Raw genomic sequence first — 51,243 nt, forward strand, 5'->3', positions numbered from 1 at the left:
GGCACGGGCCACGCCGCGCACAGGGCGCCCATCCCCGCGCCGCCGAACAGCGGGGAGATCTCCAGGGAGGCCTTCTCGGTCCTGTCGAGTTGTTCCCGGGTCGGCCGCTCGGAGGTGTCCACGCAGGTGATGGCGGGGAAACTGCTCATGATCGTCGAGTAGGAGCCGTCGGGCATGCGCGCGTTGTAGGCGTCCGCCAGATACAGCAGGATCCGGCCGTCGCCCTTGAAGGCCCGGCCGAATCCCTGTTCGAGCAGTGGCCAGGTCAGGTCGGAGTACAGCGCCGCGGCGATGCCGGTCACGGCCAGGCCCTGGGTGAGCTTGCGGTCGCCGACGGGCAGCGGGTTGATCCGCAGATCGTCGAGAAAGGCCTTGACGTTCTTGTTCGCGCCCGCGACGTCCGGTCCCGCCTCGCACTCGCCGGGTCCCTTGATGCAGTTCCTCAGAAAGGAGTCGTAGGAGTGCTGGAAGGCGGTCGTCTGGGCCAGTGAGCGCTGCTCCAGGGTGGCGCTCGGGTCGAGCGGCCCGTCGAGGATGAAGCGGTGCACCTTCTTGGGGAACAGGGTCGCGTAGACCGCGCCGAGCTGCGTGCCGTACGAGATGCCGAAGTAGTCGAGTTGCCTCTCACCGAGGGCCGCGCGGAGCCTGTCCATGTCGCGGGCGGCGTTGACCGTGCCGACGTACGGCAGGACCTTGCCCGAGGTTCGTTCGCAGGCGTCCACGAAGGCTCGGATGGTCTCGTTCTGCCTGGTCCGCTCCGCCTGGTTGGTGGCCACGGTGTCCATGGCCAGGTAGTGGTCCATGTCCCTGTCGGTGCCGCATCTGACGCCCCCGGTGCGCTCGACCCCCCGTGGGTCGAAGCTGACCAGGTCGTATCTGGTGTTCAGGCTGCTGAAGATCTTGTACGACTGGGCCATGGTGTCGATGCCGGACGCGCCGGGACCACCGAAGTTGAACACCAGGGAGCCGAGCCGCCTGCCGGGTTCGGTCGCCTGGACGCGGATCACCGCCATGTCCAGCTTGTCGCCGTCCGGTTTGCCGTAGTCCAGCGGGATCTGCAGCCGTCCGCACTGGAACCTGGGGTCGGGCCGGGGGGTCGCGCCGTCCGGGCGCCTGATGTCGGTGCAGGGGCCCCAGGCGATTCCGTTGGGTTTCGCCGTACCGGACGGTGAACTCGTGCCGGGAGACCAGGGCGGGGCCGGGCTGGGACTCGGGTCGGAGATGTTCGCCACGGCCCCGTAGCCGCCGGGCCCGTTGGCGCTGCCACAGGCGGTCAGCGCGGCGGAAAGGGCCGTCGCCGCAGTGGCGGCGGTCAGAATTCTTCGCATTGGGCGCCCCCCTCGGGTCAGATTGTTCGCCGGGGGAAGCGATTCCACCCTAACCGGGCGAGGCCCTCCGAAGAAGGACCCGCCCGGCGGGGTGATCAGGTCACAGTCCCATGGACTGCGTGTCGTTGCTCTCGACGCCACCGGCCTCGGTGACGCCGTTCCTCAGGTGGTACTTGGCGACGGCCTCCTTCAGCACCCGCCCGTCGAGCTCGCCACGCTTGACCAGCTGGGTGAGCACGGCCAGCGTGATCGAGGCGGCGTCCACGTGGAAGTGGCGGCGCAGCGCGGAACGGGTGTCCGACAGGCCGAAGCCGTCGGTGCCGAGCGAGGCCCAGTCACCGGGGACCCACTGGGCGATCTGGTCGGGCACCGCCCGCATGTAGTCGCTGACGCCGACGAACGGCCCCTCGACCGCGGAGAGCACCTTGGTGACGTACGGCACACGCTGCTCGGAGTCGGGGTTGAGCAGGTTGTGCTCCTCGACGGACAGCGCCTCGCGGCGCAGCTCCGTCCAGGAGGTCGCGGACCAGACCTCGGCCGCGACGCCCCACTCCTCGGCCAGCATCCGCTGGGCCTCCAGCGCCCACGGACCCGCGACGCCGGAGGCCAGGATGTTGGCCTTCGGGCCGTTCGAGGCCGGGGCCGGGGCGAAGCGGTACAGACCCTTGAGCAGACCCTGGACGTCCACCCCCGCGGGCTCCGCGGGCTGGGCGTAGGGCTCGTTGTAGACGGTCAGGTAGTAGAAGATGTTCTCCGGCTGCTCGCCGTACATCCTGCGCAGGCCGTCCTGGACGATGTGGGCGACCTCGAAGGCCCACGACGGGTCGTAGGAGACCGCGGCCGGGTTCGTCGAGGCGGTCAGCGGGGTGTGGCCGTCCTCGTGCTGCAGGCCCTCGCCGTTCAGGGTGGTACGGCCCGCGGTCGCGCCGAGCAGGAAGCCCCGGCCCATCTGGTCGCCCAGCTGCCACATCTGGTCGGCGGTGCGCTGCCAGCCGAACATCGAGTAGAAGATGTAGATCGGGATCATGTGCTCGCCGTGCGTGGCGTACGCCGTGCTGACGGCGAGGGTCGAGGCCATCGACCCCGACTCGCTGATGCCCTCGTGCAGGATCTGACCCTCGGTCGACTCCTTGTAGGACAGCAGCAGCTCGCGGTCGACCGGGTCGTAGGTCTGGCCGTGCGGCGAGTAGATCTTGGCGGTCGGGAAGATCGCGTCGAGACCGAAGGTGCGGGCCTCGTCCGGGATGATCGGCACGAACCGGTGGCCGATCTCCTTGTCGCGCATCAGGTCCTTGAGCAACCGGACGAACGCCATGGTCGTGGCGACGTTCTGTTTGCCGGAGCCCTTCTTGAGCTGCGCGTAGGCCGCGTCGCCCGGCAGGGTGATCGGCTTGGCGCGGACGACGCGCTTGGGCAGGAAGCCGCCCAGGGCCGCGCGGCGCTCCATCATGTACTGGATCTCGGGGTCGTTCTCGCCCGGGTGGAAGTAGGGCGGAAGGTCGCCTTCGAGCGCGGAGTCCGGGATCGGCAGGTAGAGCCGGTCGCGGAACTCCTTCAGGTCGGCCTTGGACATCTTCTTCATCTGGTGCGTGGCGTTACGCGCCTCGAAGTCCTTGCCGAGCGTCCAGCCCTTGATGGTCTGGGCGAGGATGACCGTCGGCTGGCCGACGTGCTCACGCGCCGCCTTGTAGGCCGCGTACACCTTGCGGTAGTCGTGGCCGCCGCGGGACAGCTTGCGGATGTCCTCGTCGGACAGGTGCTCGACCATCTTGCGCAGGCGCGGGTCGCCGCCGAAGAAGTCCTCGCGGATGTACTCGCCGCTCTCGACGGAGTAGGTCTGGAACTGGCCGTCGGGGACGGTGTTCATCTTGTTGACCAGCACGCCGTCGACGTCGGCGGCCAGCAGCGGGTCCCAGTCGCGGCCCCACACGACCTTGATGACGTTCCAGCCGGCGCCCCTGAAGTAGGACTCCAGCTCCTGAATGATCTTGCCGTTGCCGCGTACCGGGCCGTCGAGGCGCTGCAGGTTGCAGTTGATGACGAAGGTGAGGTTGTCCAGCTCCTCACGAGCGGCCAGGCCGATCGCGCCGAGCGACTCGGGCTCGTCCATCTCGCCGTCGCCGAGGTAACACCACACGTGGCTGCGGCTGGTGTCCTTGATCTTCCGGTTCAGAAGATAGCGGTTGAACCGGGCCTGGTAGATCGCGGCGATCGGGCCGAGACCCATGGAGACCGTCGGGAACTCCCAGAAGTCCGGCATCAGGCGCGGATGAGGATAGGAGGGCAGGCCCCTGAAGCCGTGCGAGCGCTCCTGCCTGAAGGCGTCGAGCTGGGCCTCGTTGAGGCGGCCCTCAAGGAAGGCGCGGGCGTAGATGCCGGGCGCGGCGTGGCCCTGGATGAAGACCTGGTCGCCGGACTCGCCGTGGTCCTTGCCACGGAAGAAGTGGTTGAAGCCCACCTCGTACAGCGAGGCCGCGGAGGCGTAGGTGGCGATGTGCCCGCCGACGTTGGTCCGGGCGTTCGCGCGCGTCACCATGACGGCCGCGTTCCATCGGATGTATGCGCGGATTCTGCGCTCGACGTACTCATCGCCGGGGAACCACGGCTCCCGCTCGGGAGGAATGGTGTTGATGTAGTCGGTGCTGCGCAGGCCGGGAACCCCGACCTGATGTTCGCGGGCCCGCTCCAGTAGGCGAAGCATCAGATAACGGGCACGAGTGCGACCTTCCGTCTTGACGACGTTGTCGAGCGACTCGAGCCACTCCTGGGTCTCGCTTGGGTCGACATCAGGGAGCTGGCTGGGTAGGCCGTCGCTGATAACCGAGAAACGCTGGCGTCCGGAAGCCACTGGGTCTCGCCTTCCGAGGATGGACTTTTGTCTGGTGTAGGTCGTCTTCCATCCTGGTCGCTTACCCCGGAAAGTGCATCTCTACTGACCGGTAACCAGGAAGACCCTGCTGGCAGGGGCCCATAAGTGGAGTAGACCACCGATGGTAGGACGAATTGTCCCCAAAGGGTACATGGGCCTGGGGTCGCCACGGCGGTCCGGGAGACGCGGAACACACCGTTCTTTCGAGGGATGGGCAGACAGGGACGTTCGCGCTAGGCGATACGCCCCCTTCCCGGGTGTTCGACCGTCGTCGCAGCTCAGCGTGGATCGTAGGATCGGTATGTGAGATCCATGACGATCGAGGTGGTGACGGGTTCCCGGCAGAGGGTGCACGACATCACCCAGGAATGCGAGGGCTTCGTCCGTTCGTGCGGGGGTGACGGGCTGTTGCACGTCTTCGTCCCGCACGCGACCGCCGGTGTCGCGCTGATCGAGCTCGGCTCCGGCAGCGACGACGACCTGCTCGCCGCGTTGGAGGACCTGCTCCCCGCCGACGACAGGTGGAGGCATGCACACGGCTCGAAGGGGCATGGACGCTCACATGTCATGCCCGCTCTCATTCCGCCGTACGCGACCGTCCCGGTCCTGGCCGGACGGCTCGCGCTGGGCACCTGGCAGTCCATCGCTCTGGTGGACCTCAACGTCGACAATCAGGAACGCCAGGTCCGTTTGTCATTTTTGTCGGACTAATTCATACGTAGCCCAGTCGTTGCCGTGGCGACCGTTGACGACCGAGGGTCACAGCGTGTGGACTGTGCCGAAGCACTCTGAGCGCCGTGTAGCTGCGGGGCCATTCAAGTAGGAGGGAAAAACGTGAGCGCGACCGCTGGTCAGGCGCAGGGCGAACGCAGCCTGGCCGAACGGCTCGGTCTCAAGCAGGGTCAGGTGGTGCAGGAGGTCGGCTGGGACGAGGACGCCGACGACGATCTGCGCGACTCCATCGAGGAGCTGACCGGCAACGAGCTGGTTGATGAAGACTTCGAGGACGTCGTCGACGTCGTGCTGCTGTGGTGGCGCGACGGTGACGGCGATCTGTTCGACGCCCTGAGCGGTGTGGTGACCAATCTGAGCGACGGCGGCCAGATCTGGCTGCTCACTCCCAAAGCCGGTCGTGACGGGCATGTGGAGCCCAGCGACATCGGGGAGGACGCCACGACGGCGGGCCTGTCGCAGACGAGCAGCATCAGCGCTGCTCCCGACTGGTCGGGGACGAGGCTGGTCACACCGAAGGCGCGTCGATAGGTTTCGCCCTGCCGTACGGCTCGCGGCGAGCCGTACGGCAGGATGATGGTCCTGATTGTCATCCGATGAAAGGACCTTTGGCCATGACGGTGGATGTGGGCTCCCCGGCTCCGGACTTCGAGCTGAAGGACCAGCACGGCACCCCGGTCAAGCTTTCGGATCACCGGGGTAAAAAGGTCGTGCTGATCTTCTACCCCCTCGCGTTCAGCGGTGTCTGCCACGGCGAACTCTGTGCCCTCCGTGACGAGTTCATCGCCAACGCGCCCAAGGACGTCCAGGTGCTCACGGTCTCGGTCGACTCCGTGTTCACCCATCGGGCCTGGGCCGACCAGGAGGGGTACACCTTCCCGCTGCTCTCCGATTTCTGGCCGCACGGGCAGGTCGCGCAGGCGTACGGTGTGTTCGACGAGGAGAAGGGCATCGCGACGCGTGGCACCTTCGTCATCGACGGCGAGGGCGTGGTCCGCTGGAGCGTCGTGAACCCCATCCCTCAGGCGCGAGACATCGCCGAGTACCTCAGGGTGCTCGCCGACCTTTCCTAAGCGGTGAGCCCGCGGGCGTCCATGTGGCGCCCGCGGCCCATGACCCTCGGAGGCGATCATGCCCTGCTTCTCCTGCGGGGCCAGGCAGACCGACCCCGTCCGCGGAGCCAGTCCGTGGAAGCGCGGGGTGCGCGGGGAGGCCCAGGTCCTCGTCTGCCCGGACTGTCAGCGTACGCACGACCTCGAACTCGACACGTGCTCCTCATGTGGCTCCGCCGCGCTCATCTGCAGGCTCGGCGAGGTCGAGTGCCGCTCCTGCGGGGCGGTGCGTCCCGCCGCGGTGGGGGAAGGAACGCTCCCGCCCCGCCCGTCCGGTCTGTCGAAGGAACTGGCCGACGAGGTCGAGGCCGCGCTCAACCGGGTCCTGGGGCGAGTTCATTAGTGCTCATAAATCTGCTTTAAGCGCATTTGTGGGCATCTGTAGTCATGTGGCGTTATTGCCATGCACTATGGTCAGGCCCGAACTCCTTCCTTCGACCTGCTGGATGCGCGCATGAGCTCCTTCGTTGTGGCCCTTGACGTCGGTGGCACGTCCATGAAGGGAGGCGTCGTCACCCGCTCGGGCGAGATCGCCTTCAGTGAGCGGCGTGACACCCCGCGTGAGAGGGGTCCGGCGGCGGTCGTCCAGTCGATCCGCTCCTTCATCGACGACCTCGCCGTCGCGGGCGGCGGCGAGCCCGCCGGGGTCGGCCTGGCCGTACCGGGGCTGGTCACCCCGCAGAAGGCGCTCTACTCGGCGAACATCGGCTGGCGCGACGTCGGCGCCGAGGACTTCGTCCCGCTGGACGTGCCGGTGATGCTCGGGCACGACGTGCGCACCGGTGGCCTCGGGGAGAGCGTTCTCGGCGCGGGCCGCGAGATCTCCGACTTCCTGTTCCTGCCCATCGGGACCGGCATCGCGGGCGCGGTCGTCCTGCACGGCGAACCGTACGGCGGCAGCGTGGGGTGGGGCGGCGAGATCGGACACATCCCGGTCTTCCCCGACGGGGAGCCCTGCGCCTGCGGCCAGATCGGCTGCCTGGAGACCTACGCCTCCGCCTCGGCCATCGGCCGCCGCTACTCGGCCAGGTCCGGCTCGCAGACGACCGCCAAGCAGGTGGCCGCGCTGATCGCCTCGGGCGACCCGGTGGCGGTCGCGGTGTGGGACGACGCCGTCGAGGCGCTGTCCCTGGCCCTGGCCACCTACACCCTCCTGCTCGACCCCGAGGCGATCGTCCTCGGCGGCGGCCTGGCCGAATCCGGGGACCTGCTGGCCGTACCGCTGGCCGAACGGCTCGGCAAGCGCCTGGCCTTCCGCGCCGCGCCCCCGCTGCGCTCGGCCACCCTCGGGGTCAACGCGGGCATGCTCGGCGCGGCCCTGCTCGGCTGGCGCGCGGCCGGGTGGGCGGAGGCGGGCGCCACGTGGTCGCTTGATGTGCTGAAGTCCCCTCCGGTGGCGTAAGGTGTTATCCCGTCCATCCGGACGGGATTTCCCGGGGCGCTTAGCTCAGCGGTAGAGCGCTCGCCTTACAAGCGAGATGTCACTGGTTCGAACCCAGTAGTGCCCACCCAGCTCAGGCCCGCTTTTTGGGCCTAGCACGAAGGTCTGTAACCGCCTCTTGGGAGCGAGGAGGGAGCAGATCTTGAATGCGCCCCTTCGCGGCCTGCCGATACGGCGCCAGGAGGCCGTCCAGCACAGGCACCGAGGACCGGCCACCCCATACCGTTGCCCGCTCCCGCAACGACGCCTCCCACCGCTTCTGGAGCCCCTCCAGAATCCGGCGCACCATCTCCTCGGAGGTGTGCGAGTAGGTGCCGACGATGCCCGGCAACTCGTGCCCCAAGCGCTCCTCGGACGCCACCGTGGGGATGCCGTCCTCATCCAGCCAGACCTTGTGTCCGTGCCGTAGCCCCTGGGGGGTCAGCCCTTTCATGAGGGGCAGCCAGGACGCCACGTGATGCTGCTCGATGTCGTAGCGCCAGAACCCGCGATGGTGTGGCGGGGAAAACTCTTGACCTTCAACAGCCATGGGCCATGACCGTTTGACGAGGCCCGGCCAAGGAGTCTCGGCGAGATCGACCAGCACCGGATAGCCTGGCCGGCTCTTCATGCCTGGGTGGCGGCCGTCGGCGGCAAGCCGGAACCGGCGCTGCCCGTAGTTCGAGCGACGCTCATGCCCTCCGTCTTCGCCTAGGAAGACGTACTGGCCGCCGCCGCAGCCGCGGGGGCCCTTGCAGCCGCACTTGCCGTTGCCGCTCGCCTTGAGGTGCTCTGACAGCAGGTCGGTCAGGAACGTGGGGATCGGGATTGTCCGGTAGGAGTCGTCTTTCGGGGCCTTCTTGATCCAGGTGCCGCCTCGCTCATACACCTGCTGCTCGACGCGGATGGACGACAGGCGGAAGTACTGGCGCTCCAGCCCTACTGTCTCCGCCCAGCGGAGGCCGGTGTAGCCGACCGTCACGGCCTGGACGAAGTCGTCGGGGCGGCCAGACAGGGCAGCTAGCCGCTCCCCGAGGAGGAGCACGGTCAGAGGGGTGGACCACTCGCGCTCGGGGCCGCGCGTTCTGCTCTTGCCGTTCTTGCGCCCCCTGTTCCTCCGCCGGACGGCGGGGTTGGCGGCGATGAGGCCGGCTGCGACAGCATCAGAGAGGATGGTGTGCAGCAGGGTACGAGCTGATGCGGCAGATGTTTCGCCGCAGATCTTTTCTCTGTGGAGTTGGAGCTCCCACGCGTTGATCTCGATCGCCGTCAGTGTATTCAGCGGGCGATGTCCGAAATACGGGAGAATGTGGACCTCAATGTGCCAGCGGTAGCCGTCTAGCGTTGTCAGTTCTAGGTCTTGCGCTGGGTACCACTGATTTACCCAGTCCTGCAAGAGGATGTCGCCGGACCGTGGATCTCTCCACAGGTTGCGGCGGACGTCGGCTTCTTGCTCTTCGCCGAAGTCGACCGCCGCTTTCTCGGTGGTGAATCGTCTGCCGTCGTACCCGCAGCTGGCCGACCCGAGGGAGCCGTCTGCGGTTTTGAACCTGCTGCGCCAGTACTTGCCACGCTTTTCGGCGAATGCCACGGTGTCCTCCGTGGTGGTGGGGGTGGGTCTCCAGGGCGACTGGCCGGTGGTGGGGACACCGACCAGTCCATGGAGGCCTCTTTCTAGCAGGCCTAGGAGATCTTCAGGGGGGCGTCAGGCTCGATCCTTCTGGTCAAGCCGATGATCTGCCCTCTCAGGTGGGTGATGCGGTTTTCCTTCTCCATCAAGGCGGTTGCTAGTTCGAAGCCGTCGAGGTTGCCCTGCATCTTGCCGTCGCAGTAGCCGTTGGCGTACCCGGCCTTGTTGGCGACATAGGCGACGACGACTGAGCCGATTCCCAAGCCGATAGTTGCGACCGTGAGGTCTCTTACGAGGGACGACATCGTGCTCCTAACTCCGTGGTACCGGTCCGAGCTATGACCAGTGAAATTGGGACGCACAGTCGTTAGGTTTCGGTTTACGTGGTTGAAAGTTGCATTTCAAGCAATTCGACCCGTATCGAACACGCTACGTAGCGTGTTCGATACGGGTCGAATATGTCACGAAAGGTCCGACTGACCCCTTTGGTCCTCTATGACTTCCTTCCAGCGCTTAAGGCGTGATCGCCTCAAATGTTCCAGTTCGGCTTCCTCTTCGGCGATCAGCTTCTCTAGGCGCCGCCGGCGCCACTCGGGAAGCCCCCCCATGAGGGCGTCGATCTCCGCCTGAAGTTCTTTGACGGTCGGCGTGTCGAGGCCATGGCCTGTCTGCGTCGTGTGAGCCAAGATCTCTAGGCGCGAGGCGGCGGGGGTGGGTTCTCCTCCCCCCAGTACCGCCTTGATCGAGCCTGGGGACCAGAGAAGTGCTTCTTCGAGTCTGACCTCTACGAGGTCGGTGAATCCACTCTCTCCTCGGCGGATTCGGCGCAGGTGGGTGCCGGAGATCTCCGCTCGTTCTGCGATCTCCTCCCAGCGCAAGCGTAGTTCTTTGCGCCGACCGTCCATTGCGTCGGCGAGGCGTAGGCGAGCGCTCTCGTCGGTGCGGTTCATGACAGCCCTTCTGACTGCTCTGGAGGGGGGCTTGCGGACCTGGTCGCACTGTATCGCACATGCGCAGTTCAGGTATTGCCTAAGAGGCGCCTGTTATTGACTGCAAGTGCCGTATCCAAAGAAACATGTGCGACCAGTTGCGGCCAATCGCACATGTGCGGTACGTTGCGAACATGGCTAGTAAGCGCCTATCCCTTCCGTTCAACGGTCAGCGCGCACGTCACGAACGAGAGCGACAGGGACTCACCCTCGTCGCCCTCTCGGAGCGATGCGGAAAAGCTGGCCGGAAGTTCAACCACACCACCTTGTCCCGTTGGGAGGCGGGAGCCTTCGTGCCCTCGGCGCCGAACCTCAAGGTGCTCGCCACGGCACTCGATGTGAAAGTCGACGACCTGTGCAGCCCGCCCCCTCTGGAAAGCATGGAGCGGAGCTGATGGAGCAGGTCTACTCGCTCAAGCAAGCGGCGGAGCTTCTCCAGCGGACAGAGCACTGGCTGAAGGTCAACGCCCGCAGGCACAACTGGGGCAGCAAGCTCGGCCGCGCGCGCGTGTTCACCGAGGCGCATCTCATGGAGATCCTGGCCACTGGAACGAACCAAGCCGCTCAGGCGCGGAAGCCGCGCCCGATCAAGGCGAAGGCGCCAAAAGTGCGGATGCCTGAGCCGGTCGCTGGCGCTTCGGTCACTCCGCTCCGCGCCCGCCCTGAGGCCGCCCGCTCCTACGGGAGGACGGCATGAACGGGGCCGACGCGTGACCCCGGCGCAGACTTACGCGCTGCTGGGAGCCCTGGCCCGGTTCGAGGCGCTCCGCGAGCTCGACCGTGCGGACGAGACCAGCGCCAATACCCCCAGCTAAGTGCGGGCCCAGCCGCAGGCACGGCTGGGACCCGCTGACCCACCCGCTCCGAGATCTCACAAGAGAGAGCAGGCAAGCCAATGACCAAGAGTAAGCCCAGCGTCGCCGACGAGGCGAACGCCTGGCAGGCCGTCAAGGCCGGGTACCCCGAGACGACGCGCGTAGTCCTCGACGAGATCGAGTTGGGCGTCCGCGTGGCTGACGCCCTGAACGGGGGCCAGAAGTGACCGCCCTCGCCGTCGCCCTGGTCGGCCCGACCGCTCCGGACCAGCCCCCCGTACCCATGTCGGCCACCTCTGCCGCGCTCCTGACGGCGGCGACCGCGATCTCCGCGTTGCAGCAGGCCCGCGTGATGGGCATGGAGGCCGTCGGCATCATCCGTCAGGCGGTCGCCCCCGCCCGGGTCGAGGTCGTCCTCGACCCCCTCGACGCTTACCTGCGCTCCATCGGCCAGGACCCGCAGGTCCTGTACCGGTGGTCTACCCCGCTGCCCAAGACGCAGGTCGCCAAGTGGCTGCGCGACGCGGCCGGTCGGGCGGTGAAGCCGTGACCGCTTTGTCTGTCGCCTCCCTGGTGGAGGCCCGCCCCAGTGCTACCGAGGTCGCCGTCGTCTTCGTCCCGGCCGGTGCCGTGGTGCGTGTGCACCACCCGGCTGGGGTGAGGGAGTACGTCGCGCCGCTGCCCGAAGAGGCGTGGTACGTGGCCATTCCGGGCGACCGGGACGTCATCGGGTGGGGCGCCGTGCCGTGCTGGTACGGCTCCCTGGCCGGGATCCGCAACGGCCGCCACTCGCTGGACCGGGAGGCGTGGCACGCCGCCGCGCGGCAACTCGCCACCATTGACGTGGCCTACGTCCAGTTCGAGCAGCGCGACCACTTCGGCGCCCAGCGGTGGACCGCCGTCGCGCACCGGGCGGAGGTGGCGGCGTGAACGACTACGAACGCATCGTTCTGGGCCTGCCGTGGGGTGGATACCTCGCCCTCGACAACCTCAATCTGATCGCTGACCGGATCCGCATGATGATCGGCGAAGGTCAGCCGTACACGTGGGTCGCCGTCAACGAGGCCTTCAGTATGCGGCCCCAGGTCCGTACCAGCGGGGTCGCCACCAGCATCGAGGCGGGGCGGCTCTACGGCAAGGAAGGTGAGTACGGCCACCTGATGGTCGTCGACACCGACGGCGTGTGGTCGCTGTGCACGAGCGCCTCCAATCAGAGGTCGGCCAACGACTCCGACAACCCCGTCTACAGCACCCCGTACCTGGTGTTTGAGGGCGGCCAGCTGACCATCGACCACCGGGCTCCTGCCGGGCACCGGCTCTGCTGGGTGGTTGCCCCGGAAGGAGGCGCCCGGTGAGCACCCTGATTCCCGCCGTGATCCCGCCTTTCCCCGCCGGGGTGACGCACATGACGTCCGGCCAGGTAGGCGACCTGCTGGGCGTCACAACTGACCGGGTTGGTGAGTGGGCACGCCGGGGACTGATCACTGCGTCGTTCCGGACCCTGGGTGGGGAGCGGCGCTTCACCGAGGCGGACGTGCAGGCCCTGGCCTCTGTTCGCACGGTCACCCAGCTCACAGAGGGCGACATCGTGACGTGCGCCTGCTGGAACAACGGCGGCCCGGTGCGGATCTGCTGGGCCACGAAGCGCCACCGGCGCGTGTACGTGCGCTGGCAGGACGTGGCGGCCCGCACCCGGGCGGTAGAGGTATCGGTCGGCACCTCGCAACTCGTGCGCCTCCGGGGGCACGCCGCACGCGCGGGGGTGGCGTGATGGTCGGCCCCCGCCGCCCCGTTCCTGAGGCCCGGTTCCGGGAGCCCCGCTATCGCGACGCGGACCCCTACGACCTCGGCGTCGAGGACCAGCTCTCCGCATTCCTTGTCGCCCACCCCGAGTACGCCCCAGACGACCTCACCCGCCCTTTCCGGTCGGTCCCCGTTGGTGAGGGTCCCGAGCTGGATGACCAGACCGAGCACGAGTACAAGCGGGAGAAGAACACCTGATGGCGCGTGATTTCAACCCTGCGGACTCCGGTTACAACGAGGTCGCGAGCAGGATCGTTGAGGCCCGTAAGAAGCACCCCGAGGGGGTGTTTCAGCCGCTCGACCCGGCCAAACCGTACAAGGTCGAGACGATTGGCGAGAAGACGTTCATCGTCTACACCGCCGCGTTCTACCGGACCCCGGACGACAACAGGCCGGGCATCGGTATCGCGTGGGAGCCGTTTCCCGGCACCACGCCCTACACCCGCAACTCCGAACTGATGAACGCCGAGACCTCCGCGTGGGGTCGAGCGCTGATTGCCGCGCTCGCCGCCGATGCGAAGAAGAGCATCGCCAGCGGGCTGGAGGTTCGCAACCGGGAAGCCGAGCGCCAGCAGTACGGGCCGCGCGATGAGCAGGGTTGGCCCACCACTGACCCGGGCGAGCAGCTTGTCACCAAGGCGTTGCTGTCCCGTCTCGCCGCCCAGTTCGCCACGCTCGGCGTCGCTGGCCGCGACGAAGGGCTGATGACGATCGCCGCCCTGACCGGCGTGCAGGTGACCAGCACCAAGGCGTTGACCAACGCTCAGGCGTCCCAGCTCATCGAGGCTCTGGCCCCGCTGACGCAGGCCACCGACCCTGCTGAGGCCCTCGCCGGAGCGCTGCGTCAGGCCATGGCCGGTGAGGAGGACAGCGATGGCCACGCCGCGTGAAGCCGCTTTCAAGGTCGCTGTCCTGGACGCCCTCTCCAAGAGGGTGAACAAGGCGCTCGTCGACGCCCGCGGCGAAGCCGAACCGCTGTTCGCTGACGCCCGCAAGGCGGGTTCGACTCAGATCGAGGTGGCCCTCCCGGCGGGGGCCGCGGTCGGCAAGGTCTCGATCAAAGCGGGCCAGGAAACGACCCGCGTCGACGAGGACGCGCTGCTGGCCTGGGTGCTGGCGAACAAGCCTGAGGAGATCGAACCTGCGATCTCACCGGCTGCCCTGTCCAGGCCGGACGTAGTTGCGTACATCCGCAAACTCCACCCGGACCTGGTCGGCCAGAGAGTCCGGCCCGCCTACCGAACCAAGCTTCTCGCCGAAGCTGGCGAGGCCGGTGAGCTGGTCAACGAGACGACCGGCGAAGTCGTGAAGGTCTCCGAAACGGTCAAGGGCGAACCGACCGGCTCATTCGCGTTGACGTTCGAAGCGGCGAAGAAGGGCAAGCCGAACGGCCGCGACCAGATCGCCGCCGCTTGGCAGTCCGGCGAAATCTCCATCACCGATCTGATCCGCCCCGCCCTTGAGGCAGGTGAGTCATGACCGACGTTTTCCAGCGCGCCGAGTCGGGCTCCTTCGAGTTCCTGTCCGAGGACGTGGTCCTCACCCCGGTGGACACCGACGTGTTCTTGAAGCGGCTGAACAACGAACTGGGCCGCTCCCAACTTGCGGTGAAGCGGGCCCGCGAAGCCGAACTGGCTGCCGAGCGCCGCTACTTGGAGGCGCGCACGATCCTCCTGATGCAGGAGCCCGCCCCCGAGGTCGGGCGCCGCGCCGGCCAGGTGACCCAGAAGCAGCTGGATGAGTGGTTCGCGGTCCGTATCTCCGAGGAGTACTGGACGCTACGCGAAGCGAAGATCGTTCGGGCCAACGCCGTGGACTACGTCTGGCAGGTCAAGGCCCAGGTCGAGTTGATGAGGTCGCTCAACGTCAACGCCAAAGCCATGTACGACACCTACCGGGGCGGTGGCCGGTGAAGACCCGCGTCCAGGCCTGCTGCAACAAGGAGACGTTCGCCACCAAGGAGGAGGCGCAGCGCCGCTGGGACCGCATGGAGTCCATGGGTGTCTCCCGTGTCCTGCCGGTTCGCATGAAGTGCTGCCGCAACGGCTGGCACCTGGAGTTCCCCACCTCCGACACCGGGCCGTCGGACAAGCTCCGCGCCCGGGTGGAGGGCCGAGACAAGGTGTGCGTCCGCTGCGGGAAAGCCGTACCGCGGGATGAGGACTCTATCCACCACCGGATCCCTCGTGGCCGGGGCGGCGAGAACACCGCAGAGAACCTGCTCCTGCTGTGCGGCTCAGGAACTACGGCCTGCCACGGCTGGGTGGAGAAGAACCGTACCGCGGCCTACCGGTTCGGCTACCTCGTCCACACCGGCATCGACCCGGCTGACGTGCCAGTAGCGGTCGCCGGATGGGGGTGGCGCTACCCAACGCCGGACGGCCGGTGGATCACCCCTGAGGAGTACGGCGCCAACCCGGCAGAGCTGGGCGAGGCGGTGTCATGAACGGTCTTCCTGGCCCCGCGCTCATCGACTGCCCCACTCCTGCCGGCCACCCGTGCGGCTGCTGCTTGAGGTGCCTCGCTCAGCAGGTTGAGACCCTCCGCCTCTTCTCGGACGACCTGCACGGCTCGCCGTCCGACCTCGACGTCCCCTGACCTTCCCCCTGGCGTCTCTCTCAGCCCGCTGTATCGGGGGCGGGCTGAGAGAGACACCACCCACCCCGCAAGGAGATTCACGTGTCATTCGACAACCCCAGGCGTAAGCGGGAGTCGCTGCACGATGCGGTCCGCCACGACTTCGAAGAGGAGACCAACGTCCGCTTCCGGCCGGTCCGCTGGTTCTTCGTCGCGCTCACGGTGGCGCTCGTGGTCGGCCTGGTGTTCTGGGCGGTCGGCTGGCTGACGCAGCCCCTCCGTACCGCTTCTGGCGTGCGGGAGCGGGTCGCGAACCCGGACAACGTCCTCTACCAGTACGAGCACTACTTCGACCTGTGCGCCGGGGTCCGGGCGATCGACTCCAAGATCGACGCCAAGGAGGCGGAGATCGCCGCCTACGACAAGCGGCACCCTAACGGCGACCCCAGCGACCAGTACCAGGCCGCCCCTAAGCGTGACCGCCTCGACACCGAACTGACCGGCCTGCAGCAGCAGCGCGCCGACCTCGTCGAGACCTACAACGCCGACTCCGCCAAGGCCAACCGCGCCCTGTTCAAGGACCACAGCCTGCCCGAGCGGCTCAGCGACGACACCCCCACCTGCAACTAACCCCCTGGAGACCTCCCCGTGAAGACCGCACGGATCATCGCCGCCCTGGCGTTCGCCGCACTCGCCGTGAGCGGGTGCACCTCAGATACAACCAGCGACAGAGAGAAGGCTCAGGCCGTCTCCGGCGACCAGCAACGCAAGTACGACAAAGCCGTCCCCTTCCCGTCCGCTGACCTGAACTACCCGCTGGACCGGGCGAACCTGTCGGAGTACCTGCGACGCAACAACGACCGCAACCGCATCTCCTACGTCTACCTGCTGTCGATGGACGCCAAGGTCATCGCCTACTACACGATCAAGGGCAAGGTCACCTCGGTGTCCTCGCAGCTGCTGCCCCAGGACGACATGCAGCACCCGTGCAGCGTCTCAGAGTGCTGGCTGACAACGGACTCGGCCGGCGACGACGGCACCTACGGAGGAAACGAGCCTGGCGTCTTCTTCTTCACCACCAGCGGGGCGCTCGTCACCTGGACGGGCGACTACATCCAGTCCGACCGGCCGCTGGACGTGAAGACTCCCGTCTCGCTCGTCGCGAAGGTCGGCGACTGATGCCCGGCCGCAAGCCCGACGTGCTGGGCGGCTGTTTCGGGCTCTGGCTCGTCCTGTGCGCCCTCTTGGGGCTGGTCATGACGGGCGTTCTGATCTGGGCCGTCATCTCCCTCGTCAACCACTTCACGGCCTGACCTGCCTCTTCCCGTCTTGTGCTCGACCTCGGGGGCGAGCACAAGACGGGCCCTCACCCCACTGATCGGAGAGACCATGACCGAGCAGATCAGCTCGATCGAGGAGATCGCCCCTTACCCGGAGCGGGCGGAGGACGTCACCGCTGAGGTGATGGCGAAGCACTTCGCAGCGTTCGCCCAGCTGCACTTCCGGCTCGGCCAGGACGACCCTGACCGAGACAAGGCCGCAGAGTCGTCCCGCGCGTTCGTGTCCTTCTACGCCCTCACGCTCCTGCTCCGGGAGATCGAGGCTGCTGGAGTCCGCGTCGCGGACCGGGTGGCCAGGACCCTTTGGGAGGCGTGGCAGCACCCGCACACGCTCGGCCCGGACATCTGGGGCTGGCTGGAGGAGTACGACATCGACCCGGAGGCGGTCAACAAGATCGCCGCCAACCTGGTCGCTGACGCCGCCGAACCCCAGCGCGCACCCCAGGGCGGTGCCCAGTGAGCGAGGTCGTTCCGGTGAGGCTCTCGCTCGGAGAACTGCACACCGTCTCCGAAGACGACACCTTGTGGGTGGTCTTCCGGCCAGCAGTAGAGGCGCTTGAGCTCGACCCAGACACTCAGATCCGCAAGTTGAAGACCAGGTCCTGGGCACGCACGGGCCTTAGGCCCGTGCGTCTTCCCGGAGACCCGCGGACCCGCCAGGTGACAGTAGTTGATCGCAAGACGCTGACGATGTGGCTCGCCACGGTCAACGAGAACAACGTCGCCAAGGCGAAGCGGGATCAGCTCATCGCCTACCAGCAGGAGGCAACCGAGGCGCTCGACCGGTATTGGCACGAGGGCATGGCCGTCAAGCCCAGGACGGTCGAGCCGGAGCCTGTCGTTCAGCTTCCCGCACCAGAACCGCTTGAGCCGATCACCTACCCGTTGATCGACTCGCTCGTTCTCATGCGCCAGCGGTTCGGCGTCCACCTCCACATCCACGACTTCACCCGGACGCTGCGCGCGGGCGGCGTACTCCGCCAGGACGGTCGGCCGATGGCCAAGTACGGTCACCTGTTCTGGCTGAAGGCGAAGACCGGCACGTACGAGGTGTTCGAGCACGCGATCGAGCCGCTGTATCGCATCTACGAGTCCACGAAGCTGCGCCTGGAGATGGCGGCGCAACGGCAGCTTCCTCTCGACCCTCCTGGCTGGCCTGAGCTTCCCCTTGGGGAGGCGTCGTGATGCGTCCCGAGGACATCCCGCAGAGCGTCGAGGTCGTCGAGCCAGAGCGGTATGCGCTGATCGTCCGTCGAGTCGGCATGCTCACCCCGGCTGAGGCCCGAGCTGAGGCTCAGGTGGAGGTCACCCGCGCGCACAGCGAGAAGTGGGAGCACGTCGAAGTCACCCTCCAGCGGGCCTCTGACCATGGTGGCGCACTGGGAACTGACGACCTTCAGGGCGCCCCGTGGGGCGGTGCGTGATGGCCGACAAGACCGTCTACTGCAGCAATCCCGACCACGCCCGGCGAGTGCCTGCGATCGCCCGGTTGTCCTGGCCGACCGGCCGGTTCAGCCCTACCGCCATCTGCATCACTGACCTGCCGGGGCAGATCCGTCAGTCGCTCGACCTCGGGCACCCGGTGCTCGTCGAGCCGATCACCTCCGAGGAGGTGGCCGACCGTGGCTGACCTCACTCCCGCCGAGGTGATCCACGCCGCCGTCGCGAAGCTTCGCGCGATCGAACCCGCTCCCGCCCGGGCCGTCGTCGACTCCCGCGGGGACGCCAACATCTTCATCGGTGATGCCCCCATCGTCGGCTGCCCCGACTGTGATGGGGGCCCCGAGATCGAGACCCCGGAGCTTGCCGAAACCATCGTCGCGCTGCTCAACGCCCGTGAACGGCTCGCCGCTTGGCTGGCCAGTTGGGACGGCGTCGAGGTTCGACTGAGCGGCCCAATGTCCGAGGACTGCCGGCACGCCCTGGCGATCGCTCGGGCCATCAACGGGGGTGCGGCATGACGCTCCCCACCTACAACGAGGCCCTCGCCGCATCCCATGACGAGTCAGCGTTCTCGAACGGCACCGAGGTCGACTGCTGGATGGCCCGAAACTGCGGGCGCTGCATCCACGACAAACCCGCCCGGCTCAACGACTACGCGAACGCCTGCCCGCTGCCTCTCATCGCTTACGCGGACCGCACGCCGGCCGAGTGGGTGGAGACCAACCCGAAGGGTTTGGAAGACCGCTACACGTGCGTCTACTTCCGCCCGGAAGACGACCCCGGGCCTGACGAGCCGGCGCCGACCCCGGACCCTCCCGGCCAGCTGACGCTGTGCCCGCGCGAGCCGTACGAGCGGCCCGCCCGGATGTACGTCGACACCCGGCCTGTCGAGGCGACCGCGCCTGTCTGAGCCACGATCCCGCACCTCCCTCGTGATGCCAGGGAGGTGCGGGACCCGCAGCCGATTCAACCAGACCGAAAAGGGGTCCCCAATGGTCCAGAACAACCGCCAGGCTGATACCGGCCAGGTCCTCGTCGCCGCCACCCCGAAGAAGCCTGCCGTGGAGTTCCCCACCCCTGAGGTGGCTGAACAGATCCTCGGCGTCCTGCGAGCCCAGTACGACCAGAACGTGGCGGGAGCCCGCCAGCAAGACCGCATCGCTGAGGAGAAGCGGGCCGCGAAGGAAAACGTCGGCGGGCAGATCCAAGAGCTGCAGCGCCGCTACCAGGAGCTGGAGACCGAGGAGCGCACCGCCCTCCACTACGCCGCCCAGCACCGCAACGTCGTCCAGGGCGCCGCGGCGATGCTCGCCCAGGGCGGCATGTCGGTCTCGGCCGTGGTGGAGCCTCTCCCTTTACAACCCCACCCGCTGGACACCCCTCAAGGGGACATGGCGGCACATGCCGCCCAGTTCAACGGGGCCTTCCCAGAGACGAAACCAGACGGGTACTGCGTCCACTGCGGCCAGCCCGCTTGGAAAGCCCCGTCGAGCCCGATGCACCCGCACGGGGCGACCCACTCGTTCGGGGCGACGTGCAACCCGGAAGCGGAGACCTCGACGTTCGCGGACCTCGGCGAGGCCCGCGAGGTCGAGCGGTGACCGTCTTGGAGCGGGTCCTGTACACGCTGGCCTGCCTGCTGCTGCCCGCCCCCAAGGGGCGGCGCCACCGGCCCGCGTCGACGAAGTCCGAAGCCGGCTTGAGCGACGACACCGTCCCGTTCCGCACCGTCAACGCCCGCCACCCGTACCCCGACCTGACCGAGGAGCCAACCGCATGAGTGCCCTCACCTTCCTGGAGCCTGACCTTCCCGCCGTGGAGGAGCCCCTCCGCCCGCTACTGCTGATCGACGTCGATGGCGTTCTGAATGCCTTCCGCCGCCCCGGCCCCGAGTGGGTCAAGACGAAGGGCATCGCGGGCGGACGCACGTTCAACCTGCTGCTCAACCCCTTCCACGGCCCCCGGCTGCTCGACATCGCCAAGGAAACCGGCTGCGAGCTGGTGTGGGCGACGACGTGGGAGCACGACGCCAACACGCAGATCGGCCCGCAGATCGGGCTCCCTGAGCTTCCGGTGATCGAGGTCGACCGCGACAACCAGCTGCTCCACATGGGTGGCCGGCTGATGTTCAAGACGCCGCATGTCGCCGACTGGGTGAGAGGTCGCCCGTTCGTGTGGCTGGACGACGACCTCACTGCGGCGGACGAGAAGTTCCTGTTCCAGCACCCCAACGTCAGCGACTGCCTCATCATCCACGTCAACGGCGAGACCGGCCTGACCGACGACGACTTCGCCGAGGCCCGCTCCTGGCTTCTGACCCACGGGGGCGGCGCGTGATCACGGCGGCCGAGGCGTGGAACCTCATCACCAAGTCCCTGACGACCCGCAAAGCCCGCCGCAGAGCCGCCTCGGCCGCGGCGGCCCGCCTCCGAGAGGAACGCACCCAGGCCGCCATCACGCCCCTGGGGCTCGACCCGGACCGGGTGGATCGCCTCGTCACTGACGTCCTAGCCGACACCGCTGACCACCGGTGGCTCCGAGGCGAGGGAGTCCCTCCGTGGGAGCGCTCTTGATCTCCACCGCCTGCCTGGCCCTGGCCGGGCTACTGCTCACAGGACTGGTTCTGGCCGTCTACAGCCCATCTGACCTGCACGACGTGTTCGAGGAGGAAGCCGAATGACTCACCCGGGCATCCCCGTACCGGCCGAGGGCGACGTCGAGTGCCCCCTGGAAGACGCCGCCGTAGAGCCCAGCGAGCTGGACGACGGCGGACTGTTTGAGCGCCCCGCCCGGCCTCAGCCCAGAAGGACGCTCCTTTGACCGCCCGCCCCGTCCTGGCCATAAGCCCCCGCGAACGCCACGACGGTCTCCACTGGCGGCTGGACATTCCTCGCACCGTGCCAGGGCTTCGGGGCCACGCCGAGTCGAGGTCCCGCGACACCGTCCGTGGGCTCGCCCAGTCGATCGCCGACGAGTTCGACTGCGACATCGAGGAGGTCGAGCCCGGTGAGTGATCTGACTGCCGACCTGGCCCGCCTCGCTGCCCACCTGCCGTGTCTGGACCGGGCCGCGGCTGACTTGACTGCCCCGGTGGAGGTACGAGCTGTGGTCGCCGCTATGGCGGCTATGGCGCGGTCGGCTCTGGCCACCGCCGCCCAGGCGGAGGTGGTCAGGTGACCGCCGTCGCGGGCATTGCCCGTATCGCCCGCTTGCTGCGGCCTCCGTCTGCTGAGTGGCAGCGCCGCGCCGCCTGTGAAACCGAGGACTTCGCGCTGTTCTTTCCCGCGCACAAGGAGCAGCCAGAAGACCGGGAACGCCGTGAGCGGAAGGCCAAGGCGATCTGCGCCCAGTGCCCGGTCCGTACGGAGTGCTTGAACTACGCGCTGTCCCGTCCGGAGAAGTACGGCACCTGGGGCGGCCTGAACGAAGAAGAGCGGAAGAACGAGCGTCGCCGCCTCTTCAGGCGGTCCCGTACTGACGCCATGTCCGAAGGCGACTGGGCCTTGTACGCGGACAGCGTCCAGCTCATAGAGATCCGCGGGCTGCCCCTGGCGGAAGCCGCCAACCACCTCGACGTGGACGTGATCACCCTGCGCCGCGTCCGCCGGCAGGGGATCCAGCAGGCGGAAGACGCGACACCTATCCAACCGAAAAACCTCTCAAGGACCTGACATGCCGAAACGACGCCCCCAGGAGTACAGCCCCGAAGAGTTCGACGCCGTCGTGGCGTTGATCCGCGCCGACGAGGGGCTGCAGCAGGACATCGAGAAGATCACCGGCCAGTCTCTGGCGGACAAGACACCACGGGAGCTGTTCGACCTGTTCCGCACCCTCCAGTCCGCGGTGGACGTGCAGGCGACGGTCGTGAACTACGGCCGCGCCCGAACGGCGGTCCGCCGTACCCGCATTGAGATGGACCTCGACCCGGCGAACCTGCCGCCCGCGACCGCCGAGTACGTGGCGGACTTGCAGGCGAAAGTGGACAACGAACGAGAGCTACGCCTCAAGGCCGAAGCGGCGATGAAAGCGATGCAGTCCCGCAACGTCCTGTCGCTGCCGGCCGGAACCCGGAAGGCAGCCATATGAGCGCCTTGGACGTGTTCGGGGCCGAGACCAGCGTCGCCCGCTACTGGGTGCAGCTGCAGGTCCGCGACAAGCTCGTAGGCGGAGTGCCGTCGTCGGCGTCGGTCATCAAGGGCTGGCTGAAGTCCCGCATGGAGATCGGCGACCGGGACCTGCAGGAACTGACCCAGAAAGTCCTGGCCGAGAGATTCCCCGATCGGCAGCCGTCCGCGGACGAACTGGCACAGGCGCTACTGGAGTCGGACGCGGCGCCCAGCATCAACGGTTTCAAACGCATTCCGGACACTGGGGAGCTGGCCTTCGAGGGGCGGTGCGTGAAGGCCGCGCTCAAGGAGTGGGCCAACAGCGCGTACCCCGGTACGGACTGGGACGGCAAGACCACCACCAAGCCGCAGGTCGGCCGGCCACTACCGAAGGGCTTCCGCAAGGGCCTCATGTCGACGCTCGCGGAACGTGTGTTCATCCCCGAGGTCTACATCGGCCTCGGCGTGAAAGAGCCGTCCGGTGTTGAGGAGCGCATCAAGCATGTCATGACGGCTCAGGGGCCGCGGTCGTCGATCAGCCGCGTCGAGTACGTCGACCGCCCCGTCCTCACCTTCGAAGTTCGTGTCCACGACGACTTCCTTCCCCTGCAGGCGTGGGCCCGCATCTGGGAGCGGGGAGAAGACATCGGCATCGGCTCCGACCGCGGCCGAAGTGACGGCAAGTTCGAACTCCTCGCGTTCGACCGGATCACCGGCCCGGTAGGCGGCGACCAGTGACGCGCCGCCCAACCCACGACGCCGTGCCCTCACCGGCAGATACGGCTAGCCACCTCAAGGCGACGAGCCGAACCACCGCTATCCCTGCCTTGTCGACAAGCCCCACCGCGCCTGGTCATCCCGTACCGACTGGCCATCCCCGTTTAGGCCTGGCCGTGCTTCTTCGACATGCCAACCCGACTCACATCGTGACGTGCCGAAACGACATGCCTTTTCCGCCCATCTCAGACCGACATGCCTTTTCGAGCCCATCCACGTCAAGCCGGACCGACGGGCCCAGCCACGTCTGCCCCACGCAAGTCCACCCGACCACTCGCGCCGCGACATGTCTTACCCCGCCGAACTCAGGCGCTTCAACCGCAGACCGACTACCCAACCCTCCCCGAGCTCTCCCGGCCCAAGCCGACAGGTCAACCCGCGCCAACCCCAGGCGAGCCGACAAGCCTATGCAGGTCTCGATCACCCCAGCCCACTCGACATGCCCCACCCCGTCGAGCCCAGGCGCCTCTATCTCGGAGTCGACTTATCGAGCCCACTCAATGCTCACCATTCCGACAAGCCCTCTCATCGGCACCGACAACCCAGCCCGAGCCGAACCGGACCGACGTACCCATCCGGCCCGGCCCGCCCCTAATCGAATGACTCGTCGTCCCTGACCACTACCGGCCGCTGACCCCCGGGGCGGGTTCCACGAACCTGCCCCGGATCCGGAGGTGACACTATGACCCGCCAGCACCCCTACGACCCGGACTGTCTGGCCTGCACCGACCCCGCCCAACTACCCGAGTGGCTGGCCGCTGAGCGGGAGCGCGCTGACGCCCTGGACGCGCAGCGCCGTGATCTGTGGCCTGCCATCGAGGAGGCGAGAAAGCGCTACCGGGCCACGTCAGTGGACGACTGGCGGGCGTTCGGCGCCGCCCAGAAGGAGCACCGGCGACTGTGCGGTGAAGCCAACGCCCTCTCGCAGCTAGCCATGAGCATCCGCGCCCACGCCGACCGGGTCGAAGCCGCACACCCCTCTGCCTCTGCTGGCGGACCCGCCCAGGACACCCTGTTTGATGCCGGAGGCGCAGCATGATGTACCGCGCCCTCGTCACTGGCAGCCGCTCTTTCGCCGACGTCCAGGCGCTGGAGTTCACCATCGTCGACACGTGGCACGACGCACGCCAGCTGGACGGGGACCTCCTGGTCGTCCACGGGGCCTGCTACCCGCCCAAGCGGCGCGATGGGAAAAGGCCGAACCGGTCCGCGGACTGGCTGGCCCACATCGTGTGCCTCGCCTACGGCATTCCCGAGGAGCCCCACCCAGCCGACTGGGACTCCTGCAGCCGCCTGTGCCCGCCCAAGCCTCACCGCCGCACCCGGCAGGACGGCACCACCTACTGCCCGATCGCTGGCAAGGCCCGCAATCAGGACATGGTCGACGAGGGCGCCCACCTGTGCATCGCAGCCCCTCAAGGCCCCTCGTACGGCACCCGGGACTGCATGCGCCGGGCTGCGGCGGCCGGGATCGAAGTCGTGGAGGTGACGGCGTGACCAGCAAAGCCATGACAGCCACCCTGATCGCCCTCCTCGACCGCGCCGGCGGCGACAGCCGTATCGTCATGCGGCAGCTCGTCAACGGCATCGCCTCTGCCCGCGGCCTCACCCTGCCGTGGGATGTGCCGCCGGCCGTCGGCCTGGCACCCCTCGGAGACCTCGCTGAGTGGGGTGTCGTCGAGCTGGGGGAGGCGCGAGCGGCTCTGCTGCCCGCCCGGCAGCGGGAAGCACATGGCGTCGTCTACACGCCCGTCGAGGTCGTCGAGTACCAGGTGAAGTCAGTAGTACAGAAGCTGGACGCTCGCCTGGCGGGTGATGTGCGGGCGCTGGACCACATCGTCTGGGTTGATCCGTTCTGCGGTCCCGGCATCTTCCTCGTCCACGCTGCACGGCATGTGGCCCGCTGGTACGCCGCCCAGCTTGCCGAAGCCGAGCCTGCGGACTGGATGGTGAAGATCGTCCTGCCGTTCGTGATGACCAAGTGTCTCTACGGCCAAGACCTGGATGAGGTCGCCATCGACGTGGCGAAGTCCGTGTGCTGGCTGGAGATCGGCGGAGCCGAGCCGATCACGTTCATGGACGGCAACATCGCCGTCGGCGATACCTTCGCGGGCGACTTGCCGACGCGGCTCGCAGAACGGTGGGCGCAGAGCTCCTCGCTTCCTGAGGCGGTGGCGTTGTGACCCTGCAGCCTCGACCGCATCAGATCGCCGCACTGGACGCACTCGACAAGGCATGGACCATCCATGACCGCGCGCAGCTGATCATGGCGTGCGGTACCGGCAAGACCCTCACATGCCGATGGCAGGCGATCCGGGCCGGTTCGACCCGCACCCTCGTGCTGCTTCCTTCGCTGCTGCTGGTCGCTCAGACGTTGCGGGAATGGCGCCGTACCGGGCCGCCTTTCCGGGCCATCGTGGTGTGCTCCGACCCCGCCACCGCCACCGGCAAGGCTGAACGCGACGAGGAAAGCCGGAGCGAGGACCTGGCGGCGTTCTGGGTTTGTTCCCGCGCCAAGGTGACCACTTCCCCCGCCCAGGTCGCCCGGTTCCTGGAGGACGAGCACCCCGACCGGCCGCAGGTGGTGTTCTCCACCTACCACTCCTGCCCGGTCGTGGAACGAGCACAACAACTGGCTGGCGTCGGCCCGTTCGATCTGATGATCTGCGACGAGGCGCACCGCCTCGCGGGACTGCCGACCGCCGCATTCCAGGTCCCGACCGACGGGCAGCGGATCCAGGCCCGCCGCCGATTGTTCGCCACGGCGACCCCGCAGATCGTGACCGGGCCGGACAGCGTCCTGTCGATGGACGACGAGAAGGTGTTCGGGCCGGTTGCCCACGCCTTCACTTTCGGTGAGGCGATCGGCGCCCGTCTGCTCTGCGACTACCGCGTCGTGGTCGTCGGCCACCGGCCTGGCACAGGCCGCATCAGCGAGACCCTGCCCGCGGTCCTTTCGGACGCGATGAGCCGGTTCGGGCTCCGCCGCTTGATCACCTTTCACGGCCGTGTCGCCAAAGCGAAAGCGTTCGCCGACCTCATGAATGGGGTTCAGCTCGCGGACGGGCGCCGCGTCGGGGGCCGCCACATCTCCGGCTACATGGCCGCCGACGACCGGAGGCACGCACTGGAATGGCTCGGCCAGGACGCCCTGCAGCCGCGGTTGTTGAGCAACGCCCGCTGCCTCACCGAAGGGATCGACGTGCCGGCCGTCGACGGCATCATCTTCGCCGACCCGTACACCTCCCCGGTCGCCATCACTCAGGCGATCGGCCGGGCCCTGCGCCCAGCTCCCGGCAAAACCGTCGGCACCATCATCGTGCCGGTCGCCGTCGACAACGACGGAGACGACGACAGCGCCCTGGCCAGCTCCACCTTCGCCCACGTCTGGGCCGTGCTGCGGGCTCTACGCGCCCACGACCTCCGGTTCGCCCGCGAGCTCGACACCGCCGCACGGGAGGTCACCCCCCGCGGGCCGTACTCGCTGGAGCGGGTCCACTTCCTGCTGCCCGAGGACATGGACCCGGGCGTGCTGATGGTGCGCGCGGTACGCGAGACCGGGCTGGCATGGGACCGGTTCTACGCGCTGCTGCAGGACTACACCGCCGACAGAACACGCTATGTCGCCGCCAACCTGGTCTGGCAGGGGGAGCAGCTCGGCAAGTGGGTTTACCAGCAGCGCATCGCCTACAGCAAAGGCGTGCTCGACCCCGGCCGGATCCGTCAGTTGGAGGCCATCCCTGGCTGGGCGTGGACGTGGTCCGCCTCCCAGTGGAACCGAACCTTCGCCAGACTGGCCGACCTGGCGCAGGAGCGCGGCAGCCTGGAGCAGCCGGTCGACGCCTCCTCCATCTACGACGGCGTCAAGGTCGCGGGCGAGTTCCTGGGCATCTGGGTCGCCACGCAGCGCCAGCTCTACCGCGACGGCGTCCTCGCCTCAGAACTGGCCGCCCGCCTTGAGACGCTGCCCGGGTGGAGCTGGGACGGAGGCCTATCCACCGCCGACGTGACCCTGATCCAGGCGCTGAGGCAGTTCAGCGCGTTCGAAAAACACGCCGACGTCCCCGACGACCACCGTGAGGATGACCTGCCGCTCGGCCGGTGGGTCCTGTCGATACGGCGCCGCAACATCACCGGCCACCTCCACCCAGCCCTGCCCGACGAGATCACCGCCGCGATACCCCGAGGCGACAAAGGCCAACTGACGTTCCTGTGGAAGACCGCTGAAACCCGATGGCGGATCGCGTTCTCCGCGCTGCGCCAGTACACCAACCGGGAAGGACACTCCTCCCCGCCAGCCCCCCACAAGGAGACCCTGTCCGACATTGTCATCAGCCTCGGCCAGTGGGTCGCCCGGCAACGGTTCCTGTACCACCGGCAGCAATTGGAACCCGAGTACGTCAGCCGCTTGGAGGCCATGCCCGGCTGGGCGTGGAAGGGCCCCACAACCAGGAAAGACTTCGGCGAACCTCTCGATCTGGGCGGCCACCCCCACGGCACAGCGAAAGGAATCGCGGCCGGGTGCCCCTGCGCCACGTGCCTGCCCGCCCGCCGGGCCGACGACCGCGAACGCCTCGCCGAACGGCGCCGTCGCATCGTCAACCCGGTGCCCGCCGCTGCGTCCCGCCGCCACCTGCAGACGCTCTACCAGGCGGGCGTCAGGACGACGGCTATCGCCGCCACGTCAAAGGTTCCGCTCGGCGCCATCAAGAAAATCGACGCCGGCCAGCAGACCATCAGCCGGGCACACGAGGCCGCGCTGCTGGCCACCACAGCAGGCGCCTGCAGCCGGGCTCTCAAGGTGGGGAGCCGCGGTCGCCTCGTCAACCCCGACAACGAGTCCATCGACGCCGGTCCCACCTGGGAGATCATCAACGGCCTGGTCGCGCGAGGGTTCGGCATCGGCTGGATAAGCCGAGAGCTTGGCTACGCGAACGGACTCAAGTTCCGCAAGGACGTGATCGCACGCCGGAACGCCAGATTGATCGCCGACCTGGCCGAACGCGTCGGCGACCTGACCGCGCCCGACTGGCGCCCCGTACCGCCGCTCGCGGAACTCCTGGCCGGGGACGTACCGGTCCGGCGCCGCGTCACCGTCAGCCAACTGGCCGACATCCGGCGGCGACGAGATGCCGGCGAAAGCTTGGCTGCGATCGCAGCGGACGTCGGGGTCTCCGCCGACTACCTGTCGCGCCTTGCGCGTGGACTGAGCAAGCCCGCCCCAGACCCTGAGGCGGTGGCGTCGTGACCCGCCGCAAGCTTCCTCACGGCCCCGACTGCCAGGCCTGCGCCGACCCCGCCCGGCTGGCCACGTGGCTGGCCGGCCAGCGGGCCCGCGCTGACGCTCTTTTCGTGGAAGCCGCCGAGTTCAGGGCGGCGGGCGAGACGCTCAAAAGGCGGCTCATCGCCGCATCCGCAGCCGCAATCATGGACGGCCCGCAGCGGGACACTCCTGCCCGGTCCCAGGAGCGTGACGCCCTGCAGCAGGAGGCCATCCGGTTGTGCGGGCTGGCCAACGCCGCCGCCCAAACCGCTCTCATCATCTGCGGTGACGCTGACCGGGTCGAGGCCGCACACCCAGCCCCTGCCGCTGACGCCGCCCAGGGTGCCCTGTTCCTGACTGGAGGTGCGTCGTGACCACCTTTTCCTCCTCCCTCCCCTTCCCGGGGAGGGCATCAAGCAGACGGCTCAGCCGGGGGAGCAGAGGGCTTCTTCGTCGCAGCAATGCGGGCACGGCCCGGCTAAGAGCCCCGCTTGCTTGCAGGGTCGTGGATCAACACCCGACCGGCAGACCTGATTTTGGTCGCAATATCGCGTATCGCGGCTTTCACGGCTTTGGTGCTGACTCCCATGCGCTTGGCGGCGTCGTCTTCGGACCAGCCTTCGGCGATCAGGAGAAGAGCGTGCATCTCGGGGAGGGTGAGCGCTTCCGCCTCGTTGGGGGAGAGCATCGAACGACCGGTCGGATTGTGCGCGAGGTCGTTCCGCGCCCGCTTCAAGAGGTTCATCAGTTCAGGGTCGTCGGCGAGGGCCTTGGGCTTCTCCTCGCCGGGCCTGGCCGGCAGCTTGGCGCCGGGCGCGCCGATGTACCAGCGGATGAAATCGCGGATCACCGTGGAGCGCTTCCGCTCGCCTGCGAGGCGACCGAACTCGATCCACAACTCCTCTTCCACCCTGATCGGACGCAGTGGTGTGCGGTTGTCGGTCACGTCGCACATCGTAGCCCGTGTATATGCAGGAGTCATGGTCTTGGTGTTGCTGGGTATATGCACAGGAGCTATGCTCCGGTATATACAAATGAGGGTCAAGTCCTCAGCGCGACAAGGCTTCTCGCGCCGAAGACCGGGGGTTCATTCCGCATGGCAAAGTTCAGGTCGCCCAGCGTGGCGGAACGTGCGACGTTCACGCTTCCGGCTCATGAAACCTGCAACCACCGCAACTACATGCTCAGTTGCGAGGTCTACGAGCAGATGCTTAAGGAGACGGGCCAGCGCTGCGAGATCTGCCAGCTGCCTGCCAGCGAGAACTCTGGCGGGAAGCTCTTCATCGACCACGAGGCGCGGCGCGGAGCATGGGCCGTTCGCGGCCTGATCTGCAACCGGTGCAACACCATCCTCGGCAAGGATGGCGAAGTCCCGCGCAACGAGGCGTTCGCCAACTACCTGAAGAACTCCTGGTACCGGCGCGAGTTCACCAAGCGGGGCGTCTCTTTAGAGGGGCCGCCTCAGCCTCCCGAGGGGTCGAAGGTCCAGGACGCGCAGGGGCGGTTCTGGACTCGCCGCGGAATCTGGTGGTCCAGCTCAGACCCTCGCTGCAAGAGCCGCAGGTGGCACGAGCTCGTCGTCAGATCTGGGCCTCTGGGGCTCACTGTGGTCAGGCCAACCCATCTGGTGCTGCACGTAGACAGCCCCATGGAGATGGCCGAACAGTTGCTGGCGCACATGCTGCCGGAGCACCTGGACAAGCTCGCGTGGCTTCTGGCAGGCGGAGGCCCGGCCGGTGATGGCAATGCCTGACCGAAGACAAACCCCGCTCCTGACCTAACGGACCCTCAGAACCTGGAGCAAAGCACGTGGCATGGGCGCGCATTAGCAACTCCTTCGACGACGACCCGAAGGTGTTGGCCCTGCTTGAGCACGACGGCGGTGTCCGCGCCGCTGGTCTATGGACGGTGTGCCTCACATGGGCAAGCAGGCACCGACACCCCAGCCGACCCGCTCACATACCCAACGAAATCCCGGCCAAGTTCGACCCGCAGCGAGGCGTCGAGCTGGCAGGGCTTCTCGTCCACGTCGGCATGTGGACCGTATGCGACGACGGCTGGCTGTTCACCGAGTCGGACCTGTTCGAGTGGGGGCCGATGGACGGCCGACGCTCCTACATCCCGAGGTGGCTACGACGCCTTATCCACACGCGGGACGGCTGGCGGTGTCTTAAGTGCGGGAGCCCCGAGGACCTCACTCTCGACCACATTCAGCCCTGGTCGCTGGGCGGCCCAGACACGGAGGACAACCTCCGGACCCTGTGTCGTTCCTGCAACAGCAGCAAGGGGGCGCGGGTCTGATGGTCTGGGTTCGCTTCGACGACCAGTTCCCGATCCACCGCAAGGTGGACGTCCTCTCCGACCGGGCATTCCGGCTGCACGTCCAGGCCATCTTCTGGTGCGCACGCAACCTGACAGACGGGTTGATCCGCAGCCGGGAGTTTGACGCCGTGGCGGGCCGCCTGCGCGGGGCGAAGAAGTGCGTCGCCGAGTTGGTCGAGTTGGGGCTCTGGATTGAACGCGCCGACGGCTGGAAAATCCACGACTTTCTCGACTACCAGCCGACCAAATCGAGCGTTCTCGCGAAGCGTGAAGTTCGCGCCGAAGCTGGCCGGAAAGGCGGCATGGCCAGCGGAAACAGCCGCAAGGGAGGAAGCGGAAGGGCAAGCGAACGCGAAGCAAATAGCTTCGACTCTGCTTCGCGTTCGCTTCAACCTTCCGCGAACCCCGGTCCCGTCCAGTCCCCGAAGGGGACTAGGACGGATACAGGTAGTCAGTCGTCTTCTCACCGTTACGCGCGGGGGAATGACGACGACTCGATTGATCTCGCCATCGTCCAGCTCCTAGCGGAGCGGACGGGGCAGGAGATCAGCGTCCGGTGGGCGGCCGAGGTCCGCCGCGACATCCTCGGCGGCCGAGAGGTACGCCCGAACTCCCGGCGCTCGTACGTCACCAAGGCGATCAACGAACGGCCGAACGACTTCCTGCCGCGGGATGAGGCCCCCAAGGGCGAAGAGCCCGACGCGCCGCCGCTGAAGGTCGTCCCCGACTGGTGCGGCCACTGCGAACGAGACGACTACCGGTGGATCGAACTCGCCGACGGCACGTGGGCGAAGTGCCCCAGCTGCAACCCCACCGCCCCTGAGACCTTCAAGGAGGCTGCGTCATGACCGACACCAACCCATCCCTCGACGAGGCCACCCGTAAAGCCATCGCCGCCCTCACCTCACGGATCCGGCGCCGTGACACAGCCACCGAGGAGCGCGAAGCCCCCGAGGCGTTCGCGAACGAGTTCGTGCGGGCGCTGGTCAGCCAGGGATGGAGGCCGACGGCCGCCCGGCCCGCGCTGCGCTGGTCGACCCCGCGGAGGCGCGGCGCCGATCCGGCACGGCACGCCGAAGCGCTGGCAGAGGCGCGACGTGCGTGCGCGGACGGTTCGGCGAAGCTCCGGGCCGCTGAGCGGGTGGAGGCCGAGTCGTGACCCGCCAGCCGCCGGTGATCGACGAACTCCGGGACCGGATCCGGCGCCTGGAGGCGGAGCGGATCCGCCCGGAACGCCCTCTGCCCCGGCAGGTGAGTGATCTGGATCGGGTGATCGCCCTTCTGGAGCGGCTGTTGACCCGCCCCGGACCGCCCGACCCCATCCCTGTCCCCGTGCGTCCCCAGGTTGGGGACACGGCTGTGGAGGAGAAGCCATGAACACCCGCTCAGACCGCGCCGAGCTTGCCCTCATGGTGATCGGCCCCGAACGCCGAGAGCGGCTGATCGTCCGTTACGCGGATGGCCTGTCTCTCCGGTACGGCATGGCGATGGAGGCTGCCCGCCGGTACGCGACCGGCCTGGTGGATGACGCCGACCCGGCGGCGATCCTGGCCGTGGGGCAGGTCTGGTCTGAGCGCGACGGCCACAAGCCGCACGGATTGGAGTTCTTCCGCTCCGACGACGACACGTCGTACGAGGTCAGTGGGTTCACTGACGACGGCATGGTCATGGTGGGCGACGGCAGCCTGCACCTCGGGGTCGACCTGTTCGCACGCATGTGGCTGACGGCGTGGCCGGACACGTACACGCTCGTCGACGAGCCTCAGCCGCCGTCGGCTGAGTCGCCGCAGCCAGACCAGGAGGCGGACGAGTCCGACGCCGCCGAGGGGCGTTTCGATCCGCGCAAGCTGTGGGTCATGGTCAGCCGCGTACGCGAGGACGGCCTGCCTTTCGGCGAAGGGCTGCCGCTCCTCGGGACCCACTACCGGGCGGTGAACTGGAAGAAGCCCGAGTACGAGCCCTCCTACGGCAACGCCTTGGACGTGCCCGCGTACCTGGCGGAGCACCTCGCTGACTACCGGGCGGGCTGGCCGGACTTCCTCAGCCAGTTCGAGGCCGGCGACTGGCTCAGCTACTTCAACGAGCTGGGCTCCTGCGAGTGCGACCTGGAGGTTGCCGCCTACCTGGGTCGGTGGCTGTGGCAGAGGGTCCGGTCCGACGTCGTCACCGAGTACGGCGGCACCGTCGCCGACTACGACCCGATGCTCCCGTGGGCGCCTCACTACGCGGACGCCGTCCTTGAGGTGGCGCCGTACGCCGACCCGGAGTGGGACATCCCCGTCGACCACCCGCTGGCCCAGTGCGACGGCCAGACCAGCCTCCTGCCCTGGTGACCCGCTTCAGCCCCTTCGTCCCCACCCCCAAGACCACCGAGGAGACCGCATGACCGCGCAGAACCTCATCGTCCCGTCCGGCTGCCGTTGGTGCGGTCTGGAGCAGCGCGAGCACTTCCAGCGGTGGAAGCCGCCTGTCGGCTGGCACGTCTGGGAGCCGCCCACCAAGGAGCAGATCGGAACCCGGATGCGGGAACGCCGGGCCGCCGTCCGCCCTCAGGGCGGGGAGGCTCCGGAAGTGGCGGGGGAGGGGTACGGCGTGGATGGGGCTAGCGGGGGCTGTGAGGTCTCTGCGGCTGGAGTTCCCGGCGGTCGCGTCCACGACTGAGGGGAAGGCCCACAAAACCGTCTGAAGTGATCTGAGGGCCGCATCCCTGCGGCCCTCGATCGGAACTCCAGTTCCCAAACCGATCAAGAAGACGAACACAAGATCCATTTACAACGGAAAGGGCACCGGCATGGCCATCTCAATCGGGCAGGTCTACGAGTCCTGCCACCCCCTCGACGAGGGGCGCCGCATCCGCGTCGTCGGCATGCCTGTCAACACGAAGGTGCTGGTGGAGTCGCTGCCGACCGGTGGGCGCGGCGCTCGCCGCCGCAACATCGAAACCAGCCAGCTCCACGACAGCGCCACCACCCGTTCGGGCGCGGCCCGCCGTACGGGGTACGCGCTCGTCGAGGACGTGCAGTGATCATCAACCTGTTCGCCGGCCCGGGCGGGGTGGACATGGGCGCCCGCATCCTCGGCCTCACCGGGCAGATCCACGGCTACGACATCGACGCCGACGCCTGCGCCACAGCGGTGGCGGCCGGGTTCACCCGCACCCAGGCCTCCGTGCTTGACCTCGACCCTGGCGGCATGACGGGCGTGACGGGTGCCGTGATCACTTCGCCTTGCCCTACGTTCAGCACGTCCGGCAAGCGAACCGGCCTGGGCGACCTGCCGCACATCCTGAAGGCCATCGAACGCCTGGGGGACAGCCAAGCCGGAGTGGGCCCTGACGACGGCTGGGCCGAGGTGTACGCCCAGGTTCAGGATGTCCGTTCCGCCCTGGTTGTGGAGGCTGCCCGGTTCGCGCTCCGGCTGCCGCACCTGCAGTGGCTGGTGTGCGAACAGGTCCCCGGCGTCACCCCAATCTGGCAGGAGATGTGCGCCGAACTCGCCACCGCCCACGACTTCCTGGCCTGCTTCGTCCTCACGATCCACGGCGAAGACCTGGGGTTGGCGTCCCGCCGCACCCGAACGTTCGTCATCGCCACCCGCAACCGGGTCCCCGACCTGAACGGGTTGCCGTTCTGGGAGGGGTGGGCGTGCGGCAAGTACGCCGCACCGACGAACCTCCTCCCGGAGGCGGGGCGCCGCATCCCTGCGGTCACGATGGCGCAGGCGTTGGGCTGGCCGGCGGGGGAGCGCATCAACACCCGCGGGGCCCGCAAGACCTCCGGCGGTAACGAGTTCTCCGCCGACCAACCCGCCTGGTGCCTCACCGAGAAGGCCCGCTCCTGGCGGCGCGTCTCCGACGGCGCCCAACTCACCGCCGCCGAGGCCGGGCTACTCACCGGGTTCCCCACGGACTACCCGTGGCGCGGATCCCGATCGAAATGCTTCCTGCAGGCCGCTGACGTGGTGTCCCCGCCCGTCGCCGCCGTAGCCCTCGGCGTGGCCCTCGGCCTCGACTGGGAGACCCCGGTCCGGGACTACCTGGCCGGCATCTACCCGCCCGCCGTCGAGACGGCCTACCAGCCGTCCCTCTTCGAAGGAGCAGCAGCATGACCGACTCCACAAATGCCTTGACTCCCGAAGAGGAAGAGGTCCGTGCGGAGCTCGCCCGCCAGGACGCCCGCTGGGGAGAACAGAACCATCCCGACGGCACAGGACACCCTGGAGACGACCGGCGAGCCAATGAAGCGCGCCAGATGACGCAATCCATGGCCGACCTGGGCGACGTCTCGTGGCGGGACATCCTCTACGAGGAGGTCCTCGAAGCGTTCGCCGAGACCGACCCTTACAAGCTCCTTGACGAGCTGACCCAAGTTGAAGCTGTCGCCCGCCAGTGGCGTTTGGCGATCCGCCGCCGTCTCGCCGAGTAATCCCCTTCGCCCGCCCTCCCCTGAGGGCGGGCCTACCCCCAACGAAAGGACCCACCGTGTTCGATCTGCGCAACGCTGATCTGCGAAAGCTCAACTCGATGACGAAGTACCCGTCCATCCCTACCCACCACGCGCTCGACTCGAAGAACGGCGGCCTGCTCGAAGAGCCCACCCAGTACGAAGGGCCAGTCATCGGCACCGAGAAAGTGGACGGCACCAACGGCCGGATCGTCCTGCTGCCGGACGGAAACTGGCTGATCGGCTCCCGCGAGGACCTGCTCACCGCCCGAGGCGACATCGTCCACAACCCAGCGCTCGGCATCGTGGACGCCCTGCGTGGCGTCGCGGAGAAAGCAGCCACGCTCGGATCGGGCGGTTTCGGCGAGGTCTTGGTGCTCTACCTGGAGGTGTACGGCTCCAAGCAGCTGCCCGCATGGAAGCACTACGGGGAGGGGCAGGCGGCCGTCCGCATGTTCGACGTGATGACGGCCCCCGTGGACATGCTCGACTGGCCCGTAGAGCGCATCGCGTCGTGGCGGCAGAACGGCGGTCAGATCTTCGGTTCGGAGAAGGTCCTGGCCGATCTCGCCGCGCAGGCCGGCGTTGACCTCACGCCCCGCCTGTTCGAGATCGACGGCAGCGACCTGCCGGGAGACGTGGAGGGTATGCGGGCCTTCCTGGAGCAGTACAAGACCACGCAGGTCGCGACCTCGGGCGAGCCCGGCCTGAACGAGGGCGTTGTGCTGCGCTCCCCGGACCGCAGCGTGATCACCAAGGCGCGGTTCCAGGACTACGACCGGACTCTGAAGCGGCGACAGAAGAGCACCAAGTAACGCTGCCCGCGTTCCCCCGCCCGCCCCCTTCTGTGGGGCGGGCCTCACCGAAAGGGCCAGACCGTTCATGACCGAACAGCCTGACTACGAGAAGACCTACGACGAGTTCTGGAAGGAGATCGTCGAGCGTCCTGACGGCACCCTGGACCTCGACCAGCTCAAGCGAGAACTCGCCGACTACCGGATGGTGCTGCGCGAGGTCGGCGAGGTCTACTGCCACGTCACCGGGGGCCAGATCTCCAAGCCGCACACGGCGGCCGCCACCGTGATCGCTGTCGCCGACGACCGGGTGCAGGAGATCGTCGCGGAGGCGATCGCTGAGCGGCTTGGGGAGGTGCCGTGATCAACCCCTCCTTGCTCTCCTCCATGTGGGAGCGCAACGCCCAGTACTGGACCACTACAGACCCGGGCGGAGCCGAGTCTCCTCTCCCGGTCCGGCGTCCGGCCCTCCCGGCGTGGCACTTCGACAAGGCCGATGTCGCCCGCGAGGACCGCGTACTGACCTTGCTCGCCTACCTGACCGCCAAGCGCGGCTCCTCGTGGGAGGCCGCCACCCAGGCGTTCGACAGCCCGTCGACGGGCCGCTCCGCCCAGAAGCTCCGCTGGCAGATGCTCCGCCACCAGTGGCCGGACATGGCGCGCGTCAAGACCACCTACCACCGTCACTGTCGAAGGAGGGCCCACCGTGACTGATCCTGAGGTTTTCGTCCGTCCCACCAGGTACGACGTGTCGTGTCTGCCTGAGGACGACATCAACGCTCGCCCCTACACCCTCACCGTCGAGTACCGGGGGCGCGGCCTGTGGGCCGTCATGGACGGCCCGTACGCCTACGACGCAGATGGGGTGAAGGACTACGAACTGCGTCCGTCGGAACGCGAAGGCGACTGGGTGGCCAAGCACCGATTCGACCTGGATACGGCGCTGGCCTTGGCCAAGAAGGTCGCGCCTCTCATGACGTGCAACGGCCACACCGTGACCGAGGCCCTGGCCGACCGGGAGGCTCGCCGTGGCTGACTCCCCTCGCCGGTACCAGCTCGACGGAGAGGTCGTCGAAGTGCTCGTCCGCCCGAACCAGAAGCGCAAGGACCGGCCCGCCCGCCGGTTCGCGCTGCCCGCCATCGGCTTGTACGCGCCGGTCAACGTCCTGGTGCGCTACCCCGACGGCACCAAGAAGGTCCGCCCCTTCCGAGGACTCAGGAGGCTCCATGACTCCCGCTGATCTCCCCACCACCTGGTTCGCCTGGTGCTTCAGCCATGGCCGCCTGCACCGGTTCACTCCGAGTCGCGAATACCCAGACGGGGCGTGGTGCACCGCCCACTGGTCCCGCCTGGCTGGCGCCACCGAGGAGGAGGCGCTCGCCGACAAGGCCAACCGGTTCGGCGACGCCCAGTTCATCGACCAGCTTCCCCTGGAAGTCCAGGTAGAGGTCGCGGACGAGACGAGGCCCCGCCGTGGCTGAGGCGACGTACGGCTTGCTGTTGCCTTTCGACACCGACGACGAGGAGTTCGTCAGGGGCTTCCAGCTCGGCATGCTGTGGCGCTCCCTGGAACTTACCGGGCACGCGCACGGCCTCGTCTACGCCAGGGCGGCGGAGATGGTGATGCGCATGGCCGAAGCGAAAAACCTGCCCTTCACCGCCCAGATCACCGGCGACTGGGCGGAAGTCACGATCGGTGTGGCCGAGATCGGAGACGACGATGGCGACTCCTGACGCAAACCAGGCCGCCGTCGACGCGGTTCTCGCCCACGAATGGAGGCCGTCCTCCCCAAGGACGGCTCACCGGGACCACACCTACGACGCTGAGTGCGCCGTCTGCCAGAAGGACGTGGCCGCGGTCGTCGCCGTGGCGCTCCAGGCCGTCGTGCCGGTCCTCGACGAGGAGGCCCGCGACGGCGAACGCGACGCGATCGTCGCCGCGATCCGCTACTTCTTCGCGGCCGTCGACGACGACCTGTACGGCGACGTTCGTACCCTGTGCGGCCGTCTCGAACGGGGGGAGCACCGGCCCGCCCGCGGCCTCCTGACGGTTCAGGACGTTCTGCGGGCCGTCATCGCCAGGGCCCGCGCGGAGGAACGCCAGAAGGTCGCCGAGCGGGCCCTCAACGGGGCTCTGCCCGCCGACATGGCCGAGTGCCGTATCGCTCCCGCTACCGCCGTCAGGGGCGGCAGGACGCCGGTGAGGAGATCGCCGACGTGATCGAGGACGTGGTCGGCGGCCACCCCGCCAACGGGATTCCCCGACCCGTCACCGACGCCGGCACGCCCATGACCGACGTCCAGTGGGCTGTGCACCTCGCCCGTACCGCGTACCCGCGCGAGCAGCCTCCCGTCTCCCCCACCCTGGACGCCCCGCCGTCTGGCCGCGCCCACCGAGACGACCAGCCCTGCTGTGGGGCCGCGATGGCGCTCCAGAGGGTAGTTGCTCTGGCCTGCCGCCTGGAGAAGGTGCTGCCGGTGACGGCGGATGACGTCGCCGCCGCGGTGCTCGGCATCGATCCGAGGGGCTGCAGGCCAGGAGAGCCCATGGCCCGCCTCATCAACCAGGAGCAGCTATGACCGACCGGCGCTGTACCTGCATCCTCATCGACGACTTCAACACCCCCTGCGGGGAGGTCCCCGAGGTCGAGTTCGTCATGGGGTGCGTGAATGAACACCTCGACACCGACGCCTTCTGCGCCCGCCATAAGCACCTGGCCCTCACCGGGGAACTGGTGTGCACAGAGTGCCTGCCGCTCGGCGTGCGGGAGGTCTGTCACGTGCTGTCCGACGGGGCGCAACGGTACGTGGCGTGACCGACCTGTTCGACAACCCCGACGCCTCCGAAAGCACGCCCCGCCCTGTCCAGTGCAGGGCGTGCCCGAAGCGCCTCACCGACCCGATATCGATCGCGCGCGGGTACGGGCCGTGCTGCGCGCGCAAGCACGGCCTCATTCAACCCAGCCCACAGCGGGTCTATGTACGGGTCCGTGCCGGCGGGCACGTTCTCGGACAGGAGGACTTATTCGCTAGCGGGCTGCTCTTTGAGCCGACCAGTACGGCGGGCCCAATCTCTGATCTGATCGGCCCACCAGTAGTCGACGCCAGCCACTTTGCCGACAGCGGGAGGGAAGGGTTCGACCCTCGTGGCGGATGCGGCTCGTTTGCGCCACTGGTTGACGGTGTTGACGCTCACGCCAAGCAGGACGGCGATGTCGCTGACTGCAACAGGTTGGCGATCGGTCGGCTGGCTCATGAGGAGAGCGTACAGGAGGAAGGTGTACCGAAACTAGGTGTACCGAAACTCTAGACAGGTGTACCTGAAGTCGGTACGGTTCTGTCATCGCCAGAAGCGCTGACCAAGGAGCTGACATGGACACCCCCACCACCCAGACCATTCCCGCCGAGCGCATCAAGGAAGGCGTCGGATTCCAGGTGGTCAACGTCCTCAACCGGGAGGGTGAGTACGTCCGTCAGCTCCGGTGCTACGGCACCGAGGAGCAGGCCCGGGCCCGCGCGGAGATAGGCCTCCTGCACGACACGAACCCCCGTTGGCGGGTGCTCCGAAAGATCATCCTCGGCCACTGACCGTCCCGGCCCGGGGGAGACCCCGGGCACCCCGCCCCTCGCCCCTACTGACCTTCAGGAGCCCCCGTGAACGCCAACCGGATCGCCGAGGAGATCGCCCGCCTGTCGGCCCTCCTGCCGGAAGCCATCACCAGCGGCGATGACGTGGATGCCATCGTCGGCCACCTCGCCGACGCCCAGCGCGACCAGGCGAAGGCGCTCGACCAGATCGCCGAGATGACCGCCGCCAAGCCGCTTTTGGACCGCATCCTCCGCGAGACTCGCGGGTCGAACGTCCTTCGCACCCTTGGGCTCGTACCCGCCGCCCGCCCCGCCTGACCGCCTGTTGTGTCTGCCGCTCCTAACCGCGGAGGAGCGACATGCAGAACGACCGGCCAGATCCACCGATCTCGAAGGAGACCCCCGATGTCCGCCATCCGCGCCGCTGGCGCCCGACTGTCCGCCCACCTCGACCAGGTCGGTGCCGCCGCCCCGCATCCGCCCGCTGACGTGCTCGCCCAGCCGTTGACGTCCGCGACCGTCGCCGCCTACCCGGCCTACTACATCCTCGGCCCCGGCCGGGCTCAGGCCCAGGCCACGCAGTGCAGCCACGGCTACAACCTGACCGACTCCTGCCCCTGCTGCCCCTGACCGGTTGCTGCGTCTGGCGGCCCTACGGGGAGGGCCGCCTTGCGGAATGCCCGACCAGACCACCAACCCCCAACGATCTTCAGAGAGGCCCATCGTGAAGGCCAAGGACATCAAGCCCGGAGTCGTCTACGGTTTCCAGCGCGGACGCGGAGAGTACGCCACCATTCAGGCGATGGCGTTGCTCGCGCCTGCCGACGCGGATCACCTGTACCAGACGGCGAGCTACCACCGCCGACCCGGCGCCCCCGCGTTCACGAAGGCGATGCGGAGCAGCAAGCCCAAGAAAGGGCGGGGGTGGAATGAGGCCAGCGTTGGCTACCCAGCAGTGTTCGGACCGGCCGACGCCCTCGAAGGCTTCACCCTGGAACGCTTCGAAGCGGCGACGTCCCCCTACCCCGACAGCGAGAGCGGTGTCGAGTTTCGGGTGCTCACGTCGCTGACGGCAATCGTTGGCCCCTACGAGGAGGCCATGGCCGCCCACCAGCAGCGTTTGGACGCGGCGAACGAGGAACGGGACCGTGAGCAGCGCCGTCAGGCCGCAGCGCAGCAACGCGCCAAGAAGCTTGTCGAGGCCCTCGGCCAGGTCGGCGTCGTGGCGGATACGGACAGCAGCTACAACCCGACTGGGCTGACCGTCAGCCTCGACGAGGCGGACAAGCTGCTGGCGCTCCTCGCCGCCCAGAAGACGAACTGACCACCCCGCCCTCCCGCCCGCTCCGATCTTGAAGGAGTTTTGTTGAGCACCGAGACCACAACGCACGCCGGATGCCGGGTGTGTAGCCGTACGGACGTCCGACTCAAGGTGGACCAGACGCTCCGCATGCACGTCCGCGCCGACCTCAAAGGCGGCAACTCGTTCCTCCTCCCAGGAGGCAACCGCTGCTCCGGCGCCAGCCACCCGCCGAAGGGAGTCCTGGGCGCCTACACGAAGGCCGTCCTCGACGTCCTGGCCCCGCACTTCCCGGACCTCACCACCCCCATCACGGCCGAGGTGATCGGCGAGGCCATCCAGCAGCACCGCACCACCCCCTACGACACCTTCGAAGCGCTGCTGACCTCCACCGGCACCTGGCGGCTACGCCCCCACCAGGACATCCCCGGCCGGGTCCGCCTCGCCTGCTGGAAGGAACCGGACCGGGAGACCGATCAAGACCGGGACCGAGAGCAGGCCATCAACGCCCAGCTCGACGCGGTCAACGGGCTCCGCTAACCGGCTTCCGCACCCCGCTCTCCCCGTGTCTCTACAAGCCAGACGCGGTGAGCGTGCACATCCACTTCCCTCCGCTCGTAGGAAGAGAAACTGCGACCATGACAACGACTGTCCGCGTTCTGATCACCGTCGGCGACACCGCCCAGGTCGTAACGCCCCTGCACCCTGCTAAGGCGCCGCTACACGTCTCGGCGAGCCTGATCGCCAGCCAAGCCAGGCTGCCCGTGTCAGAGCTGCCCGGTAGGCAGTTCACCGTTGACTACCTCACCGAGGACAGCGCTGACGGTTTCACTCTGCTCAACGATCCTCGGCTTTGACTTTCCGTGGCCGTCCGCCGCCTACTCCGCGGCCGGGTCGGGCTTTGACCACTTCGTGCAGGGTGGCCCTTCTGATGTGCGCCACTCCGCACACGTCTGTCCAGTCGTCGCCCAGACGGCCTGCGGAGCGGTCCTTGCGGACTGTCGCGTAGGTGATGTCGAGCGCTTGCGCGACGTCCTGTTCATCAAGCAGGTCGTCGGGGTGCTCACCGCCTGAGGCCGGCCGTGGGGGCGGGGGGCGATCCGCCGCGAGCGCTTCGGCCTGTGCGCGGTCGAACAGCAGCTTTCGTCGGCTGGGTTCGAACGGCTGCAGCCCGAACGCCGCCCCGCCGCCCTTGTTGCGGAAGGTCTTGTAGCTCATTCCGAGGAGTTCGGCGACGCCTTCTGCGTCGGTCACCTCTGTTGCGCGGTCGTGGGGGATCACGACTGAAACTATACCGCACTTCTGTCTCTGTCGGAATTTAAGGGCGGGGTGAAAAATATTCGCCCTGGTCAATTTTCCTCTTCCTGTTGGGACAGAAGTGCGGTATAGTTTCAGATGTCGGCAAGGAGGTCGGAACTCCAAACCGACAGCAGGTTGAAAACTCAAGAGAGGAGAAAACGTGGAACACCACGACCCCCTGGACCACCTGGGGAGAATGCTGATGGCAAGCTACGTGCTCATCAGCAAGACCCTCGGATGGCTCCCCATCCCGATCGGGCTCCCCCCGATCGACGGAGAATGGGACGGGACGATCGCCGACGACGCGATCGACGCAGCCCGGATCTCCCTCCGGTACCTCCCCCTCGACGAGACGACCCAGTCCCTCCTGGTTCGCCTCCTCCTGGAATGGCTCACCGGACGGGCACTCTGGGAAGCGGCAGCAGCCCAAGAGGCACCACCGACCGCCTGGCAGTACGAGGCGATCGCGTACACGCTGACCCGCATCACCTCTCTCCACCAGGTCGTGGAACCCCGGCTCAGGTCCGACCAGGACTGAGCCACCCCGCCACCCCGGGCACCCAGCCCGGGGTGGCACCCCACATCTCCACTCTTGAGATCAACCCGCACCCGGCACAGCAAAGGGCCGGCGAGGCGGACCCCGAAGGGTCTTAATCGGAAGCCTCGCCGGCCCTCAGGTTGAAAACTCCACAGGGAGTCATCTCCATTCTAGAGGCGGACGGACACGCCACACTGGAGGCGTCCCTGCGGCTTGAGGAGCGTCCGTGACCGCTCACCCCGTCCCTGAGAACCACTCGATGTGGTGGCTGGTCCCACGCTCCTCCTGGCGCCGCCTCCACGCCGTCCCAGCAGCCGCTCTCAGCCCAGAGCGGTTGGCCGACGCGATCGATTGGGGCGGCCCGCTCACCCCCAGAACAGTCTGTGGAATCACCCCGGACCTGACCTACCCGGGGTTAGGCTCCCGCTACAGCCTTCCCCGGTGCGCCCACTGCTGCGTTGCCCTCGGCGTGCCGTCTGGCTACGGCACTCCCGTCAACGAGATGGAGAACCGCGTGGACAAGCTGGACGCCGCTGAACACTGGCTACGGGGCTACCTGGCAGGCAACGACGGCATGGCGCCCGAGGACCACCTCCTGAAAGCCGCCGCCGAAGCCGGGCACACCGTCGCCGCACTCAGGCACGTCAGGGATCGTCTCGGCGCCGTCTCCGACACCCTCAGCCCTGCCGCTGAATGGTCGAAGTGGTGGTGGCTACCCGAAGCCTCCTACTCGGCGGCCGATGCGAAACAGGTCGGTATCACTCGTACCAACTGGCCCTACGGCCCGGCCATCGACCTCCGAGCCCGAACCGCCATGGTGGCGTGGGCGAAAGAGAAAGGGCTCAGGCTGGCCACCCCGTCGGCTCCGCTTTGCCTGGCGTGGCTGGAAAACGGAAAGTGCCGGGGCTGCGGTAAGTACGACCACGACATGTTCCGCCTTGACCACGCGAGCGGCTGGACCAAAGACGGCGCCCCAGCAGTCATCGTGAACCATCCATACGACCTCGACGAGAACGATCTACGTCTCCTTTCCGACGCTGCGGACCGGCCAGGCCTGCACGTGAAGAGCCCAGGAGCAGGCTGGTACGGGCACTCCACGATCCAAGTCGAAGTCTGGAACTCGACCGTTTACGAGGAATGGAGGAAGCGCCGTTGACTGTGGATCCGTCGAAGGTCATCGACGGCATGAGCCCCGAGGAACGGCTCCTCGCCCTGGAGTACTTCGCTGGCCGAGACTGCGAGGAGTTCCTGTATGCCGCCGAGGAGGCCCGTAGGCGCTACCAGCGAGCAGGCGGTTACCGCGCTTCTGCACTGGAGCGCCACCCCGGCTCGTGGACGTACGACCCTGATGCCAGCGCCACCTACGTGTACCTGCATGGACCCATCCCGGACGGGGGAGTAGCCCGCTGCGTCCCGGTGGACGCCATGGTCAACCTCGACCTGGACGCCGACGGGCGCGTCATCGGCATCGAGATCCTCGCCGCCTGGCCACAAGCACCCAAGGAGGATCGTTGAGCCCAGAAGGAAGTCCCGACCGTCCACCAGTGACCGCGCAACCTGGGAGAATGGCTTCTCATGATTGCTTCCCCTCCCTCGTCCCGCGTGCACCCTGACGTGCCTGGGGTCGAACTCAACTATGGCCGGACCGGCACCTTCTACCTCATCGCCGGAGCCCCGCAACTCACCGCCGATCAACTCGTCGCGGTGGGCGAATGGCTAGTTCGGGTAGGGCGGGAAGAATCGGGCGCCTCGGGGCGCTAGAAGACGAAACGGCTCCCCGCCGCCTACGGGAAGCCGTCCGCCCACTTCGACTGCCCCGTCACCCTGCCTGATCACGAAGCCTCTCCTGCAAGAGTACGACCTCGGGGAGGCCTCAATGTCTGCATGGATTCACTCGGACCCCAACGCCGACGACGGCTACTGGCGAGACCACGGCATGCGGGAATGCGCCCGCGCCGACCGCTGCGCAGAGCCCCGCTTCGAGACCATCGACGGTAGAACCCACCGCCTCCCCGCCCTGACGCCGCGGCCGTACTGCGACGGCGACAGGGCCGTGATCCTCAACACCATCGAGGACCTCCCTGCCAAGTGGCGCCTCGTCCACGACGAACTCGGCGAGACCACCTCCTCCCCGAGCGACCCCGTGTCTAGTTCGAAGACTGCCCCTGTCCCGTTGTCGCTGAACGCCGACGAGCTGCTCCGCATGGCGCTGATGCTGCTGGTGTCCTGGGAGGAACGCGTCCGCGCCGTCGCCCACATGCGCCCCCTGGACAGCCAGACCTCCCGGCTCCGCCGCGACGAAGTCGCCCTGGACCAGGCGTGCCGGGTCCTTGCCGACCGGGTGGACGTCCTCCTGTCGCTGCCGCCAGAGCCGATGATGCGCATCGTGTCCATCCCCGAGGCCGCCACCATGCCCGCAGGAACGCTCGGCTGGGTTCACCACGTCGCCGGGTACGCCGAGGTGATGAGGCTCCTCGACGGCACCGACGCCGGCGCGGAACTGCTGTACCTGCACTGGCGGTGCCGCGCCATGCTCACCGACGTCAGCACCTCAGGCAAGCACCTGCCAGTGCCGTGCCGGTGCGGCTTCACGGAGCTGTACGAGATCCTCGACTGGAACGACCAGCCCGACGGGGCGAAATGCCGCGAGTGCGGGCGAGAGTACACCGACAACGAGTTCACGATCCTCCGCGGGGAGGCGTACATGGTCGCTGAAGTGCGCAAACAGAAGCTTCCCCCTGTCCCGAGGCGGGCTGCGGAGTATGCGGAGTTGAGCGGACGAGCCTGAACGTGCACGTTTCGGTCGGCCCTCAACTTGACGAATCGCCCGACCTGCGTGTATCAAATCAGTTGATCGTGCCATTTCCAGCCCTCGGCCAGTTTGTCCGAGGGCTTTCGCATGTCTGGGGGTGCCCCAGCATGTCTGATCCTCGGGAGCCCGTCACGATCCAGCAGGCCGCTCAACGCCTCGACAAGCCCGAACGGCGAGTTCGCACCTGGGCGTCCCGCTACCACGCCCGTCGCTGCCCGAAGCTCGGGAAAACGGCGTACTACGACTGGCACGACCTCAAGACGATCGCCCGTCAGATCTACCTGGGCGAGCCCGTGCCAGCGACTCCTGAGGGGCGTGACGAGATCCGAGCGACTTTTCGGGCGGCCTGACTCCTCTTGGCGCGGGTTACCAGTGTCGGTCTGCTCGTCGCCAGTTTCGCGGGACGAGCATTCGCTGCCCACGCATTTCTCGCTCGTCTAGGAGTTGCCAGACCGGGTACGCCGCATTTGTGCCGCCTGGAGGCGGTATTGGTCGCCAGCCGAGTCTCAAGTTGTCACATGCCTCCATGACCAGCAACTCCGCGTTGCGGATAGCGAAGCGTGATGCGGCTTTGCGGTCATGACGACGTATAAGCCAGACAGATTTGGAGCTGCCACCGGGGGCTGGAGTCAAGGTGCAACTCCACCACAGCACCAAACCTCGTCGCCGAAGGGCATCTAGTGCATCTCCCAGATGCTTATGTCTCGCGCTGGTTAGATTTCGCGCGAGCTCCGAAGGTTCACTCACCCCGGCACCGTATGGCTGAGGAGATAACTTCGATGCAGGTCAGCGCACCTTTTGCAACGACGAAGTAGAGGATCTCCCCGAACTTCGCGGTGTTTTCTGAGGCTTAAGACGCGCACCACCTGGCGGTGGGTGCGCTGCTCCGCGAGGCGACTTCCCCGTGCGCTTCGCGTTGAGCCCTGGCGGCTGGTTTGGGCGCGGCGGCCCGGCCAGCCGCCCCAAAACGCACGCCGTCTCGCAGCGGCGTGCCCGCGTGACGCAGAGCTGGAGTCCCCCGACGACACGCTCGCCACGCACGGTGCCGGTCCACCCTCCCTGGGGGGTGAGGGAGGACCGGCACCACCAACCTTCGCTCTTCGGCCTGGCTCCCTTGTCCACGGGGTCAGGAAGCCGGGCCGATCATCTCCGGGCGGGTGGCTGACAACCCGTACGCATGCGGTCTGAGACCGGCTGCCCGCCCGGCTCCAACCCCCAGGAGCACATGATGCCGAGCAGCCCGCCTAGCCGCCGCCCCTCCTTCTGGCGCCGCTATCTGGCCAGCCCGCTCAGAGTCCGGCTCTCCACCCCCTTCATCCCCGACCCCCTACGGGAGAGCGCCATGAAGCAGCACCCGCTCGCCGCCTTCATCGAGGCGCGCCTCGCAGAGGACGAACGGACGCTCCTCGAAGCGGGCGACACCGACCCGGCCCCGAACCACCAGCTCTACGTCCTGGACGACGACTACCGCCACAACCAGGTCGTCATCCCTACCTCTCGCGCACGCCGCGAACTCGAAGCTAAGCGGAAACTCCTCGCCGCTCACGCCCACATTCCAGGCGACGGCATCAACTTCACGTTCGCCGAACGAGACCGTGCCGAGGAGACGCTCTGCCTGCTCGCTCTGCCGTACTCCGACCACCCGGAGTACGCCGCTCTCGTCGGCCAGACGGACACCCGGTGACCGTCCTCCTCGCCAAAGTGGTGGAGACCTGCCCATCCATCCCCAGTCAGTGGGACGCCTGGACTACCGACGGCCAGTACCTCTACCTGCGCTACCGGTCCGGCATCGGCACGGTCGACGCCTACGACACCCCCGACTGGGAAACCTGGCCGGACGTCCCAGACGGGACGGTCGCACGCTTCGGGACCCCCAGCATGGACGGGCAGATCAGCCTGGACGAATTCCTCGCCGCGACCGGCCTGGAGCTGGCGCCTGACGCGGAGGTGACGCCATGGCCGGCCTGACTGTCGGCGCGTCCCCGTACCCTCAGCCTCGTGTCCTCGCCCGCTGCTCCACCCCGCCCGCCTCTGGTGTGGTACGGCTCCCGCCTGGCCTGGCTACAGGCATGGCGCCGTGGTGAGGTGCACTGGATGGCGTTGGTGTTCTACGCGGAGAACGACGGCAACCGCCCCTACGTCGTGGAGCGGTGGGCGACCGCTGACGAGATCACCAAGATCGACGGCGAGGACTACACCCGCGTCCCACGCATCATCTCCCCACCCGCTACCTGAACCGGGCGGGAGGCGCCGTGCACCTCCGCCACCGGTGGGAGGTCGTCGAGACCATCGGCAAGGTGGTCACCACACGCTGCGGGATCTGCGGCAGGACCCGCACTCGTGTTACTTGATCGCGGGGCCCGGGGATTGCTCCCCGGGCCGTAGCCCGATCTCCTACTCCTCCAGGGTGGCGAGGGCGGCGGCGATCGCCAGGTCCTTGTGGCTCCACGTGGTGCTCTCATCGCCCTGGATGCTGGTCAGGTCCGCCCTGTCGCACTCGATCCAGCACCCCTCGACGTCGAGGACCATGCGGGCGGCGTTGTGGTAGATCCGCCACCCGCCGTGGTCGCACGGTGCGACCTGCAGCTCGCCGATGTCCTCCAGGTCGGCGTAGGGGTCGGCCATCGGCTTCGGGCGGGCGTTCGCGGCGGCGTAGATGCTGCGCAGCTCGACGGGCAACAGGGTGCGGTAGTGGGTGGTGAAGAACTCGGTCCTGCTGCCCTCGTCCCAGCTGATCAGGGCGGCGATCATGGTGGCCTGCTGGGCGGTGGTGAGGGTCTCGGTCTCGGTCATTTCGTGCTCCCGGTGTGGTGTGGTGTCCCTGCCGACACCCATGACACTACCAAATTTGGTGGAGTGGACAAGCTGAATTTGGTCGAGTGGGGAAGGTGTTATCTAGCCGTGATCAAACCGGATTCGGGTTGACCGATCCACCAAATTTGGTAGTCTCGATGCATGACCGAGAGACGCGACAGGCACGACGTGGTCGGCTACGCGGAGATCATCGAACGCGCCAGCGCCGACTACGGCACGGACCTGGGCATGAACACGGTGCGCACCTGGGAGAAAGCCCGCCGCGACTGGGTCGCCAAGGGGCGCCCGACCCGCTCCGCCTCCCGCCCCCGCGAGACGCCCCTGCCCGACCCCGTCACCACCGTCAACGGAGTCCCCGCCTACTCCTGGGCGGAGGTCTCCGCCTGGCTGGTCGCCAGCGGACGCGTCACCCCACAGAAATAGCTCCACAGGGCCCCCGGGCCCGACCGCACCACCCATTCAGGGCCGTCCATCTGGACGGCCCTTTCGCATGCCCTTCAACCTCTGGAGCCCCGTGCCTGACCCCACGTACCTCGTCGCTGAGATCCGCACCATGCCGGAGGCCATAAACAGTCCCGGCTACCTCAACTTCTTGGCCTGGCTGGACACCCAGCACCTTGAATTGCAGGGCCACATCTACGAATGGGACAAGGCGGCAGAGCTGCCGCCGGGCGGCCGAGTGCACACCACCTACAAGACGCTCACCCTCTGGACCAACCCGATCCGAGGCACGGTCGCCGTCTACGACCTGGACGAGGACGGCAACCGGATCCCCAACGGGAACGGCGGCTACACCACCCACAACGAAGCGGTCACCCTGACCTCCCTGCCCAGCAACACAGGCACCATCAACGGCGACCCCACCTGAGACGGCGCCGCCCCGCTTCACCCCTTCAGGCGCGCCCCTCAGGGCGGCCTCCTTCTGCATGCCGGAGGTAGTTCATGAGCCGCGTCGACACGATCACGTGGCAGGCCCACGCCCGCGTTGAGAAATGGGACGACGAACAAGTCGCCTGGGTCAAGCGAGTGACCGGCATCGCAGTCCCCTCCGGAGACCTGCTCGCTGAACTCGTCGCTCCGTACGAAGTCGTCGATGCCCCCGGCAACCTGCTGACCACAGCCGGCCTGACCCGCTTGACGTCCCTACTGGCCGGTGGGGGAGGCCAAGCCGTCACCAGCACCGCCACTCGGCTCGGCGTGGGTGACGGCTCCACCACCGCCGTGGTGGCAGACACAGACCTGTCGGCCGCAGCTGGCTCCACTCACCGCTACTTCCAGGTCATGGACGCCACCTACCCGCAGGTAGCCGCAGGAGTGGTCACCTTCAAGGCGACCTACGACGGATCGACCGCAAACTTCGTCTGGTCGGAATGGGGCATCGACATCGGAACACCCACCGTGTCAGGCGGCACCACGGTCAACGCGACCCTGCTCAACCACAAGTCAGGGGCTGCTCTCGGAACGAAGGCCACCGGCACCTGGGCCTTGACCGCGACGATCACCATTTCGTAACTCCACCGCACCCGTTGCCAGCCCAGCCTCGACAGGAGGGCCATGGCCACGAGGCGCAACCTCTGCCTAAACCCAGCCCTGGACGTAGACACCACCGGTTGGAGTGGCGGCTCCGCCCCTACCCGCGTCACCGTCAGCGGGTTCGACCGAGCGAACGCCGCTGAGTACACCACCAGCGGCTCCTACTGCAGCACCGCGGCGACCGCCACCAACGCCGTCACCGTCGGCCTGTCGTACACGCTGTCCATCTACGCCCGCACCAGCGTCTTCAACGTCAACTCCGGCACCCTGTTTGTGGAGTGGGTCAACGGGTCAGGTGGCGGCTTCGGCTACCCGAGCTCTGGTTTCACCATGACGGCCAACACGGTGACCCGTTTGTCCATCACCGCGACCGCCCCGTCCGGTGCCGTCGCAGCCCGGCTGATCGTCGACGGTGTGAACTTCTCGATCAACCCGGCTGACTTCACAATGGCGCTGATCGAGGAAAGCGCCGACCTCGGCGCTTACTTCGACGGCAACACGGCAGGAGCGGCCTGGGACGGCACCCCTGGCCTGTCGTCCAGCACCCTCACCACAGACGGCACCACCACGGTCTCCAGCAGCGACACCAGCTCCACCGCTGAAACCACGTCCTTAACGGCCAGCTTGCCTGCCACGGACACAGCCAACACCGGAGAAACCACCAGCCTGGCTGCAACCGCCTCCGCCGCCGATGCCGGTACAGCCATAGACGCCGCCTTCGTCGGGCTGGAGTACACCGAGGCGGCCGTCGCCTCCGACGCCGCCTTCCTCGCCGCAGCGGCTTCGACAACAGACCTCGCGGTAGCGACCGAGACCGCCACTGTCACAGTGCTGATCACCACAACCGACACAGGCAAGATCACTGACGCTGCTTACGCCCTGCCTCCTGGCGCAGCCAGCCAACTCGCTCACCTCGGCGGAGCCCTCCTCGACACAGGCGTTCTGGGCGGATCTCTCATCTGAGAGGAGGCGGGTGTGGCACAGGCAGTGAACGTCACCCTCACCGAGGATGACGAGACCAGTCGAACCTTCCAACTCACCACCGGCGGAACCGCCCTCAACCTGTCCGCCGCCATAGTGACAGCCATCGTCAAGGCTTCACCCGCCGTCGAAGACAACGCCGCCTCAGGCGTCTACACCCTCACAGCAGGAGACGGCCTCGCCATCGTGGACGCAGCCGCCGGCACGGTCCGCCTCGACTGGCCTGCCGCAGTCACAGCCTCTCCAGGCTGGTGGTTCTACAAGATCCGCGTCACCCTGGCCGCCCAGACCGAAACGGCGATCCTGGGGTGGATCGCCATCTTGGACGCCTGACATGCCCAGGAAAGCCCTCACAGTGTGCTCCCGACCCGGCTGCGCTGAACTCACCCCAAACGGCCGATGCGCATCCTGCAAGGCAGAAGCCGAACAGCTACGCGGCACAGCCTCGCAGCGCGGCTACGGGCACGAGCACAGGGAACGGTTCCGCGTAGGAGTCCTCGGCCGGGAACCGTCATGCCGCCTCTGTGGTGCCCCTTCGGTGGCTGCAGATCATTGGCCAGCCGACCGCAAGGAACTGGTCCGCCGAGGCCTCGACCCCAACGACCCCAAGCACGG

The 51,243-nt window shown here is 67.6% G+C and carries 88 protein-coding genes, 1 tRNA gene and 1 pseudogene (1 of these 90 only partly in view); 81 read left to right on the forward strand and 9 right to left on the reverse strand.

What is annotated here, in order from left to right:
- Together ACFYY8_RS31100 and aceE are read right to left on the reverse strand one after the other, a co-directional pair.
- Positions 1–1,328, reverse strand: partial view of an alpha/beta hydrolase gene (locus ACFYY8_RS31100; protein ID WP_390047070.1) — the 5' portion only. It extends 259 nt beyond the left edge of the window; the window shows 1,328 of its 1,587 coding nt (coding positions 1–1,328); the start codon lies at positions 1,326–1,328; its stop codon lies off the left edge, out of view.
- A 100-nt stretch (positions 1,329–1,428) separates the two neighbouring features.
- The gene (gene aceE / locus ACFYY8_RS31105) at positions 1,429–4,176 is read right to left on the reverse strand and encodes a pyruvate dehydrogenase (acetyl-transferring), homodimeric type (RefSeq protein WP_352016390.1); all 2,748 of its coding nucleotides are present in this window, start codon (positions 4,174–4,176) and stop codon (positions 1,429–1,431) included.
- Between the two features lie 333 nt (positions 4,177–4,509).
- On the opposite strand from aceE, the gene ACFYY8_RS31110 reads away from it, so the two are divergent.
- The 6 genes from ACFYY8_RS31110 to ACFYY8_RS31135 all read left to right on the forward strand — a co-directional run bounded on the left by ACFYY8_RS31110 (position 4,510) and on the right by ACFYY8_RS31135 (position 7,549).
- Entirely contained in the window at positions 4,510–4,908 is a 399-nt protein-coding gene (locus ACFYY8_RS31110; RefSeq protein WP_390047394.1) for a secondary thiamine-phosphate synthase enzyme YjbQ, read from the forward strand.
- Between the two features lie 123 nt (positions 4,909–5,031).
- Positions 5,032–5,460 (forward strand): DUF3052 domain-containing protein, encoded by a 429-nt coding sequence (locus ACFYY8_RS31115; RefSeq protein ID WP_352016392.1) that lies wholly within the window; start codon positions 5,032–5,034, stop codon positions 5,458–5,460.
- 83 nt (positions 5,461–5,543) lie between these two features.
- A complete protein-coding gene (locus tag ACFYY8_RS31120; RefSeq protein ID WP_390047073.1) occupies positions 5,544–6,002 on the forward strand; it encodes a peroxiredoxin in 459 nt (152 codons plus the stop codon).
- Positions 6,003–6,060: 58 nt separating this feature from the next.
- Positions 6,061–6,384 carry a hypothetical protein gene (locus ACFYY8_RS31125; protein ID WP_390047074.1) on the forward strand — a complete coding sequence of 108 codons (324 nt, stop codon included), beginning with the start codon at positions 6,061–6,063 and terminating at the stop codon, positions 6,382–6,384.
- Between the two features lie 111 nt (positions 6,385–6,495).
- Positions 6,496–7,443: an ROK family protein gene (locus ACFYY8_RS31130; protein ID WP_390047076.1), complete on the forward strand. Its 948-nt coding sequence runs from the start codon at positions 6,496–6,498 to the stop codon at positions 7,441–7,443.
- Between the two features lie 34 nt (positions 7,444–7,477).
- A tRNA-Val gene (locus ACFYY8_RS31135) sits at positions 7,478–7,549 on the forward strand.
- A 6-nt stretch (positions 7,550–7,555) separates the two neighbouring features.
- Here the strand turns inward: ACFYY8_RS31135 and ACFYY8_RS31140 are convergent.
- The 3 genes from ACFYY8_RS31140 to ACFYY8_RS31150 form a co-directional block, all read right to left on the reverse strand.
- A complete protein-coding gene (locus tag ACFYY8_RS31140) occupies positions 7,556–9,052 on the reverse strand; it encodes a tyrosine-type recombinase/integrase (protein WP_390047078.1) in 1,497 nt (498 codons plus the stop codon).
- Between the two features lie 92 nt (positions 9,053–9,144).
- Positions 9,145–9,354 carry a hypothetical protein gene (locus ACFYY8_RS31145; RefSeq protein ID WP_390047080.1) on the reverse strand — a complete coding sequence of 70 codons (210 nt, stop codon included), beginning with the start codon at positions 9,352–9,354 and terminating at the stop codon, positions 9,145–9,147.
- A 198-nt stretch (positions 9,355–9,552) separates the two neighbouring features.
- Complete coding sequence (locus ACFYY8_RS31150; protein ID WP_390047082.1) at positions 9,553–10,041, reverse strand: hypothetical protein; 489 nt, start codon at positions 10,039–10,041, stop codon at positions 9,553–9,555.
- Between the two features lie 173 nt (positions 10,042–10,214).
- Between ACFYY8_RS31150 and ACFYY8_RS31155 the strand changes: the two genes are divergently transcribed.
- The 35 genes from ACFYY8_RS31155 (at position 10,215) to ACFYY8_RS31325 (ending at position 28,578) form a co-directional block, all read left to right on the forward strand.
- A complete protein-coding gene (locus ACFYY8_RS31155; RefSeq protein WP_390047084.1) occupies positions 10,215–10,475 on the forward strand; it encodes a helix-turn-helix domain-containing protein in 261 nt (86 codons plus the stop codon).
- A complete protein-coding gene (locus ACFYY8_RS31160; RefSeq protein WP_390047086.1) occupies positions 10,475–10,777 on the forward strand; it encodes a hypothetical protein in 303 nt (100 codons plus the stop codon). The genes ACFYY8_RS31155 and ACFYY8_RS31160 overlap by 1 nt, the downstream gene beginning before the upstream one ends.
- A gap of 198 nt (positions 10,778–10,975) precedes the next feature.
- Positions 10,976–11,122: a hypothetical protein gene (locus tag ACFYY8_RS31165; protein ID WP_390047088.1), complete on the forward strand. Its 147-nt coding sequence runs from the start codon at positions 10,976–10,978 to the stop codon at positions 11,120–11,122.
- Entirely contained in the window at positions 11,119–11,445 is a 327-nt protein-coding gene (locus ACFYY8_RS31170; protein ID WP_390047090.1) for a hypothetical protein, read from the forward strand. Before ACFYY8_RS31165 ends, ACFYY8_RS31170 begins: the two co-directional genes overlap by 4 nt.
- The gene (locus ACFYY8_RS31175) at positions 11,442–11,825 is read left to right on the forward strand and encodes a hypothetical protein (RefSeq protein WP_390047092.1); all 384 of its coding nucleotides are present in this window, start codon (positions 11,442–11,444) and stop codon (positions 11,823–11,825) included. Before ACFYY8_RS31170 ends, ACFYY8_RS31175 begins: the two co-directional genes overlap by 4 nt.
- Positions 11,822–12,250 carry a hypothetical protein gene (locus tag ACFYY8_RS31180; RefSeq protein ID WP_390047094.1) on the forward strand — a complete coding sequence of 143 codons (429 nt, stop codon included), beginning with the start codon at positions 11,822–11,824 and terminating at the stop codon, positions 12,248–12,250. Before ACFYY8_RS31175 ends, ACFYY8_RS31180 begins: the two co-directional genes overlap by 4 nt.
- Entirely contained in the window at positions 12,247–12,666 is a 420-nt protein-coding gene (locus tag ACFYY8_RS31185) for a MerR family transcriptional regulator (protein WP_390047096.1), read from the forward strand. Before ACFYY8_RS31180 ends, ACFYY8_RS31185 begins: the two co-directional genes overlap by 4 nt.
- Positions 12,666–12,896: a hypothetical protein gene (locus tag ACFYY8_RS31190; RefSeq protein WP_390047098.1), complete on the forward strand. Its 231-nt coding sequence runs from the start codon at positions 12,666–12,668 to the stop codon at positions 12,894–12,896. Before ACFYY8_RS31185 ends, ACFYY8_RS31190 begins: the two co-directional genes overlap by 1 nt.
- Positions 12,896–13,588, forward strand: a complete 693-nt coding sequence (locus ACFYY8_RS31195; RefSeq protein ID WP_390047100.1) for a hypothetical protein — start codon at positions 12,896–12,898, stop codon at positions 13,586–13,588. The genes ACFYY8_RS31190 and ACFYY8_RS31195 overlap by 1 nt, the downstream gene beginning before the upstream one ends.
- Positions 13,572–14,177, forward strand: a complete 606-nt coding sequence (locus tag ACFYY8_RS31200; RefSeq protein WP_390047102.1) for a hypothetical protein — start codon at positions 13,572–13,574, stop codon at positions 14,175–14,177. The genes ACFYY8_RS31195 and ACFYY8_RS31200 overlap by 17 nt, the downstream gene beginning before the upstream one ends.
- Complete coding sequence (locus ACFYY8_RS31205; RefSeq protein WP_390047105.1) at positions 14,174–14,611, forward strand: hypothetical protein; 438 nt, start codon at positions 14,174–14,176, stop codon at positions 14,609–14,611. The genes ACFYY8_RS31200 and ACFYY8_RS31205 overlap by 4 nt, the downstream gene beginning before the upstream one ends.
- Positions 14,608–15,144: an HNH endonuclease signature motif containing protein gene (locus tag ACFYY8_RS31210; protein ID WP_390047107.1), complete on the forward strand. Its 537-nt coding sequence runs from the start codon at positions 14,608–14,610 to the stop codon at positions 15,142–15,144. Before ACFYY8_RS31205 ends, ACFYY8_RS31210 begins: the two co-directional genes overlap by 4 nt.
- 233 nt (positions 15,145–15,377) lie before the next feature.
- Complete coding sequence (locus ACFYY8_RS31215; RefSeq protein ID WP_390047109.1) at positions 15,378–15,905, forward strand: hypothetical protein; 528 nt, start codon at positions 15,378–15,380, stop codon at positions 15,903–15,905.
- Between the two features lie 18 nt (positions 15,906–15,923).
- Entirely contained in the window at positions 15,924–16,454 is a 531-nt protein-coding gene (locus ACFYY8_RS31220) for a hypothetical protein (protein ID WP_390047111.1), read from the forward strand.
- The gene (locus ACFYY8_RS31225) at positions 16,454–16,588 is read left to right on the forward strand and encodes a hypothetical protein (protein ID WP_390047113.1); all 135 of its coding nucleotides are present in this window, start codon (positions 16,454–16,456) and stop codon (positions 16,586–16,588) included. Before ACFYY8_RS31220 ends, ACFYY8_RS31225 begins: the two co-directional genes overlap by 1 nt.
- Before the next feature lie 76 nt (positions 16,589–16,664).
- Positions 16,665–17,075, forward strand: coding sequence for a hypothetical protein (locus ACFYY8_RS31230; RefSeq protein WP_390047115.1), 411 nt, complete (start codon positions 16,665–16,667; stop codon positions 17,073–17,075).
- A gap of 14 nt (positions 17,076–17,089) precedes the next feature.
- Positions 17,090–17,800 carry a phage antirepressor N-terminal domain-containing protein gene (locus ACFYY8_RS31235; protein WP_390047396.1) on the forward strand — a complete coding sequence of 237 codons (711 nt, stop codon included), beginning with the start codon at positions 17,090–17,092 and terminating at the stop codon, positions 17,798–17,800.
- Complete coding sequence (locus tag ACFYY8_RS31240; protein WP_390047117.1) at positions 17,797–18,039, forward strand: hypothetical protein; 243 nt, start codon at positions 17,797–17,799, stop codon at positions 18,037–18,039. Before ACFYY8_RS31235 ends, ACFYY8_RS31240 begins: the two co-directional genes overlap by 4 nt.
- Positions 18,036–18,245, forward strand: coding sequence for a hypothetical protein (locus ACFYY8_RS31245; protein WP_390047119.1), 210 nt, complete (start codon positions 18,036–18,038; stop codon positions 18,243–18,245). Before ACFYY8_RS31240 ends, ACFYY8_RS31245 begins: the two co-directional genes overlap by 4 nt.
- Complete coding sequence (locus ACFYY8_RS31250; RefSeq protein ID WP_390047121.1) at positions 18,238–18,576, forward strand: hypothetical protein; 339 nt, start codon at positions 18,238–18,240, stop codon at positions 18,574–18,576. Before ACFYY8_RS31245 ends, ACFYY8_RS31250 begins: the two co-directional genes overlap by 8 nt.
- On the forward strand, positions 18,573–18,968 hold the full coding sequence (locus ACFYY8_RS31255) for a hypothetical protein (RefSeq protein WP_390047123.1): 396 nt from the start codon (positions 18,573–18,575) through the stop codon (positions 18,966–18,968). The genes ACFYY8_RS31250 and ACFYY8_RS31255 overlap by 4 nt, the downstream gene beginning before the upstream one ends.
- Before the next feature lie 82 nt (positions 18,969–19,050).
- Positions 19,051–19,659, forward strand: a complete 609-nt coding sequence (locus ACFYY8_RS31260; protein ID WP_390047125.1) for a hypothetical protein — start codon at positions 19,051–19,053, stop codon at positions 19,657–19,659.
- Positions 19,656–19,838: a hypothetical protein gene (locus ACFYY8_RS31265; protein WP_390047127.1), complete on the forward strand. Its 183-nt coding sequence runs from the start codon at positions 19,656–19,658 to the stop codon at positions 19,836–19,838. Before ACFYY8_RS31260 ends, ACFYY8_RS31265 begins: the two co-directional genes overlap by 4 nt.
- Positions 19,835–20,395 carry an HAD domain-containing protein gene (locus ACFYY8_RS31270; protein WP_390047129.1) on the forward strand — a complete coding sequence of 187 codons (561 nt, stop codon included), beginning with the start codon at positions 19,835–19,837 and terminating at the stop codon, positions 20,393–20,395. The genes ACFYY8_RS31265 and ACFYY8_RS31270 overlap by 4 nt, the downstream gene beginning before the upstream one ends.
- Positions 20,396–20,615: 220 nt before the next feature.
- Positions 20,616–20,738 (forward strand): hypothetical protein, encoded by a 123-nt coding sequence (locus ACFYY8_RS31275; RefSeq protein ID WP_390047131.1) that lies wholly within the window; start codon positions 20,616–20,618, stop codon positions 20,736–20,738.
- 136 nt (positions 20,739–20,874) lie between these two features.
- Positions 20,875–21,072 carry a hypothetical protein gene (locus ACFYY8_RS31280; protein ID WP_390047133.1) on the forward strand — a complete coding sequence of 66 codons (198 nt, stop codon included), beginning with the start codon at positions 20,875–20,877 and terminating at the stop codon, positions 21,070–21,072.
- Positions 21,065–21,235 (forward strand): hypothetical protein, encoded by a 171-nt coding sequence (locus tag ACFYY8_RS31285; protein ID WP_390047135.1) that lies wholly within the window; start codon positions 21,065–21,067, stop codon positions 21,233–21,235. The genes ACFYY8_RS31280 and ACFYY8_RS31285 overlap by 8 nt, the downstream gene beginning before the upstream one ends.
- Positions 21,232–21,729: a WhiB family transcriptional regulator gene (locus ACFYY8_RS31290; RefSeq protein WP_390047138.1), complete on the forward strand. Its 498-nt coding sequence runs from the start codon at positions 21,232–21,234 to the stop codon at positions 21,727–21,729. The genes ACFYY8_RS31285 and ACFYY8_RS31290 overlap by 4 nt, the downstream gene beginning before the upstream one ends.
- 1 nt (position 21,730) lies before the next feature.
- Positions 21,731–22,144: a hypothetical protein gene (locus ACFYY8_RS31295; protein WP_390047140.1), complete on the forward strand. Its 414-nt coding sequence runs from the start codon at positions 21,731–21,733 to the stop codon at positions 22,142–22,144.
- A gap of 5 nt (positions 22,145–22,149) precedes the next feature.
- On the forward strand, positions 22,150–22,902 hold the full coding sequence (locus tag ACFYY8_RS31300; protein WP_390047142.1) for a hypothetical protein: 753 nt from the start codon (positions 22,150–22,152) through the stop codon (positions 22,900–22,902).
- Between the two features lie 721 nt (positions 22,903–23,623).
- On the forward strand, positions 23,624–23,980 hold the full coding sequence (locus tag ACFYY8_RS31305) for a hypothetical protein (RefSeq protein WP_390047144.1): 357 nt from the start codon (positions 23,624–23,626) through the stop codon (positions 23,978–23,980).
- Complete coding sequence (locus tag ACFYY8_RS31310; RefSeq protein WP_390047146.1) at positions 23,977–24,438, forward strand: hypothetical protein; 462 nt, start codon at positions 23,977–23,979, stop codon at positions 24,436–24,438. Before ACFYY8_RS31305 ends, ACFYY8_RS31310 begins: the two co-directional genes overlap by 4 nt.
- Positions 24,435–25,124, forward strand: a complete 690-nt coding sequence (locus ACFYY8_RS31315) for a hypothetical protein (protein ID WP_390047148.1) — start codon at positions 24,435–24,437, stop codon at positions 25,122–25,124. The genes ACFYY8_RS31310 and ACFYY8_RS31315 overlap by 4 nt, the downstream gene beginning before the upstream one ends.
- Entirely contained in the window at positions 25,121–28,189 is a 3,069-nt protein-coding gene (locus ACFYY8_RS31320; RefSeq protein WP_390047150.1) for a Helicase associated domain protein, read from the forward strand. The genes ACFYY8_RS31315 and ACFYY8_RS31320 overlap by 4 nt, the downstream gene beginning before the upstream one ends.
- Positions 28,186–28,578, forward strand: coding sequence for a hypothetical protein (locus ACFYY8_RS31325; RefSeq protein WP_390047152.1), 393 nt, complete (start codon positions 28,186–28,188; stop codon positions 28,576–28,578). Before ACFYY8_RS31320 ends, ACFYY8_RS31325 begins: the two co-directional genes overlap by 4 nt.
- A 104-nt stretch (positions 28,579–28,682) precedes the next feature.
- Here the strand turns inward: ACFYY8_RS31325 and ACFYY8_RS31330 are convergent, their stop codons facing one another.
- Positions 28,683–29,150 (reverse strand): hypothetical protein, encoded by a 468-nt coding sequence (locus ACFYY8_RS31330; RefSeq protein ID WP_390047154.1) that lies wholly within the window; start codon positions 29,148–29,150, stop codon positions 28,683–28,685.
- Positions 29,151–29,300: 150 nt separating this feature from the next.
- Here ACFYY8_RS31330 and ACFYY8_RS31335 point away from each other — a divergent pair, with 150 nt between their 5' ends.
- The 21 genes and pseudogenes from ACFYY8_RS31335 to ACFYY8_RS31435 all read left to right on the forward strand — a co-directional run.
- Entirely contained in the window at positions 29,301–29,957 is a 657-nt protein-coding gene (locus tag ACFYY8_RS31335) for an endonuclease domain-containing protein (RefSeq protein ID WP_390047155.1), read from the forward strand.
- Positions 29,958–30,013: 56 nt separating this feature from the next.
- On the forward strand, positions 30,014–30,505 hold the full coding sequence (locus ACFYY8_RS31340) for an HNH endonuclease (RefSeq protein WP_390047156.1): 492 nt from the start codon (positions 30,014–30,016) through the stop codon (positions 30,503–30,505).
- Positions 30,466–31,374 carry a hypothetical protein gene (locus tag ACFYY8_RS31345; RefSeq protein WP_390047158.1) on the forward strand — a complete coding sequence of 303 codons (909 nt, stop codon included), beginning with the start codon at positions 30,466–30,468 and terminating at the stop codon, positions 31,372–31,374. Before ACFYY8_RS31340 ends, ACFYY8_RS31345 begins: the two co-directional genes overlap by 40 nt.
- Positions 31,371–31,685 carry a hypothetical protein gene (locus ACFYY8_RS31350; RefSeq protein ID WP_390047159.1) on the forward strand — a complete coding sequence of 105 codons (315 nt, stop codon included), beginning with the start codon at positions 31,371–31,373 and terminating at the stop codon, positions 31,683–31,685. Before ACFYY8_RS31345 ends, ACFYY8_RS31350 begins: the two co-directional genes overlap by 4 nt.
- Positions 31,682–31,903, forward strand: a complete 222-nt coding sequence (locus ACFYY8_RS31355; protein ID WP_390047161.1) for a hypothetical protein — start codon at positions 31,682–31,684, stop codon at positions 31,901–31,903. Before ACFYY8_RS31350 ends, ACFYY8_RS31355 begins: the two co-directional genes overlap by 4 nt.
- Positions 31,900–32,859: a hypothetical protein gene (locus tag ACFYY8_RS31360; protein ID WP_390047163.1), complete on the forward strand. Its 960-nt coding sequence runs from the start codon at positions 31,900–31,902 to the stop codon at positions 32,857–32,859. Before ACFYY8_RS31355 ends, ACFYY8_RS31360 begins: the two co-directional genes overlap by 4 nt.
- Positions 32,860–32,908: 49 nt before the next feature.
- Positions 32,909–33,187 carry a hypothetical protein gene (locus tag ACFYY8_RS31365; protein ID WP_390047165.1) on the forward strand — a complete coding sequence of 93 codons (279 nt, stop codon included), beginning with the start codon at positions 32,909–32,911 and terminating at the stop codon, positions 33,185–33,187.
- A 130-nt stretch (positions 33,188–33,317) separates the two neighbouring features.
- On the forward strand, positions 33,318–33,551 hold the full coding sequence (locus ACFYY8_RS31370; protein WP_390047166.1) for a hypothetical protein: 234 nt from the start codon (positions 33,318–33,320) through the stop codon (positions 33,549–33,551).
- Complete coding sequence (locus ACFYY8_RS31375) at positions 33,548–34,633, forward strand: hypothetical protein (protein ID WP_390047168.1); 1,086 nt, start codon at positions 33,548–33,550, stop codon at positions 34,631–34,633. The genes ACFYY8_RS31370 and ACFYY8_RS31375 overlap by 4 nt, the downstream gene beginning before the upstream one ends.
- Entirely contained in the window at positions 34,630–34,950 is a 321-nt protein-coding gene (locus tag ACFYY8_RS31380; RefSeq protein WP_390047170.1) for a hypothetical protein, read from the forward strand. Before ACFYY8_RS31375 ends, ACFYY8_RS31380 begins: the two co-directional genes overlap by 4 nt.
- Before the next feature lie 56 nt (positions 34,951–35,006).
- Positions 35,007–35,783: an RNA ligase family protein gene (locus ACFYY8_RS31385; protein ID WP_390047172.1), complete on the forward strand. Its 777-nt coding sequence runs from the start codon at positions 35,007–35,009 to the stop codon at positions 35,781–35,783.
- 67 nt (positions 35,784–35,850) lie between these two features.
- A complete protein-coding gene (locus tag ACFYY8_RS31390; protein ID WP_390047174.1) occupies positions 35,851–36,126 on the forward strand; it encodes a hypothetical protein in 276 nt (91 codons plus the stop codon).
- Positions 36,123–36,476 carry a hypothetical protein gene (locus ACFYY8_RS31395; RefSeq protein WP_390047176.1) on the forward strand — a complete coding sequence of 118 codons (354 nt, stop codon included), beginning with the start codon at positions 36,123–36,125 and terminating at the stop codon, positions 36,474–36,476. Before ACFYY8_RS31390 ends, ACFYY8_RS31395 begins: the two co-directional genes overlap by 4 nt.
- Complete coding sequence (locus tag ACFYY8_RS31400) at positions 36,469–36,798, forward strand: hypothetical protein (protein ID WP_390047178.1); 330 nt, start codon at positions 36,469–36,471, stop codon at positions 36,796–36,798. Before ACFYY8_RS31395 ends, ACFYY8_RS31400 begins: the two co-directional genes overlap by 8 nt.
- Complete coding sequence (locus ACFYY8_RS31405) at positions 36,791–37,003, forward strand: hypothetical protein (RefSeq protein WP_390047180.1); 213 nt, start codon at positions 36,791–36,793, stop codon at positions 37,001–37,003. Before ACFYY8_RS31400 ends, ACFYY8_RS31405 begins: the two co-directional genes overlap by 8 nt.
- A complete protein-coding gene (locus ACFYY8_RS31410; protein WP_390047182.1) occupies positions 36,990–37,244 on the forward strand; it encodes a hypothetical protein in 255 nt (84 codons plus the stop codon). Before ACFYY8_RS31405 ends, ACFYY8_RS31410 begins: the two co-directional genes overlap by 14 nt.
- Positions 37,237–37,497, forward strand: a complete 261-nt coding sequence (locus ACFYY8_RS31415; RefSeq protein ID WP_390047184.1) for a hypothetical protein — start codon at positions 37,237–37,239, stop codon at positions 37,495–37,497. Before ACFYY8_RS31410 ends, ACFYY8_RS31415 begins: the two co-directional genes overlap by 8 nt.
- Complete coding sequence (locus ACFYY8_RS31420; protein WP_390047186.1) at positions 37,484–37,984, forward strand: hypothetical protein; 501 nt, start codon at positions 37,484–37,486, stop codon at positions 37,982–37,984. The genes ACFYY8_RS31415 and ACFYY8_RS31420 overlap by 14 nt, the downstream gene beginning before the upstream one ends.
- Positions 37,981–38,343 (forward strand): hypothetical protein, encoded by a 363-nt coding sequence (locus ACFYY8_RS31425; protein WP_390047188.1) that lies wholly within the window; start codon positions 37,981–37,983, stop codon positions 38,341–38,343. Before ACFYY8_RS31420 ends, ACFYY8_RS31425 begins: the two co-directional genes overlap by 4 nt.
- The gene (locus tag ACFYY8_RS31430) at positions 38,340–38,579 is read left to right on the forward strand and encodes a hypothetical protein (RefSeq protein WP_390047190.1); all 240 of its coding nucleotides are present in this window, start codon (positions 38,340–38,342) and stop codon (positions 38,577–38,579) included. Before ACFYY8_RS31425 ends, ACFYY8_RS31430 begins: the two co-directional genes overlap by 4 nt.
- Positions 38,576–38,701, forward strand: a pseudogene (locus ACFYY8_RS31435) (DUF6011 domain-containing protein); the annotation flags it as partial. The gene ACFYY8_RS31430 and the pseudogene ACFYY8_RS31435, both read left to right, overlap by 4 nt.
- An 84-nt stretch (positions 38,702–38,785) precedes the next feature.
- Here the strand turns inward: ACFYY8_RS31435 and ACFYY8_RS31440 are convergent.
- Complete coding sequence (locus ACFYY8_RS31440; protein ID WP_390047403.1) at positions 38,786–39,019, reverse strand: hypothetical protein; 234 nt, start codon at positions 39,017–39,019, stop codon at positions 38,786–38,788.
- A gap of 116 nt (positions 39,020–39,135) precedes the next feature.
- Between ACFYY8_RS31440 and ACFYY8_RS31445 the strand changes: the two genes are divergently transcribed.
- The 6 genes from ACFYY8_RS31445 to ACFYY8_RS31470 all read left to right on the forward strand — a co-directional run bounded on the left by ACFYY8_RS31445 (position 39,136) and on the right by ACFYY8_RS31470 (position 41,508).
- The gene (locus ACFYY8_RS31445) at positions 39,136–39,351 is read left to right on the forward strand and encodes a hypothetical protein (RefSeq protein WP_390047192.1); all 216 of its coding nucleotides are present in this window, start codon (positions 39,136–39,138) and stop codon (positions 39,349–39,351) included.
- Positions 39,352–39,417: 66 nt separating this feature from the next.
- The gene (locus tag ACFYY8_RS31450) at positions 39,418–39,669 is read left to right on the forward strand and encodes a hypothetical protein (RefSeq protein WP_390047194.1); all 252 of its coding nucleotides are present in this window, start codon (positions 39,418–39,420) and stop codon (positions 39,667–39,669) included.
- Positions 39,670–39,756: 87 nt separating this feature from the next.
- Positions 39,757–39,981, forward strand: coding sequence for a hypothetical protein (locus ACFYY8_RS31455; protein ID WP_390047196.1), 225 nt, complete (start codon positions 39,757–39,759; stop codon positions 39,979–39,981).
- Between the two features lie 94 nt (positions 39,982–40,075).
- Positions 40,076–40,675 (forward strand): hypothetical protein, encoded by a 600-nt coding sequence (locus ACFYY8_RS31460; RefSeq protein ID WP_390047198.1) that lies wholly within the window; start codon positions 40,076–40,078, stop codon positions 40,673–40,675.
- Positions 40,676–40,717: 42 nt separating this feature from the next.
- On the forward strand, positions 40,718–41,191 hold the full coding sequence (locus tag ACFYY8_RS31465; protein WP_390047200.1) for a hypothetical protein: 474 nt from the start codon (positions 40,718–40,720) through the stop codon (positions 41,189–41,191).
- A gap of 98 nt (positions 41,192–41,289) precedes the next feature.
- A complete protein-coding gene (locus tag ACFYY8_RS31470) occupies positions 41,290–41,508 on the forward strand; it encodes a hypothetical protein (RefSeq protein WP_390047202.1) in 219 nt (72 codons plus the stop codon).
- Here the strand turns inward: ACFYY8_RS31470 and ACFYY8_RS31475 are convergent.
- Positions 41,489–41,932 (reverse strand): hypothetical protein, encoded by a 444-nt coding sequence (locus ACFYY8_RS31475; RefSeq protein WP_390047203.1) that lies wholly within the window; start codon positions 41,930–41,932, stop codon positions 41,489–41,491. The genes ACFYY8_RS31470 and ACFYY8_RS31475 overlap by 20 nt on opposite strands.
- Before the next feature lie 178 nt (positions 41,933–42,110).
- Here ACFYY8_RS31475 and ACFYY8_RS31480 point away from each other — a divergent pair, with 178 nt between their 5' ends.
- From ACFYY8_RS31480 to ACFYY8_RS31515, 8 genes are all read left to right on the forward strand, one after another.
- Positions 42,111–42,488, forward strand: coding sequence for a hypothetical protein (locus ACFYY8_RS31480; RefSeq protein WP_390047205.1), 378 nt, complete (start codon positions 42,111–42,113; stop codon positions 42,486–42,488).
- A 514-nt stretch (positions 42,489–43,002) separates the two neighbouring features.
- The gene (locus tag ACFYY8_RS31485) at positions 43,003–43,644 is read left to right on the forward strand and encodes a hypothetical protein (RefSeq protein WP_390047207.1); all 642 of its coding nucleotides are present in this window, start codon (positions 43,003–43,005) and stop codon (positions 43,642–43,644) included.
- A gap of 2 nt (positions 43,645–43,646) precedes the next feature.
- The gene (locus tag ACFYY8_RS31490) at positions 43,647–44,003 is read left to right on the forward strand and encodes a DUF2283 domain-containing protein (RefSeq protein WP_390047397.1); all 357 of its coding nucleotides are present in this window, start codon (positions 43,647–43,649) and stop codon (positions 44,001–44,003) included.
- Between the two features lie 361 nt (positions 44,004–44,364).
- A complete protein-coding gene (locus tag ACFYY8_RS31495) occupies positions 44,365–45,276 on the forward strand; it encodes a hypothetical protein (protein ID WP_390047209.1) in 912 nt (303 codons plus the stop codon).
- Positions 45,277–45,407: 131 nt separating this feature from the next.
- Positions 45,408–45,650 carry a hypothetical protein gene (locus tag ACFYY8_RS31500; RefSeq protein ID WP_390047212.1) on the forward strand — a complete coding sequence of 81 codons (243 nt, stop codon included), beginning with the start codon at positions 45,408–45,410 and terminating at the stop codon, positions 45,648–45,650.
- An 827-nt stretch (positions 45,651–46,477) separates the two neighbouring features.
- Positions 46,478–46,984, forward strand: coding sequence for a DUF6221 family protein (locus tag ACFYY8_RS31505; RefSeq protein ID WP_390047214.1), 507 nt, complete (start codon positions 46,478–46,480; stop codon positions 46,982–46,984).
- Positions 46,981–47,268, forward strand: a complete 288-nt coding sequence (locus ACFYY8_RS31510) for a hypothetical protein (RefSeq protein ID WP_390047216.1) — start codon at positions 46,981–46,983, stop codon at positions 47,266–47,268. Before ACFYY8_RS31505 ends, ACFYY8_RS31510 begins: the two co-directional genes overlap by 4 nt.
- A gap of 30 nt (positions 47,269–47,298) precedes the next feature.
- A complete protein-coding gene (locus ACFYY8_RS31515; RefSeq protein ID WP_390047218.1) occupies positions 47,299–47,535 on the forward strand; it encodes a hypothetical protein in 237 nt (78 codons plus the stop codon).
- Positions 47,536–47,694: 159 nt separating this feature from the next.
- Here the strand turns inward: ACFYY8_RS31515 and ACFYY8_RS31520 are convergent, their stop codons facing one another.
- Positions 47,695–48,093 (reverse strand): hypothetical protein, encoded by a 399-nt coding sequence (locus ACFYY8_RS31520; protein ID WP_390047220.1) that lies wholly within the window; start codon positions 48,091–48,093, stop codon positions 47,695–47,697.
- 162 nt (positions 48,094–48,255) lie between these two features.
- On the opposite strand from ACFYY8_RS31520, the gene ACFYY8_RS31525 reads away from it, so the two are divergent.
- The 5 genes from ACFYY8_RS31525 (at position 48,256) to ACFYY8_RS31545 (ending at position 50,961) form a co-directional block, all read left to right on the forward strand.
- Positions 48,256–48,537, forward strand: a complete 282-nt coding sequence (locus ACFYY8_RS31525) for a hypothetical protein (RefSeq protein ID WP_390047222.1) — start codon at positions 48,256–48,258, stop codon at positions 48,535–48,537.
- Between the two features lie 91 nt (positions 48,538–48,628).
- Complete coding sequence (locus ACFYY8_RS31530; RefSeq protein ID WP_390047224.1) at positions 48,629–48,982, forward strand: hypothetical protein; 354 nt, start codon at positions 48,629–48,631, stop codon at positions 48,980–48,982.
- A 74-nt stretch (positions 48,983–49,056) separates the two neighbouring features.
- The gene (locus ACFYY8_RS31535; RefSeq protein WP_390047226.1) at positions 49,057–49,626 is read left to right on the forward strand and encodes a hypothetical protein; all 570 of its coding nucleotides are present in this window, start codon (positions 49,057–49,059) and stop codon (positions 49,624–49,626) included.
- A 42-nt stretch (positions 49,627–49,668) separates the two neighbouring features.
- The gene (locus ACFYY8_RS31540; protein ID WP_390047228.1) at positions 49,669–50,610 is read left to right on the forward strand and encodes a hypothetical protein; all 942 of its coding nucleotides are present in this window, start codon (positions 49,669–49,671) and stop codon (positions 50,608–50,610) included.
- A gap of 12 nt (positions 50,611–50,622) precedes the next feature.
- A complete protein-coding gene (locus tag ACFYY8_RS31545) occupies positions 50,623–50,961 on the forward strand; it encodes a hypothetical protein (protein WP_390047230.1) in 339 nt (112 codons plus the stop codon).
- Positions 50,962–51,243 lie beyond the last annotated feature (282 nt).

It is taken from the genome of Streptosporangium sp. NPDC001559, from assembly GCF_042893955.1.
Taxonomy (GTDB): Bacteria; Actinomycetota; Actinomycetes; order Streptosporangiales; family Streptosporangiaceae; genus Streptosporangium.

Coding starts and splice junctions, on each gene's coding strand:
- ACFYY8_RS31110 (WP_390047394.1), top strand. CDS start 4,510: ATGACGATCGAGGTGGTGACGGGTTCCCGGCAGAGGGTGCACGACATC.
- ACFYY8_RS31120 (WP_390047073.1), top strand. CDS start 5,544: ATGACGGTGGATGTGGGCTCCCCGGCTCCGGACTTCGAGCTGAAGGAC.
- ACFYY8_RS31125 (WP_390047074.1), top strand. CDS start 6,061: ATGCCCTGCTTCTCCTGCGGGGCCAGGCAGACCGACCCCGTCCGCGGA.
- ACFYY8_RS31130 (WP_390047076.1), top strand. CDS start 6,496: ATGAGCTCCTTCGTTGTGGCCCTTGACGTCGGTGGCACGTCCATGAAG.
- ACFYY8_RS31150 (WP_390047082.1), bottom strand. CDS start 10,041: ATGAACCGCACCGACGAGAGCGCTCGCCTACGCCTCGCCGACGCAATG.
- ACFYY8_RS31155 (WP_390047084.1), top strand. CDS start 10,215: ATGGCTAGTAAGCGCCTATCCCTTCCGTTCAACGGTCAGCGCGCACGT.
- ACFYY8_RS31160 (WP_390047086.1), top strand. CDS start 10,475: ATGGAGCAGGTCTACTCGCTCAAGCAAGCGGCGGAGCTTCTCCAGCGG.
- ACFYY8_RS31165 (WP_390047088.1), top strand. CDS start 10,976: ATGACCAAGAGTAAGCCCAGCGTCGCCGACGAGGCGAACGCCTGGCAG.
- ACFYY8_RS31190 (WP_390047098.1), top strand. CDS start 12,666: ATGGTCGGCCCCCGCCGCCCCGTTCCTGAGGCCCGGTTCCGGGAGCCC.
- ACFYY8_RS31195 (WP_390047100.1), top strand. CDS start 12,896: ATGGCGCGTGATTTCAACCCTGCGGACTCCGGTTACAACGAGGTCGCG.
- ACFYY8_RS31200 (WP_390047102.1), top strand. CDS start 13,572: ATGGCCACGCCGCGTGAAGCCGCTTTCAAGGTCGCTGTCCTGGACGCC.
- ACFYY8_RS31205 (WP_390047105.1), top strand. CDS start 14,174: ATGACCGACGTTTTCCAGCGCGCCGAGTCGGGCTCCTTCGAGTTCCTG.
- ACFYY8_RS31225 (WP_390047113.1), top strand. CDS start 16,454: ATGCCCGGCCGCAAGCCCGACGTGCTGGGCGGCTGTTTCGGGCTCTGG.
- ACFYY8_RS31230 (WP_390047115.1), top strand. CDS start 16,665: ATGACCGAGCAGATCAGCTCGATCGAGGAGATCGCCCCTTACCCGGAG.
- ACFYY8_RS31255 (WP_390047123.1), top strand. CDS start 18,573: ATGACGCTCCCCACCTACAACGAGGCCCTCGCCGCATCCCATGACGAG.
- ACFYY8_RS31260 (WP_390047125.1), top strand. CDS start 19,051: ATGGTCCAGAACAACCGCCAGGCTGATACCGGCCAGGTCCTCGTCGCC.
- ACFYY8_RS31270 (WP_390047129.1), top strand. CDS start 19,835: ATGAGTGCCCTCACCTTCCTGGAGCCTGACCTTCCCGCCGTGGAGGAG.
- ACFYY8_RS31295 (WP_390047140.1), top strand. CDS start 21,731: ATGCCGAAACGACGCCCCCAGGAGTACAGCCCCGAAGAGTTCGACGCC.
- ACFYY8_RS31305 (WP_390047144.1), top strand. CDS start 23,624: ATGACCCGCCAGCACCCCTACGACCCGGACTGTCTGGCCTGCACCGAC.
- ACFYY8_RS31310 (WP_390047146.1), top strand. CDS start 23,977: ATGATGTACCGCGCCCTCGTCACTGGCAGCCGCTCTTTCGCCGACGTC.
- ACFYY8_RS31335 (WP_390047155.1), top strand. CDS start 29,301: ATGGCAAAGTTCAGGTCGCCCAGCGTGGCGGAACGTGCGACGTTCACG.
- ACFYY8_RS31350 (WP_390047159.1), top strand. CDS start 31,371: ATGACCGACACCAACCCATCCCTCGACGAGGCCACCCGTAAAGCCATC.
- ACFYY8_RS31360 (WP_390047163.1), top strand. CDS start 31,900: ATGAACACCCGCTCAGACCGCGCCGAGCTTGCCCTCATGGTGATCGGC.
- ACFYY8_RS31365 (WP_390047165.1), top strand. CDS start 32,909: ATGACCGCGCAGAACCTCATCGTCCCGTCCGGCTGCCGTTGGTGCGGT.
- ACFYY8_RS31370 (WP_390047166.1), top strand. CDS start 33,318: ATGGCCATCTCAATCGGGCAGGTCTACGAGTCCTGCCACCCCCTCGAC.
- ACFYY8_RS31380 (WP_390047170.1), top strand. CDS start 34,630: ATGACCGACTCCACAAATGCCTTGACTCCCGAAGAGGAAGAGGTCCGT.
- ACFYY8_RS31390 (WP_390047174.1), top strand. CDS start 35,851: ATGACCGAACAGCCTGACTACGAGAAGACCTACGACGAGTTCTGGAAG.
- ACFYY8_RS31410 (WP_390047182.1), top strand. CDS start 36,990: ATGACTCCCGCTGATCTCCCCACCACCTGGTTCGCCTGGTGCTTCAGC.
- ACFYY8_RS31420 (WP_390047186.1), top strand. CDS start 37,484: ATGGCGACTCCTGACGCAAACCAGGCCGCCGTCGACGCGGTTCTCGCC.
- ACFYY8_RS31430 (WP_390047190.1), top strand. CDS start 38,340: ATGACCGACCGGCGCTGTACCTGCATCCTCATCGACGACTTCAACACC.
- ACFYY8_RS31440 (WP_390047403.1), bottom strand. CDS start 39,019: ATGAGCCAGCCGACCGATCGCCAACCTGTTGCAGTCAGCGACATCGCC.
- ACFYY8_RS31445 (WP_390047192.1), top strand. CDS start 39,136: ATGGACACCCCCACCACCCAGACCATTCCCGCCGAGCGCATCAAGGAA.
- ACFYY8_RS31455 (WP_390047196.1), top strand. CDS start 39,757: ATGTCCGCCATCCGCGCCGCTGGCGCCCGACTGTCCGCCCACCTCGAC.
- ACFYY8_RS31470 (WP_390047202.1), top strand. CDS start 41,290: ATGACAACGACTGTCCGCGTTCTGATCACCGTCGGCGACACCGCCCAG.
- ACFYY8_RS31495 (WP_390047209.1), top strand. CDS start 44,365: ATGTCTGCATGGATTCACTCGGACCCCAACGCCGACGACGGCTACTGG.
- ACFYY8_RS31500 (WP_390047212.1), top strand. CDS start 45,408: ATGTCTGATCCTCGGGAGCCCGTCACGATCCAGCAGGCCGCTCAACGC.
- ACFYY8_RS31505 (WP_390047214.1), top strand. CDS start 46,478: ATGCGGTCTGAGACCGGCTGCCCGCCCGGCTCCAACCCCCAGGAGCAC.
- ACFYY8_RS31520 (WP_390047220.1), bottom strand. CDS start 48,093: ATGACCGAGACCGAGACCCTCACCACCGCCCAGCAGGCCACCATGATC.
- ACFYY8_RS31525 (WP_390047222.1), top strand. CDS start 48,256: ATGACCGAGAGACGCGACAGGCACGACGTGGTCGGCTACGCGGAGATC.
- ACFYY8_RS31535 (WP_390047226.1), top strand. CDS start 49,057: ATGAGCCGCGTCGACACGATCACGTGGCAGGCCCACGCCCGCGTTGAG.
- ACFYY8_RS31540 (WP_390047228.1), top strand. CDS start 49,669: ATGGCCACGAGGCGCAACCTCTGCCTAAACCCAGCCCTGGACGTAGAC.